The organism is Mariniflexile maritimum (assembly GCF_009746565.1).
Taxonomy (GTDB): Bacteria; Bacteroidota; Bacteroidia; order Flavobacteriales; family Flavobacteriaceae; genus Mariniflexile; species Mariniflexile maritimum.
The window spans coordinates 230,686-288,356 of sequence record NZ_WRPN01000004.1 but is presented as its reverse complement, the minus strand read 5'-3'; the positions used below and the strand labels follow the sequence as shown (position 1 = coordinate 288,356).

Genomic DNA, 57,671 nt, shown 5'->3' with positions numbered 1-57,671 from the left:
GGCATTTAATAAACGTAAGTGGTGGAGTTGCCGGTGTTGATAAAGATTTCCCCATGGATAAGATTGTTTGGAACTTTAATGATGCTACCGGAAAATTAACCGTTAAAAATACCAATACCGACAACACCATTGAAGATGGTTTTGATACAGGTTCATACAACTTTTCGGTTACCGAAGTTGGCAGTGAAAAATACCTTGTGATAAATTCCAATGAATTTGGCGGCTTCACGTTTACAGAGACACAATTAGTAATCAACCAAAATAAAATTTCAAATGGTACTGGAGCCGATGGCTTTATCTATACCTTTAAAAGAGTGGTTGTTATTGAAAATCAACCTATTTAAAAGTTCATTCCATTTTTCATACTGTAAACATGAAATATATTTTAGGTTTTTTACTTGTATGCATTAGTTTACTTAGTTGTACCACCAACGATACCGGTGAAACAAGCAAAATAGATTATCTTATTTTTGGTCGGTTTTATGGTATGTGTATTGGAAAAAGCTGTGTCACCAACTATAAATTAACCAACAGCACCCTATTTGCAGACACCAACAATGATTATTCGCATACCGCATTTAATTTTGTGGCGTTGGATGCTGATAAATTTGGGCAAGTAAATGACCTCATGGATTTTTTCCCATCAAAATTATTGAATGAAAAAGAAACCGTTTTGGGCTGTCCAGATTGCTACGACCAAGGCGGTGTTTTCATTCAAATATCAAAAAACGGCGTTGTTAAAAGTTGGCGTATAGACACCAACAAAAACGATGTTCCCGCCTACTTGCACAGCTTTATGGATAAAGTGAATGAAAAAATGGCCTTGTTGAGCAAATAATTTACGTTTTCTGCTTCTTCTTTTTGGCTGCGGGAAACAAAATATTATTTAAAATCAATCGGTAACCGGGCGATGTTGGATGCAAGTCCAGTTCGGTTTTGGAGTCGCCCACTTTATGTTCATAATCTTCCGGATCGTGACCGCCGTAAAAAGTAAAAAAGCCCTTTCCTTTAATACCGTGAATATATTTAGCTTCGCCATTGGCTTTGTTTTCACCTAAAACCAACACGTTCGATTTTATTTCCTCACGGGTAAATGCCGTGGTTTGCCCCATAAATCCTTTAACCAAAGCCGTATGGTTTTGGCACAACATGGTTGGAATTGGGTCCCATTTTGCCGAAAATTCCATTAGCGAAAAATAATCGGCCGTTTTTGGAATCATGCGCTTTTGGGTCATGTCAATGGAAGAAAACTCGTAAACCATCGGGTTTCTTTCCAAGATAAAATCGGTAAAGGCAAAGGTTTTATTATAATCTATTTTGTTTTGGTAGCCAGAATCGCTGCCATCGCCATCAAACATGGGTTCGCAAATATCAACACCTTCAGCCGCCAACGCAATATCAAAACTATCGGTAGCACTGCACATAGCGAACATAAAGCCGCCGCCAATAACATAATCGCGAATTTTTAAAGCAACGGCCAACTTTTCTTCAGAAACCTTATCATACCCCAACTTTGTTGCCAAAGCCTCAGCATCCTTTTTATCTTGTATGTACCACGATGCCGCTTTGTAGGCACCATAAAATTTGCCATATTGACCCGTAAAATCTTCGTGGTGCAGGTGCAACCAATCAAACGCCAACAGGCCATCATTCAGCACTTCTTCATCGTAAATGGTTTCATAAGGAATCTCAGCATATTGCAAAACCATGGTTACGGCATCATCCCAAGGTTTTTTGCCATGGGGCGTATAAACTGCAATTTTAGGGGCTTTCTCTAAAATAACGGCCTCCATGTTTTGGCTTGGGCTGCTTATTTCATCCAGAATACTTTCGGTTTTTGCGTTGGAAAGCACTTCAAACGACACTCCACGAATTTGACATTCGCGTTGGATCTCTTGTGTATCGGGCAATAAGAAAGAACCACCCCGATAGTTTAGCAACCATTTCACTTTCAGTTCCTTAGAAAGCGTCCAATAGGTTATGCCATAGGCCTTTAAATGGTTTTTTTGGCCTTCGGCATCCATAGGAATGAGGATATACGATGCGAAAGCACTTGAGGTAATAATGAAAAATGAAAAAATAAGGATGCGTTTTTTCAAAATGAAATAAAACTTAATGAGATTTCACGGTCGTTTCTTCTTCGAAATGACTAATTATTCAAAATTTATGCTGAAAGATACTTAAATTTTCTTCTTAATTGAACGTCTTTAACAGAAGATTAATCCTTAAAACGGCACATCATTATCTTCATCATCGTTAAACGAACTGCCAAAGGCTTGGTCGGGGCTGGCTTTAAAGGAATCGGTTTTGTAAGTATCGTCGTTGGCGGCGGCATTCATTTTGGAATGGTACTCGAAAGGCGAATCATAAACGTCCAAATTATCGAACTTTCCTAAATGCCCAATAAACTTTAATCGGATGTTCTCCAAACCACCATTACGGTGCTTTGCCACAATAAATTCGGCTTGCCCTTCGGTTGGAGAGCGTTCCTCGTCATCCCATTCATCAATTTTATAATATTCGGGTCTGTATATAAAGCTCACAATATCAGCATCTTGCTCAATAGCGCCCGATTCCCTTAAATCTGAAAGCAAGGGGCGTTTGCTACCGCCACGGGTCTCCACGGCACGCGATAATTGCGACAGGGCAATAACTGGTACATTCAACTCTTTTGCCAAGGCTTTTAGGTTTCTTGAAATCATCGAAATTTCCTGTTCACGGTTACCGCCGTGGCTATTTCCACCGGTCATTAACTGCAAATAATCGATGATAATCAATTTTATGCCATGTTGCGATGATAACCGGCGCGCTTTGGCACGCAGGTCGAAAATGGATAGTGACGGGGTATCGTCAATAAACAAGGGTGCTTTTTCCAAGCCTTTTACCTTTACGTTCAGTTGTTCCCACTCGTGCTTTTCTAGCTTTCCGGTACGCAATTTTTCGGATGATAATTGTGTTTCACTAGAAATTAAACGGGTTATTAATTGAACCGACGCCATTTCTAAAGAGAAAAATGCCACAGGAATATTTTGATCGACTGCAATATTTCTGGCCATAGACAGCGTTAAAGCCGTTTTACCCATACCGGGGCGTGCAGCCACAATAATTAAATCGGAAGGTTGCCAACCAGACGTTAATTTATCGAGTTTGTGGAAACCGGTAGGAATCCCGCTCAAACCTTCTTTATTTGAAATTTCCTCAATTTTCTTTTTTGCTTGAATAACCAACTCTTGGGCCGTTTCGCTCGATTTTTTTATATTGCCTTGGGTAACTTCGTATAATTTTGATTCTGCTTTATCCAATAAATCGAAAACATCTTTGGTTTCATCATACGAATCCTCGATGATTTCACTTGAAATCTTGATCAAGCTACGTTGAATGAATTTCTGTAAAATGATGCGTGCATGAAACTCGATATGCGCCGAGGATGATACTTTTTGGGTTAGGGAAATAAGGTAAAAATCGCCCCCGGCCAACTCTAATTTTGAGTTTTTTTTGAGCTGTGTTGAAACTGTTAATAAGTCAACCGGCTCGCTATTTTCAAACAACTGGAAAATAGCTTCAAATATGTGCTGATGGGCTTCTTTGTAAAAAGCTTCAGAACTTAAAATATCGATAACCTCATCTACGCCTTTTTTGTCAATCATCATAGCGCCCAACACAACCTCCTCTAAATCAAGAGCTTGTGGCGGTATTTTTCCTTTTTCAAGACTTATAAGCGTACTTTTATCTACTTTGTATCCTTTAATTTGGTCGGGTTGTTTCATAACAGCGAAAGTAACTAAAAAGAAGGTGTTTTTAATAAAAAATGGCCTTGTGATTGTTCACAGTCCATCAACAATTTAACTGTTGATAACTTTAAATTATTGTCAATAACACAAAAAAAATCCGGAGCGAAACTCTCCAGATTTAAAAATACAGTTGGTATTGCGGCATTAATCTTTAAATACGCCCATTTGGCTATATTTATCCATGCGTTTTGCAACCAATTCTTTTGGTGATAAGTTTTTTAAGGCTTCGTAAGATTTTACAATGGCATTGCTAACCGATTGAAAGGTTTTTTCACGATCGCGATGTGCGCCACCAAGTGGTTCCTTAATAATTTCGTCAACAAGTTTTTGTTTTTTCATATCGCTGGCGGTAAGTTTTAAAGCTTCGGCGGCTTGTTCCTTAAATTCCCAACTACGCCATAAAATAGACGAGCAAGATTCTGGGGAAATAACGGAGTACCACGTGTTTTCAAGCATTAAAACCACATCGCCCACGCCAATGCCCAGTGCACCGCCCGATGCGCCTTCGCCTACAATAATGGTGATGATGGGCACTTTTAAACGTGTCATTTCCAGAATATTTCGGGCAATGGCTTCACCTTGGCCCCGTTCTTCAGCTTCCAAACCAGGATATGCACCGGGAGTATCGAGAAGCGTAACAACGGGAATCCCGAATTTTTCGGCAGATTTCATTAAGCGTAAGGCTTTTCTATATCCTTCTGGGTTTGCCATTCCAAAATTTCGGTATTGGCGCGTTTTGGTATTGTACCCTTTTTGTTGGCCAATAAACATAAAACTTTGGTCGCCTATTTTTCCCAAACCGCCAATCATGGCTTTATCGTCTTTAAAACCTCTATCGCCATGTAGTTCCAAGAACGTGTCGCCGCAAATGGCCCTAATATGGTCAAGCGTGTAAGGCCTATTGGGGTGGCGCGATAGTTGCACGCGTTGCCATGCGGTTAGGTTTTTATAGATTTCCTTTTGGGTTGCAATTAACTTTTTTTCAATATTAGAACAAGTATCTGTAACATCAACATCGCTTTCGGTGCCAATGAGTCGGCATTTCTGCAATTGATCTTCAAGTTCTTTTATGGGGAGTTCAAATTCTAAATATTCCATAAGAATTTTGTTTTGCTATTAATCAGTGGTTAATGTACAAATATAAAAACTTTAATTTTTATAAAAAGCTAAGAACGTTTTCTTTTTATGAATCTTATGTTTTTAAGAATGGCATTGAGCAACACCGTGGTAATGATTAAAATAGCGCCATAATAAAAATAAGAACTCATCTGTTCCTTCTCTGGAAACAGGATAACGGCCAATATAATGCCGTAAACGGGTTCTAGGTTATAGCTTAAAACCACTGTGTAGGGACTAATAACTTTCATTATGTGCACTGCCGCAATAAAGGCATAGGCCGTACAAACCGATGCTAAAATGAAGAGATAGCCAAAATCGGAAGCACTTAAATTAAAAAACGATTTAGAAAAACCGCCGCCAAAAAGTAAAATATAAATGGAAATAAAAAACACGCCGCTTAAAAATTCGTAAAATGAAATGACGATTGGCGTATGCCGTTTTAAAAAGCTTCCATTTAAAACCGCAAACAAGGACGATAAAAAAGCCGATAAGATTCCTAAAACAATACCCGTTATGTATTTTATTTCACTTTGTGTAATAATTAAAACCCCTATTATCACCACGATACCAAATAAGATTTCATACCAGATGATACGCCGTTTGTAAATAATGGGCTCTATCAACGATGCAAAAAAAGCACCACAAGAAAACATGGCAAGGGTGATAGAAATGTTTGAGGCGTCGATGGCACCAAAAAAAGTAATCCAATGCAAAGCGATGATGATACCCGCTATTGAAAGCCTGATAATTGATTTTGGTTGAATTGTGATGTTGACCCTAGCTATTTTTATGTAAACAAACATTAAAATAGAAGCCATAACCATTCGAAACCACACCAAGGGAATGGCCGTAATGGTAATTGCTTCGCCCAATATGGCCGTAAAACCAGCAATAAAAACCAAAAAATGAAGATGCAGGTGATTTTTTAACTTAACGCTTAGCATGCTGCAACAGATAGATGGCCAAAAGCCCAAAAATAACATTTGGGAACCAAACGGCCACTAATGGCGAGAAATCGGATTGTTCGGCCATAACCCCAAATATTTTATCGAAAAACACAAAAACCATGGCAATACAAATGCCCACGGCCAGATTTACGCCCATACCACCACGCCTTTTTATGGAAGAAACCGCCACGGCAATAATGGTTAAAATAAAAACAGAAACGGGCAAGCTCCATTTTCGGTACAAAACCAATTTAAAACGCCCCACATTTGAGGAGCCCCTAGCCTCTTCCTTGGCAATGAATTGTTTTAAATCGCCATACATTTTGGTTTCGGCAGCATAAATAACAGGAATTAAATCATCGGCATCGAATGAGAACAAGGTGTCCTTGCTGGCTTCTATTTCTAGTGCGTCTTTATCTTCGCCCACAGTGCGCTTTACATAATTTGATAATCGGTAAATGGTATCTTCCTCAATGTAGTGAATGTTATTGGCGGTAATTTTGTATTTCAGTTTATTGCCTTCAAAGTGTTCCAGGGTAAAATCGCGCCCAATTTTGTTGGCAACATCAAAACTGCTTACATATATAATTTCGTTATCGTTAATTTGCCTAAAAACGTTCACATTGGTATCTTCAAAAGCTGTTTTTCCCTTTTTCAAATATTTATAAGTAAAATCATTAAAACCCTCACTGGCTTTTGGCGCTAAATAAAGCCCCAATAATATGGACAGTATGGCAACTATGGTAGCCCCAATTAAATAGGGCCTTAGAAACCTTGTGAACGATACGCCCGAACTTAAAAAGGCGATAACCTCGGTATTGTTTGCCAATTTTGAAGTGAACCAAATAACGGACAAGAATAAAAATAGCGGGAACAGTAAATGAGCAAAATAGATGGTGAAATTGTAAAAATAGATAAGCACTTCTCCCAATGGCACCTCGTTTTCAAGGATCCTTCCAATTTTTTCGGCAAGATGCACGGTTATCCCAATAGGAATAAACAGCAACAGCATCATAAAAAATGTGAAGAGATAACGCTTTAATATGTACCAGTCTAGTATTTTCAATGAGTTGTTTGGTGTTTGTTGTTGGTTGTTAAGTTGTTTGTTGTTAAGTTGTTAAGCTGTTAAGCTGTTAAGTTGAAATAACTTTTAACTTTTAACTTTTAACTTTTAACTTTTTTACAATCTATTATCCATTTGTTTTACCATTTGGTCTTTCCAAGTTCTAAAATCGCCTGCTAAGATATGTTTTCTTGCTTCACGAACCAACCATAAATAAAAACCAAGATTATGAATGGTGGCAATTTGTTTTCCTAAAAGTTCATTAACAGAGAATAAATGGCGTAAATAGGCTTTAGTATATTCGGTATCCACAAAGGTAATTCCCATGTCGTCGATAGGTGAAAAATCTTCGGCCCATTTTAAATTTTTTATGTTGATGGTACCATGTGCCGTAAAAAGCATGCCGTTTCTAGCATTTCTTGTGGGCATCACGCAATCGAACATATCAATACCCAACGCAATATTTTCCAAAATATTGATTGGTGTGCCAACGCCCATTAAATAACGTGGCTTATCTTCGGGTAAAACAGCGCAAACCACTTCGGTCATGGCATACATATCTTCAGCGGGTTCGCCTACCGAAAGGCCGCCAATGGCATTTCCAAAAGCACCTGCATTGGCAATATATTCGGCCGATTGCTGCCTCAAATCTTTATAAGTACTCCCTTGAACAATTGGGAAAAAAGCTTGGTTATGGGCATATTTTAAAGGTGTTTTATCCAAATGGCTTATACACCTATCCAACCAACGGTGCGTCATGTGCATCGAGCGTTTTGCATAATTATAATCGCATGGGTAGGGTGTGCACTCATCAAAAGCCATGATAATATCGGCACCTATGGCACGTTGTATTTCCATCACGTTTTCGGGCGTAAAAATGTGGTAACTACCATCAATATGCGATTTAAATTTAACACCTTCTTCCTTGATTTTTCTGTTGGATGACAGTGAATATACCTGGTAACCACCAGAATCGGTCAAGATGTTCCGGTCCCAATTCATAAATTTATGAAGACCGCCCGCTTTTTCAAGAATCGTTGTTTGCGGGCGTAAATAGAGATGATAGGTGTTCCCAAGGATAATATCGGGGTCTATATCGTTTTTTAGCTCGCGTTGGTGTACGCCTTTTACCGTTCCCACAGTGCCCACCGGCATAAAAATGGGCGTTTCAATAACGCCGTGGTGGGTGGTTATTTTACCTGCTCTGGCTTTGCTTTGTTTATCTTGGGCGAGTAATTCAAATTTCATTTATATCTTATTTCATAACGGTATAGGGAGCATGAGCCTCTATTTTTAATCCGTTTTATCATATTTTTGAACGATACCATTTTAAAAAACAGTATTCAGTGGGCAAAGATAAATAACTGAAAAATGATATTGATTGTTATGAAAGAAAATAATTTCTGTTTGTAAACGTTTTTATATTAGATTTAAAAATCAAAAAAAAGACCCTATATGAAACATTTAAAAAAAATTTATGCCTCCTTTAATAGCGCAAAGGCTATTAGTAAACAGTTATTATTTTCATTGGCGCTTGCGCTCATGGCCCCTATGGCAATTCTAGCGCAAACTGGTACTGGAATCGGACTCAAAGCCGGTTTAAACTACAATGGCAATGGCGATTATTTTGAATCGGTTAGTACAAATGCCCAACACCCCGATAGAAACGTGGGTTACCATGTTGGTTTGTTCGGAAAAATTGGAACTAAGGTTTATTTTAAGCCCGAAGTGGTTTATACAAGCACCAAAAGCGATTACAAAGATGCTGATTTTAAAATGCAAAAACTAGATGCCCCATTATTGGTGGGCATAAAAGTATTAGGCCCTGTAAGCGTTTTTGGCGGTCCTGCATTGCAATACATTTTAGATACCGAATTTGATGGTATTTCCATTAATGATGTTGAAAACGACTTTTCGGTAGGATTGAATTTTGGCATTGGCATTAACTTTAAAAAAGTAGGTATCGATTTAAGGTACGAACGCGGATTTAGCGATAATGAAGCTGAATTTATAAACAACAACATCAATATACCAGATAGGTTGGATACCCGACCCGACCAACTTATTTTAAGCGTATCGTTGCTTTTGTAGTTGTAGGAGCCCAATAATAACAAAAAAACCTCGCGCTTGCGAGGTTTTTTTGTTTAAAGCTATGTTGTTTATTGTTTTTTTATAACATCGGTTTTATCTAAATAATTAGGTATGCCGTTGCCATTGGAATCATCGTTTCTTGGGTTGCCGTCTTTATTAATATCTTCATCAATGGTTAAAATACCGTCGCCATCATCATCGGTGTCCAAATAATCGTATATGGGGAAACCGTTACTGGGGTTGAAATCGCCATCGGTATTATCGAATAATTCACCATCGCCATTAATATCCTCGAGGTATGAAGGCACGCCATCCTTATCGTGGTCATTTTGATAGGCCTGTAACAATTCAAACTTAAAGATAATAGGTGAGTAAGCAGGAATTGCTCCACTCGATTGCGAGAAGTAGCCTAAACCTGAAGGTAAAAACATAACACCCAACCCTTTGTTAGAATATGTAACGGTACCATCTGCATTTTCAACAAAACTTTCGGCGGTATTAAAATCTGGCAAAACCCTATTCCAACCGGGTATTAAGCCGGTTAAATCGAACAATACCGGTATTACTGAACTATCGAAAATAACGTTCTGCAATGAAAAACCTTCATAAACCACCCGTACATTATCGGCAAATGTAGGTGAAGCATTTCCCCCTCCTTGGTTCAATTTAAGAACAAAGTACTCATAATTTGTTTCGGCATACACCGTTTTTTTTGATTCGCCCACAGCATCCTTAAGTTTAACATAGCCAACAGGGGGCGTTTCATTGGCTTTCACTTTTTTAATAATTATATCCGATATGCTTGGGTTGGGATTGGATACAAAGTCGCTCGCGTTGTAATAATGGGTCTCTAAATAGTTGTTTAAAGAATCCATGTCAACTACTTGTTGTTCGGTTCTATCCCGTATTTCAATAGGTTCAATAGTTGGGGTATCATCTTTTTTACACGATATAAAACCAATGGTTAAGCCAATAACGCACAAACTAATTTTTCTTAAATTCATTAGGTGTTTTAATTATTTAGGAGCAAACTTATTTTTAGATTTATTTTAACCTTAATAAACGTTGTAATATTCCTTATTTTTGAGGCGCAAGATACAATTTTAATATAATTTTGCATAACAACATTAACGTAGTTTTTAGAATAAATATATGCGCATAGACAAGTATTTATGGTGTGTGAGGTATTTTAAAACCCGAACGCTGGCTACTACGGCCTGCAGAAAAGGGCATGTACGGATTAACCAAGAACCCGTTAAACCCAGTAGGGAAGTGTTTCCGCAGGATATTATTGACCTAAAAAAGGACCAAATTAATTATCGCCTTAAAGTAAACGCTATTCCCGAAAGTAGGATTGGCGCTAAATTGGTTGATATTTATAGAACCGATACCACGCCCAAAGAACAATTTGAAGCACAAGCACTTTTAAAATACTCAAAGGACTATTATAGAAAAAAAGGCGTTGGCAGGCCTACCAAAAAAGACCGACGCGACATTGCCGATTATACAGATGATGCCATCTTGACCCAGAATGATGACGACTCGGAAGAATGAGCTGATTGCGTTTTGGACATATCAAACAGAAAAAAACGATGTTTCCAGATGAAAATGATTAATTTTATACTTAAAAACAGCAAAAAACCATGAATGTTACCAATAACGTGATACTAAACCACGAAGAAATCAACCATAAAATAAGACGCATTGCCTTTCAAATTTATGAAAATAACGTGAACGAAACCGAAGTTATATTAGCCGGAATCGCCACGAATGGTTATATTTTTGCTAAAAAGCTGAAAGCGGTTCTTGAAAAAATATCGGATATAAACCCAATACTTTGCAAGGTTACTATTGATAAAAAAAATCCGGGGCAGCCTGTTAAAACCTCAATTGCTTCGGAAGATTACGAAAACAAATCGTTGGTGCTTGTTGATGATGTGTTAAACTCGGGCACCACCCTAATATATGGTGTTAAGCATTTTTTAAATGTCCCTTTAAAACAATTTAAAACCGCGGTTTTGGTTAATAGAAACCATAAAAAATATCCTGTTAAGGCCGATTTTAAAGGCATTTCACTTTCAACATCTCTACACGAGCATGTAAGCGTTGTGCTTGAAGGCAAAAAATTTGAAGTGCTATTAGAATAGTTTTAAAATCAATTCTTCAACAATATCCATCTCAGATTTATGGTCTGTTGTAACCGTAAATTCCGCTAAACCGTAAAATTGGGAGCGTTCAAACAGATGCTTAGCAATAAATTCGGTAAGCATCGCCTCCGTTTCAATATGGGCTATTAAAGGCCGCTTGCTTTTTTCGTTTTTCAGTCTGGAAACCAACGTAGGTACAGACGCTTTTAAATAAAAACTTTTAGCATTTGCTGTATTTAAAATTACGTTCATGTTATTTCCATAACAGGGCGTGCCACCTCCTACCGATAGCACGATGTTGCTTGTATGGGATAAAAGCTCGTTTAAACAATGGGTTTCCAGCTTTCTAAAGGCTATTTCTCCATGCAATTGGAAAATGGTACTAATGGGCGCGTTTTCTTTCTCCTCGATGTAATCATCCAAATCCAGAAAGCCATAATTTAGTTTTTTTGCTAAAATTCTTCCTATTGTGGACTTTCCAGAAGCCATATATCCAATTAAAACTACAATCATTATTCTGCTATAATTTGATTATTAAAAACATACGTTTTAGTAGTGCAAAAAAACAAAAAATTCTTTTAAAAAAGTCTTGTTTTATTGAAAATAGGTTTTATATTTGCACCCTCGTTACAGAGAAACAAAAACACGACCTGGTAGCTCAGCCGGTAGAGCATTTCACTTTTAATGAAAGGGTCCTGGGTTCGAATCCCAGCCCGGTCACCAAGAAGGATAAAATCCTTAAAAAAAACCCTGATAATCAAATTATTATCAGGGTTTTATCATTTATTTATGTTTATATTTCCTACTTTTTAAGTTGGTTTTTTTTATAAACTTATTTCTCAAATTCCTTCTCAAATAGCTTTTGGTTAATATCGTTATACATTACATTTTCTTTTGTGAGTATATCAATAGGAAGATATATTTTGCTTTCGGGCATTTTGTTTTTTAACAAAAAATCGACCATAATGCGAACCGACTCATAACCCTGATCAAAAGGTTTTTGGGATATTAAAAAAGAAACGCTCCCATTTTTAAGACATTCCATATTTTGTGGCGTATTATCAAAACCCACCCATTGTAGGCTACTTACCACCTGTTCATTTAACGAATTTACGATTGTTGAAATTCTACTTGATGGAACAAAAACACCTCCAACACCAGCATGCTCGGTTAAAAATGATTGGATGGTTTGCTGCATCTTGGTGGTTGCTACCAAATCTTCAATTTTCAAGTTCAACAGTTCAACTTTAATATTATTGGAGTTAAAATAGTTACAAAAGCCTGTTATTCTATTTGAAATAGCATTATTGCCCCTCACGCTATCCCTAGACTGAATTGTTAGAAAAGCAAGACTTTTAGGCGCGCATAAATACATTAACTTGCCAGCGATATAGCCTGCGGTGTACGAATTTTGCCCTACAAATGCTTTGTTTCTAAAGCCATCCACATCAACATTCAAAAACAAGTAATCGATAGTTTCGTTTTCCATTTGCTCAACCATTTGTTTGGTCTCTTCAATAAACATGGGCACAAAAATAACTGCCGATGGTTTGCTTTTTAATGACCGTTGAAAGGATTCTATATACGACTGCTTATCATATTGGTCAAATTTGAAATTCACAATGTTTATTCCAATATTCTTAAGTTCTTCACTGGCTTTTAATACGCCTAAGTGTGGGGCTTTCCAAAAAGCATCGGCATCGGCATATTCGGGCATGAGCACTGCAATATGGTGTTTGTTCTTCATGGCAAGGGCACTAGCAATGGGGTTGATGCTAAAGTTGGTGCTCTCAAGAATTTTTTTAACTTTAGCTTCGGTTTTCTTTGAAACCCCGCCCCTATTATGCAACACCCTGTCCACCGTACCCTCCGATACGTTTGCTTCCTTGGCTATATCCTTAATTCTTACCATCCGCTTTTATATTTTGAAGCCACTAACCTATAATAAAAAATTAAAAACCCTAATTATTTGGGCAATTTAAGAAGATTATTGGAACTTTCGTGTGCGCACACTAATTTTTGTTATATTTGCGTGTGCGAACACGAAAACTAAAGTTCAGGATCGCATTAATTATAAAACTCAATAAAAATATGGGCAAAGTAGTAGTATTAACGGGTGCAGGTGGCGTATTATGCAGTACACTTGCAAAAGCACTGGCAAAAAAAGGGCATAAAATAGCTGTTTTGGATTTGCGTTTGGAAGCAGCCGAAAAAGTAGCAAACGACATTATAAGTGAAGGCGGAATAGCCATAGGTGTTGCCGCAAACGTTTTGGAAAAACAATCGTTAGTTGATGCCAAAACCATTATTAATGCAAAGTTGGGTAGTTGTGATATTTTAATAAATGGCGCTGGTGGCAACCACCCGCTAGGAACCACCACAAACCCTTATTTATTGGAAAAAGATTTGCTAAATGGTACCGAAGGTTTTAAAACCTTTTTTGATTTAGACTCTAAAGGCATTGAATTTGTTTTTAACTTGAACTTTATTGGCACGTTACTCCCCACCCAAGTTTTTGCTAAAGATATGGTTGGAAAAAAAGGATGCAGCATTTTAAACATTTCATCCATGAACGCTTTCACGCCTTTAACTAAAATACCTGCTTACAGTGGTGCAAAAGCAGCCGTTTCAAACTTTACCCAATGGTTGGCGGTGCATTTTTCAAAAGTGGGCATTCGGGTTAATGCTTTGGCGCCCGGTTTTTTTCTTACCGACCAGAACAGAGCACTTCTTACAACCGAAAACGGCAATTTAACCGAACGGGGCAATACCATTATTGGCCAAACCCCTATGGGACGTTTTGGTGAACCGGAAGATTTAATAAGCACAACCTTGTACTTATGCGATGACGCTTCTTCCTTTGTAACCGGTATTGTAATCCCTATCGATGGCGGTTTCAGTGCCTTTAGCGGTGTTTAACAACTTATAAAATCAATAAAAATGGAACAAACTTGGAGATGGTACGGCCCTAAAGACCCTGTATCGTTATCAGACATAAAACAAGCCGGAGCAACAGGAGTGGTTTCGGCATTGCACCACATACCCAATGGTAATGTGTGGACCATAGATGAAATTAACGAACGAAAAGCAGCCATAGAGCGCGTTGGACTAACCTGGAGTGTTGTGGAAAGCATTCCTGTGCACGAAAACATAAAAACACGCTCTGGAAATTTTAAAACCTACATTGAAAACTACAAAAAAAGCATCGAAAACCTAGCAACATGTGTCATCCACATTGTTTGTTATAATTTTATGCCCGTTTTGGATTGGACCCGAACCGATTTGGGTTTTGTTGTTGAAGATGGCTCCAAAGCGCTTCGGTTTGATAGAACTGCTTTTGCAGCCTTTGAACTGTATTTATTAAAACGCCCTGGTGCAGAAACAAGTTATCCTGATGAAGTTAGGGCCGAAGCCAAAGCCTATGTAGAAAAACTATCGGATAGCGAAAAACAACAATTGGTAAAAAACATTATCGCAGGATTGCCCGGTGCCGAAGAAGGCTATACGCTTGAACAATTTCAAACCATCCTGGACACGTATTCTGGCATAGATGCCGATAAGTTAAGGGAAAACCTGGTTTTGTTCCTAAAGGAAATCATCCCGGTTGCATCAAAAAATGAGGTATTAATGTGTATTCACCCAGACGACCCGCCATATCCCATTTTAGGCTTACCGCGTGTAGTAAGCACCGAAGCCGATTATGCCCATTTGTTCACCGAAGTTCCCAACAGATCGAATGGGATTACGTTCTGTACAGGATCATTAGGGGTACGAGCCGATAATGATTTGGTTCAAATATTTAAGCGTTTTGCTGATAGGGTTCACTTTTTACACCTAAGAAGTACCCAACGCGACGAAAAAGGCAACTTTTATGAAGCCAACCATTTAGAAGGCGATGTGGACATGTTCAATGTTGTAAAGGAAGTGATTATTGAGGAAAAAAGACGCAAGGCCACAGGCATGAAAGATGCCATCATCCCGATGCGTCCAGACCATGGCCACCAAATGCTTGACGATTTACACAAAAAAACCAACCCGGGCTATTCAGGCATAGGAAGGTTGCGTGGATTGGCAGAACTTAGAGGTTTGGAATTTGGCATCAAAAAATGCCTAAATTAAGTAACCTGTTTAAATTATTTTAAAGGCTTCTTCGGAAGCTTTTTTTTGTAAAAAGTTAATGGTCAAAAATAGTTGGTGAAACCCTTTGAAGGCTATATAAACAAAGGGCTAAGTTAAAGTTTATTGAAACCAGTTTCAATAAACTTTTTTTGTTAGATGAAAACATCAAAAAAATTGCTACTTTAGGCTAGCACTAAGGGCGTTGCTCTGTTTGCGGTAATTTTACCCCGTCCTAAATAAAAGCTACATAATTTTAAACATTATGTAAAAAAAAAAAATGAACGAAGTAGAAAAGTACATAAAACAATTTGAACCTGACATTCAAAAAAAATTGAATGAATTACGGCAACTATTTTTTAAAGTTTTACCCAACACAGAAGAAAGTATTCGTTACAAAATGCCAGCGTACAGAGTCGGAAAAAACCGTCTATACTTTGCTGCTTATAAAAAGCATATTGGGCTTTATCCCGTTTACGGACTTACAGAAATTGAAGAAGAAATCTCAAAATACAGGGCAAAAAAAACAAAAGACAGTTTACATTTTATGCTTGATAAACCATTACCATTAGAATTGATAAAAAAAATCATTATTATGAAATCAAAACTTTAAAAAGAATGACAATACAAATAATAAACCTAAATATTGAGGTAACTGCTTTACCAAAAAAATTGGGTATAAAAAAAGGGACAGCCCATACTTTTGCCATCCCTTTTTTGAAAATTAGTCACTTGCTATTAATTTTCTAAATTTTAAAGGTCATAACCGGTAAAGCGGCATGGTTGGCCACATCTTCACCTACGCTACCTTCAAAAAAGTGTGCCAATCCTTTTTTTCCATGGGTTGGTACCGCAATAAGATCGGCGCCTATTTTGTTTGAAAAATTGATGATGCCTTCTTCCGCAGTGTAATCGGCCACGTAATGAACCGTTTCCATCTTATCTAAATTACCTAGTGCCTTCGTGAAAAAGTTAACCACGTTTCTTTCCATTTCGGCTGAAGTTAAAAACCGTTCATTAGGTAAATTAACATACACCATATACATTTTGCTTCCAATTTTGTTAAACATGTTAACGGAATTAATATAAGGTTTGATGGTTTCTTCCGAGAAATCGCAGGCAAAAACAACCACTTCAAAATTCACGTCTTTCACTTGATTTTTTACAACAAGAACCGGTATTTCAGAGTTTCGCACCACGCGCTCGGTGTTGGAGCCAATAAAAAACTCTTTGGCACCACTAGTACCCTGCGAGCCCATAACAATAATATCGGCATCATGTATTTTAGCAACCTCGTTTACTTCACTAAACACTTTAAAATGTTTAATTATAGGGGTTACTTTTACGCCCTTTAAATAGTCTTTATCAAGAAATTTTTCAAATTTTTGTTCGGAGAGCTTATAAAAATAAACTGCTTTTTCGTATTGAAGTCCGTCGGAAGCCGTTAACATAATATCAGACATTTCCAGCATGTGCAGTGCCAGTACTTCCGCATTATTTTTTTTTGCAAGTTTTGCAGCCGTTTTCAAGGCGTATTCTGAATGTTCAGAAAAATCGATAGGTACAATAATTTTTTTCATAAGTAGCTGTTTTTAGTGTTTGATTAAGGCTTATTCCATATTAATTTTTAGGTTAAACTGTCATAGAAAACAACTGGGTATCGGGCTGTTTTCGTTGTAACAACAAATCGAAGGCCATACAAATATTCCGTACAAAGGGCTGCCCTTTTTGGGTAACCGCGATACTGTTTGGATGGATGGTTAGCAGGCCGTCGGTTTCCATTTCCTTCAACCGTGCCAGCACTTCTGGAAGCTCTTCAAAATAAGAAGCATCGCTTGTCCAGCTTGTTTTAAACCGGCACATGAGGTTGAGTATGTGCTTGCGTATAATTAAATCTTCCTTACTTAAAATATGGCCACGGTACACGGGAATTTTGTTAACATTCAGTGCATCATAATAAGCCTCGATGCTTTTTTCGTTTTGCGAAAACCCATACCAACTATCGCTAATGGACGAAACGCCCAAACCAATCATGGCTTGGGTTTTTGAGGCGGTATAGCCCATAAAGTTACGGTGTAACTTACCGTTTAACATCGATTTATAAAGCGTATCGGTGGGCAACGCAAAATGGTCCATCCCTATTTCATGATAGCCTACTTCGGTTAGTAATTGTTTTCCTAACTGGTATTGTGCACGTTTTAGTTCGGGCGAGGGCAAGTCGCCTTCATTAAACCCGCGTTGGCCGTTTCCTTTAATCCAGGGTACGTGGGCATAACTGTAAAACGCCAACCTATCGGGCAGGAGTGCTTTTGTTTTTAAAATAGTTTCCTTTATATGGTCGATGGTTTGGAAGGGCAACCCGAAAATAATATCATGGCCAACCGACTCATAACCTATTTCCCTGGCCAAATCTGTGGCACGTTTAACGTTTTCAAAAGGTTGAATTCTATGAATGGCCTTTTGCACGGTTTCATTATAGTCTTGCACCCCATAGCTTACACGCCTAAAGCCCACATCAAAAAGGGCCTGCAAGTGTTCGCGCGTGGTGTTGTTTGGGTGGCCCTCAAAACTAAACTCATAGTCATCGGCCAAATTAGCATCCATTAAAATGCCCTGTATCAACCGTTTTAAATTTTCCGGACTAAAAAACGTGGGGGTTCCACCGCCCAAATGCATTTCCTTAATAATTGGTTTTTCATCAAAAAGTGCCAAATATAAGGCCCATTCCTTTAAAATGGCGGTTATATAGGGCGACTCTACATGGTGCTGCTTGGTGATGCGCTTATTGCATCCGCAAAACGTACACAAACTTTCGCAAAAAGGAAGGTGAATATACACGCTTATTCCTTCTTTTGAGTTGCTTTGATTAAAGGATTTTATTAATGTTGTTTTCCAATTGTTCAATGAAAACGTATCATCATCCCAATAGGGCACCGTTGGATAACTGGTATAGCGGGGACCCGCCACATTATATTTATTTACTAAAAAACTTGACATACCTAACATTTATATTCAAAAGTATCGCAATGCGAAATCTAAAAACATGACAAATGTCATATAAATAACTTGCAAATGGTTCTTTAATATAGTAACTTTCGGGTAAATAAAAAAATAATAAAAATGAAGAAAGCAAGTATTTTTGTAATTAGCCTATCGTTGTTAAGCATCGTATCGTGCAAAAACGAGAAAAAAACAGCGGAAACTACGGAAGCAAAACCAGTTGAAACCCAAGTACAAACACTAAAAGAAGTTGTGGTAAACCTGATGGCAAAAAGCGAAAGCAATGTAAGTGGAACCGTTGTTTTTACTGAAGAAAATGGCGTTGTAAATATGAAGGCAACGCTAAGCGGTTTAGAACCTGGTGAACATGCCATACACATCCATGAATCGTCTGATTGTTCATCGCCTGATGGCAGTTCAGCAGGTGGCCATTGGAACCCTACCAAACAACCGCATGGAAAATGGGGTGCAGAAACCGGCTACCACAAAGGCGATATTGGTAATTTTACCGCTGATGAACAAGGCAATGGCAGCATCTCTATGTCAACCAACGAATGGTGCATAGGTTGTGCCGATGAAACCAAAAACATTATTGGCAAAGGTATAATTGTACATACTGGCAAAGATGATTTTACAACACAACCCACGGGCGATGCCGGTGGCCGCATAAGTTGTGGCGGTATTATTGAGTAGAACAACTAGCAAAAAAGCAACTTTAACGAGTTGCTTTTTTTTTGCCATTCAAACAAAATTTATTTAGTGCATTTGCACCATGTTTTTAAACCCTTTCTGGTTTACGGTAGCAATAAAACCTTTAACGTTGTTGCCCCAACAACCCTTTTTGTCTTCTTTTTTTTAAAATGTTGGTTTTTTATTGACTAGCTTGTTCCCAAAAACAGACCCATGCCCAAATTTTGATACTGGGTTTGTTAATAATTTTGCTATATAAAATAATTGCAAATACCAGTGTTAATACATTACTTTTGTACCTGTAAATACACTAAAACTATGAACCCATCGGGTAATGGCTGGATTAAGAAATTACTAAAAGAAGCTGCTAAAAACAACTCTTTTTTGAACGTTGAAAGCGAAACGTTTTACAATGCGCTAAGAGATTGCGGCTTTATTTATGGAAGTAATTTTGACGTGGTGTGCCATGTTGTTTTGAACAAGGATTTTACCGACGAAGAGCTTTCAAAAACAAATTTATGCTTAGCGCTTCTTTATACCCACGCAAACGCCCATACCGAAAAACCCTTTATTGAAAGTGTCATTAATTTTTACACCGAAATAAACGAACTTAAAACATCCTTTTTCAATGATTTGTTGGGTGAAAAAAAATCGAGTGAGCAACTAGAGAAAATCATTCAAAAACGCATTCAAATTGATGATAACTTCATCACAAAAAACTTCAACTACTTCTTAATAAACGTGTTGCTTTATGTTGATGTATTGGCCTATCAGGAATATTTAAAGAACGAAACCCTTTCCATTGAATATATTAAGAATTTGGAAGCGGCCATTGAAACCATTGCACTAAGCGCATTGCACGCCAAAACATCGAAAAACCAATATGATGAAAGCTTAATCAAATTGTTTGAATCTTCATTAAGGTACCGCAACAGTAAGCCCATGGCATATACCGACGCCATAAAAAACATGAAGACCCAATTAGAAAAATACTATGTTTTGGACTTAGCATGTATGGCCAGTTGGACCGATAAGACCATTGAAAAAAAGGAGGAATTATTTTTAATCGATTTGAGCACCGATTTGCAAATTGATACCATTTACATTAAACAATCCATTAAAACCGTAAACCGTTTTTATATGCTACATAAAGATGAGATTGCGCTTTTAAACACCAATAACCTAGCGAAAAGTTTTTACAACAACTCCAGCAAAATGGTGAAAAAATTGATTGTTAGAAACAGCAAACGTTTATACCAAGAGTTAAAGGACAGTAAAGAACTGATGGTTTTGCTTACCCAATCGACCAAACGCGATTTAACGCCCAAGGAACAAAAAAAAGTCCAGGAACAGTTGCTCGACATTTTTAAATCAATCCCTAGTTTGGCTATATTTTTATTGCCCGGTGGCGCCTTATTACTCCCTTTGGTTGTAAAATTCATCCCTAAATTGCTGCCATCTGCCTTTGATGATAACAGAATTGAAGACTGATTCTCTTTTTTACCGAAAGCTGTAAGAACGGATAACCAAACTTTTTGTATCCCTATACAATCAAGAAAATTAAATGTGCCATAGCGCATTAGGTTGTTGGTTTTGTTCATAAAACAGGGGCAAATTCCGTTTTATTCTAAAGAATATTAATTAATTGCAACTTTTTCTATTACCTTCACAAAAACAAACCAACCAAAAAACGAATGACAACTTATACGGTATCAGAAATTAACGCCATTTTAAAGGGTGAACTTATTGGCAACACCACGCAAAAAATAACGGGCCCTGAACAATTACAAAATGCTGAAAGTTTCCATATTACCTATATAGGAAGTGCAAAACACGCAAAACTATGGGCCGCCTCAAAAGCCTGTGCCGTTATTGTAAATGATACCTTAGCCCTAGAACCCGGTGAGGGACAAGCGTTGATAAAAGTAAAAAATGCCGATTTAGCCATGGCAAAAGTCTTGGAATTGTTCAATCCGCCAGCACTCGTATTCGATACCGATATACACCCAACAGCGGTCGTACACACCACAGCAACTATTGGCAGTGGTTGCAAAATTGGCGCAAATTGCTATATTGGTAAAGATGTTGAATTAGGAAAAAACGTGATTCTATACCCCAATGTGTGCGTTTTTGACGAAACCACCATTGGCGATAATACCGTAGTTTGGTCGGGAACGGTTATTCGCGAGCGTTGTATCATTGGCAGCAACTGTATTTTTCATACCAACGTAAGTATTGGCGCCGATGGTTTTGGTTACAGGCCCAGTGATGATGGCCGAGGTTTGGTAAAAATACCGCAAATTGGCAATGTTATTATTGGGCATTATGTTGAAATTGGCGCCAATTCGTGCGTAGATCGGGCGAAATTCAGTTCCACCATTATTGGAGATGGCTGCAAAATCGACAACCTCGTACAAATAGCCCACAACAGTGTAATGGGGCGGTTCTGCATCATGGCCGGACACAGCGGACTCGCTGGTTCGGTAACCTTGGGCGATGGCGTTATTATTGGTGGCAGTGCTTCTATAAAAGACCATACCACCATCCATTCGGGTGCTACCGTAGGTGCGGGATCGGGCGTTATGGGCGATGTAGAAGCGGGAAAAACCGTTTTGGGCTACCCCGCACAAGATGCTAGGGACATGCTTAAACAATGGGTGGCCATTAGGCAGTTTATGAAAAAACAATAACCCCATACTCTAAATTTTCATTAAATTTACTTGATATTGTTGCTGCTGATTTTTTCAGCAAAAACTTTTCAAAACCTAAACCTACTAAATAACAGCTTGTTACCATATAAGTAATTGCTTGTATTTGGTTCAAAATTTACTTTTTAAAAAATTCGCAGATGATACATGACATTGAAAACATAGAACTAAAGTACCTAACTTTAGAAGACTACCAAGAGCTTAAAGATGTAATGATAGAGGCCTATGCCAACATGCCAGGATCTTACTGGAGAAAATACCATATAAAATCTTTAATTGAAAAATTTCCTGAGGGTCAGGTGGTTATAAAAGTAAATGGACAGTTGGCGGGTTGTGCTTTATCGATAATTTTAGATTACAACCAATTTGACGACCACCATACTTACGAAGATATTACAGGAAATTTCACCTTTAGTACCCATACCAACCGAGGCGATGTCTTGTATGGAATTGATGTGTTCATAAAAAAGGAATACCGCGGTTTGCGCCTTGGCAGACGTTTGTACGATTACAGAAAAGAACTAACCGAACGCCTAAACCTGCGGGGTATTGCCTTTGGTGGACGCATACCAAATTACCACAAATATGCCAATCAACTATCGCCCAAGGAATATATAGAAAAAGTGCGTAGGAAAGAAATACACGATCCTGTTTTAAACTTTCAAATCTCCAACGATTTCCATCCTTCCAAGATATTAAAAGGTTATTTGCAGGGCGACATAGCCTCCAATGAGTTTGCGGTACTTTTGGAATGGGACAATATTTATTACGAAAAGAAAACCAACAAGGCCATAACCAAAAAGAAAATAGTACGCTTGGGCCTGATACAATGGCAAATGCGCTTATATAAAGGGATGGAAGAATTGATGCAGCAAGCCGAATTCTTTATCGATTCCGTATCGGCATATCGCTCCGATTTCGCCTTATTTCCAGAGTTTTTTAACGCCCCATTAATGGCCGATCACAATCACATGAGCGAAAGTGAAGCCATAAGGGAATTGGCAACACACACCCCCTCCATTGTGAAAAAGTTTTCGGAATTTGCCATTTCGTACAACATCAATATCATTACGGGCAGCATGCCAGAATTACGAGGCGACCTGTTATATAACGTGGGCTATTTATGCAAACGCGATGGCAGTACCGAACGCTACGAAAAACTACATGTTACCCCCGATGAAGCCAAGGTTTGGGGCATGCAAGGCGGCAATGAATTAAGAACTTTTGATACCGACTGCGGAAAGATAGGCATTTTAATATGTTACGATTCGGAGTTCCCGGAACTAAGCCGTATTCTGGCCGATGAAGGCATGGACATATTATTCGTGCCCTTTTTAACCGATACACAAAATGGCTACTCCCGCGTGCGCCACTGTGCACAAGCCCGCGCCATAGAAAACGAATGTTATGTTGCCATAGCCGGTAGCGTTGGCAACCTACCAAAAGTGCACAATATGGATATACAGTTTGCACAATCGATGGTATTTACACCCTGCGATTTTGCCTTTCCAGCCAATGGCATTAAGGCCGAGGCAACCACCAATACCGAAATGATATTAATTGCCGATGTTGACATTGATTTACTGCGCGAGCTTAACCAATTTGGTAGCGTTAGAAATTTACGCGACCGCCGAAAAGATTTGTTTGAACTGCGGAAGAAATAGCTTAATTTTAAAATTGACCTCGTGATTTTGTAAAAAGTTTCTACTAATTTCGTTTAGGGCTAGAATTGTATTGAACGATTTTATATAATGTCTAACAAACCCACTATCATTTTTTTTAAATTCAAAAGAAACATGAAACCAACAACCGAACATAACAACCGAATTGCTTCCATGTTATTCGCTTCGGTATATCCACATTATGTTACAAAAGTTGAAAAAAAAGGGAGGACTGTAGAGGAATTACAACAGGTAATAGAATGGCTAACAGGCTTTAACAAAATCAAGATACAAACCTTTATAGACGAAAAGGCAACTTTTAAAACCTTTTTTGAGGAAGCCCATTTAAACCCAAAGGCCCATTTAATTAAGGGCGTTATTTGTGGTTACCGAATAGAGGACATTGAAAACACATTAACCAAACAAGTAAGGTACTTAGACAAACTGGTTGACGAATTGGCCAAAGGCAAAAAAATGGAAAAGATTTTAAGAAACTAAATTTTTCCTGAAAAACGTTATTCAATAGAAGCCCTATTCCAACCAAGCCTTAAAATCTTTTACGCGTTCGCGCGCAACCACCACCTCATCATCTTTATACGAGTTTAGCTTTATTTGCAGGCGCGAATTGGTATAACTTACCATATCTTTGATGGCATGTATGTTTACAAAAAACTTTCGGTTAATGCGGAAAAAGGTTTGCGGTTCCAGTTCGTTTTCCAAAAGTTCTAAAGTAGTGTCCAATAAATAATTCCTGCCATCGGAAGTGTGCAAATAAGTGCCTTTGTTTTCGCTGTAAAAACACTCAATCTCATCAATGTTAATCAGTTTTAAATGTTGGCCCACTTTTACCGAAAAACGTTTTTTATATTCGCGGTCAATCGGGTTGATGAGCAATTTTTTAATATCGTTAAAATCTAAAGTAACGGCCTGTTTTTGTGGCAAACGCTCTTGGTATTTTTTTACGGCTTTGGCCAACTCGTTGTCATCAATGGGCTTTAACAAGTAATCGATGCTATTTAGTTTGAAAGCTTGAAGCGCATACGCATCATAAGCTGTGGTAAAAATAACGGCCGAATTAATTTCAACAGCCTCAAAAATCTCGAAGGAAAGTCCGTCGCTTAACTGAATGTCCAAAAAAATCAAATCTGGATGCGGGTTGTTTTCAAACCATTGGATGGATTCTTCAACGGAGTGTAGCATGGTTTCTGCCTGCAGGTTTAAAGTTGCCAACATACGCTGTAACCGGCGTGCTGATGGCTTTTCGTCTTCAATAATGATTACTTTCATGGTTTTTTGGTTGTTTATTTGAGGTGGTTCATCAGAGATTCACAGAGTTTTTACTGGAACCCGGGCGCGCTACTGAAATCACTTCCAAGGCTTTTTGTCCTTTTCCATAAGTTCCTTTATTTTACGCTCTTCCCAATCTTTTCCCAAGATGATATTCGGCATAAAAACAGAAAGTCCGTGCGCCATCAAACCAATGCCCCAAAAGATCAAGGTTATAAAATTGTGCCATTGAAAATAGGTCTCGCCCGCTCCTAAATTTTGAATGTTGATGATAACAATCATGATATTGATAACCACATACACAACGGCATGCGAGTAAAAGCCACGGATGCGCTTTACACGTTTTGCAGCGCGTTCGTAACGGTCGTTTTCTATAAAATTTGGTGCCATTAGTTCCATGTTTTGTTGTTTGATGATGCTTCTTTATCGAGTATTTCCTGAATTTTACGCTCTTCCCATGATTTTCCGTAGCCAAAGACACTAAATCCGTGAAAAGTTAAGCCCATGCCCCAGCCCAACATGGGGAACCAAAACCACTGGAACCCCCAGAAGGTTTTGTAATTTATAAATATTAAAAATGGAATGACTAAGCAATAGGATAATAGATTGGAGTAAAAATTCTTGATTTCTTCAACGCGTTTTTTTGCTTTCATGTATGCGTCCTGCTCGCTAAATGGTTGTTTGGTTTCCATAGTGTAAATTTGTTTTGTAAGCATGGGAATGGCAACTGCAAACCGGTTTGCTTCTTTGTTAATATTAATTTTTCTATTGGTTAATAGGTCGTAACGCTGCATGATATTGCTTAACCCTACACCGCTACTCTTTTTTACTATTTGTTTGGACTGTAAATTGTTTTCTACCACCAAAGCATCATTAGCCTCATAAATTTTTATGTGCAATGGTTTGGTAGTGGTAACAATGTTATGTTTTACGGCGTTTTCCAAAAGTAGTTGCAGCGAAAGTGGCACCACTTTACTTTCGGGGTTGATGGCTTTTTCGGGAATGTCGAAAATGATGCTGTCCTCGAAACGCATTTTTAAAAGCGACATATAGGTTTTGGCAAATTCCAATTCCTCATCAACCGAAACCAGTTCCTTGTTTTTCTGTTCCAATACATACCGATATACTTTGGATAACGAAGTAGTAAATTTTTGGGCATTTTCGGGGTTTTCTTCAATTAAACTGGTAAGCACATTTAAACTGTTGAACAGAAAGTGGGGGTCCAATTGATTTTTTAGCGCGTCGAACTTTGCACTTGCCGTACCCGCGATAACCTTTTGTTCCTTTATTTTGCTTTGTTGGTAGCGATTGTAAAAATAAACAACGTGGAAAATGATAACGATGGTTAGGGTTATCCACAATCCAAACTGGTAGTATGCAAATTTCTCGTTGGCCAAAAAACCTTCAACCGACTTGCCATAAAAAGCTACCGAAATAAAGCCCCTAATGAAGAACAAACCCATTAAGGTCAATACCGTTGAACCTACAATTCCTAGAACGATGCGTTTTATCCTATCCTCATTTTTCCATGGTATTTGCTCCAAGTAACCGAAAAAGTACATATTTCCCATTCCAAGAACGAAGCTATAAAGCTGGTACATAGAAAAATCAATTAAAAACTCGTTTAGGTTTTTAAAATCGAAACTGTTTGTTGAAAGTGCGTTTCCTAATACAAAAACGGCACAACCAATTATAAAACTTAAAACGATTGATTTTTTTAATTTCACCATGACCCTCTTAAATACCAATGATTATTTACAAGATTGCAACAAGGTTTCTGCACGGTCTTTTCCCCAATTTGGGCCAAAAGGCGTTTCTGGTTTAAAGGTAGCAAAAAGTTGCACGGCACGTTCTAAGTCCTTACAAAACGCTGCGGTGTCCTGCCCAAAATAGCGGGCACTTCCCATATTCCATTCAGCCTTACAATACACGACACGCGGATTTTCGGGCGCTAGCACTTCGGCTTTAGCATATAAATCCACTATTTTGCCAGACAAGGTCATGCCATACGTGGCGCCATCAAAAGCGATCCAAGCAGTGTGCAACAAAGCCTGCAATACCAAAATTTCTGGATTGTTTTTTGAAATGGCCGTGGCATCGTTTATTAAATCTTGCGCCTTTTTAAGTAATGCCGCTAGTTTTTCTTCATTTTTTTCACCAAAACTGCTCACTATATTCACTTGCGCCGCATAATAAAACGGCAACCAGTTATCGGGTTCTGCGCTGGCAATGCGCTCGAACATATTTGAGGCCTCGGTTGGGTTGGTTCCCCAAAGCTGAAAGGCTTTTTGCATACCCTGCTCGTAATTGGTTTGTGCTTTTGCAAGGGTTGAAATTAACACCAATATAACTATGCTCAATTTTTTCATCTGCTTTGTTCTTTTAAAGTTTAATGTTTTGGATGATGTTGCTGTGGTTTATTTCAAACTTGGCGTCTTCCCATTTTGGAGGCCCAAAATGCCCTCTGGCATTATTTGAACACCCGTACGATTCTTTTGGTATCCCCAAAAAATTGGTGTTCAATTTATTGTTTTCATTTTCATCGTGAAACATGGAAATAGCATAAGTGCCCTTGGGTAAATCCTTAAAGGTAATACTGCAAGACTTATTCGTTATTTTCAATTTGGCAGATTTTATGCCACCAACCAAAAAAGTTTCCTTGGTGTTACAAAGTGATACCAGCGCCAACCCTTTATTGTTTTTAAAATTGGAAATGTTTACGGTAACATCGAAGGTTTCGTTCTTTTGTTGTGCATTTAAGGAAATCATTCCCATTAAAAACAAACTCAATAGTTTAAATTCTAGTCGCATACTGGTTTTTTTAATAACATGACAAATATCCAACACAAATTAAGCTTTTTAAAATACTAATTGCCGAATTGTTGTTTTTTATTGATGAAATGTATAAAAGCCAAACCGCGATGGTTTAAAAACCGTTGTACCGAAAAACCACTGTTGCAACGAACATATCGAGCCACCAACCCCAATTCATATTCTCAATGGTTAAATCGGAAAAAATTTAACCCATATTTCTTTTTTTGTATAAACCCAATAGGTATTTTTGAACCCTAAAATGATGTTATTATGCTTGTTTGGGGCTTATTTATTGTAGGGGTACTTATTTTTTTGGCTTTGGATTTAGGCGTTTTTAACCGAACTCCACACGTTATTAGCGTTAAGGAAGCTTCAATATGGACTGGAATATGGGTGTCGCTATCCCTCCTGTTTTCGGGCGTTATCTACTGGTTGTACAGCACCGGCAATATCGACAATGTGGATGGACTAAAACCGATGGATGCCACTATTAAATACATAACTGGTTATTTAATAGAGCTTTCCCTAAGTATTGATAATATTTTTGTAATTGCCGTAATCTTTTCCTCCTTTCGAATTCCTCAAAAATACCAGCACAGGGTTTTGTTTTGGGGCATTTTGGGTGCCATTGTTTTTAGGGCGTTGATGATATTTTTTGGGGTGGTACTGATAAAAAAATTCAGTTTTACAACCTACGTTTTTGGAGCGTTTTTAATTTTTACCGCTTTAAAGATGCTGTTTTCTAAGGAAGCGCATTTCAATCCGAAAAAATCATTTGTTTATAGAAACTTACGGAAAGTGATGCCCATAACGGCACAGATGGAAGGTGAGAAATTTTTTGTGAAAATGCGACATATAACGGCGGCAACCCCCTTATTTATTGCTTTGATAATAATTGAATTTACAGATATTTTATTTGCCCTTGATAGTGTGCCGGCCATATTGGCCATTACCTCAGATCCTTTTTTAGTGTTTAGCTCTAATATTTTCGCCATTTTAGGGTTACGATCCATGTATTTCTTTTTGGCCAATATGCTTACCAAATTTAGCTATCTAAAATACAGCTTGGTTGCAATACTTATTTTTGTTGGCATAAAGCTTATACTGGCGCACCACCTTCATTTTCCTGAATGGGTATCACTGGCCTTTATTGCCCTATCGCTTATTGCAGGCATTGCATTTTCATTGAACAGGAGCACGAGTAGCAAAGAGGCATAAACAAAAAAAATCAAGGGTTGACTAGGCCGCTTGATTTTTTTTTGACTAATAATAATTATATAACAATTCAAATATTATCCTTCTTGAAATTTGAAGAAGATGGGCACTGCATACGATACCTTTACAGGTTTTCCGCGTTGTTTGCCCGGTTGCATTTTGGGCAACAAACTGATAATGCGTTCTGCTTCTGCTTCTAAAATTTTGTCCGGACCCCTAGAGCGTACATTGGTGGTATAGCCTTTAGAGTCTATCATAAAAATTACTGAAACCCGCCCTTGTATGCCCATCTCCAGGGCTGTTTCGGGGTATCGGAAATTTTTAACAACATGTTCTTGTACTTTTCGTTGAAAGCAATCCTTGGTTTCACTTTTTGATAAGCCTTCGCATCCCGGAAAAACGGGCACATCTTCAATAACCGCAAAAGCGACCTCAACTTCTTCTTCAACTTGTGCAACCTTAACCTCGGCCACTTTTACAACACGTTCTGCAATAGCCTCAGTTTGGTTGGTTTCGCTACTTTCAATCACCGTTTCCTCTACTTCCTTAACATCGTCAACAATCTGGATGTTTTCGCTAAGCGCTGCTGGCGGCGGTGGCGGTGGTGGCGTATTAACGTTAACTACTGGAATATCCGTTTCAACCTCGGCTTCCATGTTTAAAACGTCCAAAGAAATGTTTGCCTTATCGTAGCTTTTATACTCTAAAAGCCGCCACGTTAACAGCAACATTAAATTAAGGCCAATAGCAAAATAAATACTGCTATTTCTGCCTATATCCATTTGTGGATTTTTCCTGATTGACATAACTGCTCATTTTTATACTATCAAAAATACAAGGATTATCAGTAAACAAGTATGATAATTATCATATTAATAAAAAAAGTGCCACTAATTTTGTAATTCTCGAATTTAGACCTAAAAACTTATCAGTGAATAAGATATGCTTAAGAAAACGATTAACACCTAAATAAAACGTTTTTTTAACAATGAAAAAGATGTTTTGCCATGAAAAACCCTTCAAGTTCACAAATCAAGATACTCTACAAATTATCCAACTGATTGCTTTTTTTATCGGCACTAATGGTCCAGAAGAAGCCCACAAAAAAGAACTGATCGGCAGCAGGTTGCAAGGCGCGCCGGTTAAAATGGCCTTGTGCATCAGGCGTATTGGCATAGTGATAACCATGTGTGTTCTTTAGCCCCAGCACATTGTTTACAGAGGCATACAGTATTTTTTGCGGACTTATCAAATAGGCCCAATTGACACTTAGGTTATTATAAATTTTGGTTTTATCGTTTAAAAAACCAGGTTTATTGGGGTTTGTAAAGGTTCTACCAGAGGCCATCGCATAACTAAAGCCAACTTGACTGCGCCAATTGTTAATCCAATACTTACCAACTACCGATAAATTATGGGTGTTTGCATAATTGGGTTGAGCCGCTTTGGGATAATTTTGGTAATCGCGTTCTGTATCTAAAAGCGAATAACTGATCCAATAATCGAGGTTTTTAAAACTTTTATTATCGCGCCAAAAAAAATCGATACCTTTTGCAAATCCGAAACCGCCGTTATTAAATACACTGTTGAAGCTGGCAACATCTGTATCATACTTTACTAATTGAGCATAATCTTTATAATAAGCTTCTGCCCTAAAAAGTGTTTTGTTGCAGTTATATTGGTAGTTCAAAATGTAATGTGCTGCATGTTGGGACTTTAATTTTTGATTAAACTTTAAAACATTGTTGCCCGGGTTTTGGTAAAAATGGCCATAAGCTAGTGACAACTGACTATGGCCAGTGGTTTTGTAGGCTAAGGCAAGTCGGGGTGCCACGGTAAAATCGTTAAACAACGGGCTATATTCCGTTCGCAAACCCGTTTTAAAAGCTATTTTTTTTGAAAGGAATATATCGGCTTCCGCAAATGTTGCCGCTAAATCATCATTATGCCCGTAATCAACAGCGTTTAAAGAGCGATTCTTGTAGTTTTCCGTGAATTTGGTAGAGAAATACTCAGCTCCAAAATAAAGTTTAAAATGATTGCTTATACGGTTTTTGAATTTAAGTTTGGTATGCATTGATTTTTCAACACTTGCAATGGCACTATCAATAATATCCAAATTGTTAGTTGCATAAGTGAAACTGGTACCTGCAAAATACGACCAAGTAGCATTTAATTCCGCTTCATAAGAACCATTCAAATAAAAGTTTTTATTGTTCAGCTTAAAGTGGACACCGTTGCTGTAATTAATATCTTCCTGCGTTAATTCAAATTGGGTCGCATCAAACGCCCCATATAATTTAAACAATCCTGAATCTGTTTTTTTCCGGAATACCGCTTCACCCGACACAGTTTCAAAAGGTTTTTCCCACTTATTTCTACTTGAAAAAACAGCATTATACGGTGCTAAATTAACATAAGATGCGTTCACGCTCAACGAACTTTTGTACCATTTTTGGGTATTGCCAACACTAGCACCCAGGCTCATCATGCCAATATCGGTTTTGTTTTGGTCGGGTTCATCAACTGTATTCAACAACAACACACTTGATAAGGCTTGCCCGAATTCAGCCGAATACCCCCCTGTTGAAAAAGTAATACCATCAAACAAAAATGGCGAAAAGCGTCCGCGAGTAGGCGTATTATTGGTTGTTGGGGTATATGGTGCAAAAACACGGATGCCATCAATAAAAATTTGGGTTTCCTCGGCATCGCCGCCCCGCACAAACAACCTACCGTCTTCGGCCACCGTGGTGGTTCCGGGCAAGGTTTGAAGAGCGCCCACAAAATCGCCCAAAGCACTAGCGGTGGTAACGATGTCCATGGGTTTTAAAACGTTTAGCTTACTTTGGTCGCCCGCTTGAAAAGTACCTGCGGAAAGCACCACCGCATCTAGGGTATTGACATTTTCATGGAGTATAACTTTCAGGTTTTTCATGTGAATCACATCGGCTGCCATTGTAAACGTTTCAAAAGACATGAAAGAGATTACTAAAGTTTGCGTACCCGTTTCGGTGGTTTTAAACAAAAAAGCACCTTGTTCATTGGTCGTACTTCCATCATAGGTGCCGCTTAAATAAATATTGGCACCCGGTATGGGAAGCCCTTTTACATCGGTTACCGTTCCGTTAAGTATGGTCTGTGCCATTGAGGCGTTTGAAAGTATAAAACTGATAATGAAGAAAAATGGTTTCATGTTAAAATGAATGGTTATTTTTTATGATGCCACAAAGTTGAAGCATAACCAACCCATGAAAAACGAATACTTACCGAACTGTAAAAATAGCAGGATGAACTGAAAAAAACTTCAAAATTTCAAATGCCAATTGCCCTATTCTAAATTTTAAATTCGAAAATCAACTAAAAAAAAGGACCTCTTTTAACCAACTTTTTCTTTTAAAAACCATCGTTGTTTTGGTTGTTGGTGGGCATAAAAAATCTTCCTAAAAAATATGTTTTTAACCAGCTGTTTTTTTCTTTTTCAGCACTCTTTTTTTGGGAATTTTTTAGCGATTATTTCCATCTTTTTTTAACCTTATAAGTGGTGGTGTTTTGTTGCGGATGATGAAAATTCATAGTCTAAAAACCAATGCCAAAACAAGCCTAAAAATTTAATTTTTTAGGTCGTAATTTTTTTATAACTTCGATACGTTTTCTGTTGATTTCTATATTTTGGAAGTGCTGGTTTTTAATTATAGTTTCAATGGGCTTTCCTCCTTAAAAAACCCAAATCACACCAGTTTCAGCCTTAAATAACCACAATAGACAAAATCTATACACTTTATTTAATATAATAATTACCAAATAATTAATATATTTTAATTAAATATTTAATTTAACTTCTTGAACGGACGAATAATAAGGCGTGCCGCTTTATCAAAATTGATGTAATTGTAGCTCCAATTAACAAAAACCAGCACTCTATTCCTAAAACCAACCATGGCCATTAGGTGTACAAACATCCAAATAAACCACGCAAAAAAACCTCCAAATCGGTAGTGTTTCAAATCCACGACCGCCTTGTTTCTTCCTACGGTTGCCATCGAACCTTTATCGATATACTTGAATTTTTTTAGTGGTTTTCCATCAATTAATTTAAGGATATTTTTACCCAAAAGTTGCGCCTGTTGTATGGCCGGTTGCGCCACTTGCGGATGCCCTTTGGGGTAGTCTTCGGTAACCATCAAAGCGATGTCGCCCAACGCAAAAATATCGGTATAGCCTTCCACCAAATTATACTCATTAACCCTATAACGATTTGCACGTTCCACCTGTGCATCGGCACGCAGCCCTTTCACAATATCACCTGTTACACCCGCAGCCCAAATTAAGGTTTCAGACTCCAATTCCAGACTTAAATTAGTTTTAACCGTTTTGCCATCATAATCTTTTACAAAGGTGTTGCAATGCACCAACACCCCCAATTCCCTTAAAAACCTCGCTGCCTTTTTTGAGGCAAACTCGCTCATGGTTGGCAACACGCGCGGACTGCCTTCCAACAAATAAATTTGCATATCGGCAGGAATCAGGTCGCGGTAATCCTTGGGCAAAATATGGTTTTTAAGTTCGGCAATGGCGCCGGCAAGCTCGACACCTGTTGGCCCACCGCCCACGATAACGAAGTTTAAAAGGGCCTTGCGCATGGCCTTATCGTTTGTTATGGCAGCTTGTTCAAAATTTTGCAAGATCAAACTGCGAATATTCAATGCCTGTGGCACCTTTTTCATGGGCATGCTGTTGGCTTCAATCGCCTTGTTTCCAAAATAATTGGTGGTGGTTCCAGTGGCAATTACCAGATAATCGTATTTTAGTTTGCCAATATTGGTTGAGATTTCTTTAACTTCGGCATCAATAGCATACACTTTAGCCATTCGGAAATAGGAGTTTCTATAACGCTTTATCACTTTCCTAAGTGGGTAGGCAATCGAATCGGGCTCCAATCCTGCCGATGACACTTGATATAATAAGGGCTGGAAGGTATGGTAGTTGCGTTTATCAATAAGCACTACTTGCACGTGTTTGTTACCTAGTTTTTTTGCTAAATTAATACCGGCAAAACCGCCACCAATTATCACGATTCTAGGCACACCAGTTTCGGGAATATTCATTGTTTTTTTCGCAAAGATATAATGCCCATATATTAAAATGCCCTATATAAAATATTATTTTTACAAACCTGTAACATTTAACCCCTCAAAGCTACTTACCAAGTAACCAAACCAACATAGTGAATAAAGAAACTGAACATAGTTTTGTTGAACTGCTGGAAACCCATCAAAACATCATCCATAAGGTGTGCCGTTTGTACACCAACAACTATGATGCGCACAACGATTTGTTTCAGGAAATAACCATTCAACTCTGGAAAGCATACCCGAAATTTCGTGGCGATGCCAAATTTAGTACCTGGATGTACCGTGTTGGGTTGAATACCGCCATCACACTTTACCGAAAATCGAAACGCAGCATAACCACACAGGATTTTGAAGGCGTCGCATTTAAAATATCGGCAGAACCGTATGATGACACCGAAGAACAACAACTAAAAGTGCTTTACAAAGCCGTTCACCAATTGAACGATATAGAAAAAGCCCTAGTTTTTTTGTATTTAGAAGATAAAGATTATAGCGAAATTAGTGAAACCTTGGGTATAAGCGAAGTGAATGCCAGAGTGAAAATGAACCGAATAAAAACCAAACTTAAAACCATACTAAATCCTTAAGGTGATGGAAGAACTTGAACTACTAAAAAAAGACTGGAATAAGGACAAGCCAGAGCATAAAAAACTCGCTGCCACCGATATTTACCCCATGCTGCATAAAAAGTCGTCGTCCATTGCAAAAACGCTGTTTTACATCAGCATTGCCGAATTGGTGTTTTGGATCCTGGTAAGCATCATCCCCTATTTCACTTCCGACAGTTACAGAAAACGTGTGGAATCCATATATACCAACGACACGTTTTTTACCGTGCTCAACATCCTAACCTACGGCATAGTTTTACTGTTCATCTACCTGCTCTTCAAATCGCACAAAGCCATTTCGGTAACCGATAATGCCAAAAAGCTCATGGAAAGCATCTTAAAAACCCGTAAAATAATCAAATATTATGTACTCTACAATCTAATCATCGCAGGCATATCCATTGTTGCGGGCACACTGGTGGCCATCAACCAAAACCCCGAACTCTCCAATACCGTCTCACATTTCAGCGACAAACAAAAACTGCTGGGGTGCGCCATCGTTTTGGGCGTAAGCATCGCCTTTGTGCTCATTATCTGGCTATTTTACAGACTACTTTACGGCCTGCTCTTAAAACGCCTAAACCGCAATTACAACGAACTAAAAAAACTAGAAGTTTAACTATTAGGGCGTTACCTTTATCCTGAAACAAGTTCAGGAACTGGTCGGGCTTTCCGTTGCAATCTTTTTAAAACGCCCCGGCACAAAGGCAGGTCAAAGCCATTAGCCAATCGCCGTAACTTACCAGAAATTAGTTTGCCAAGGTTTTAAAAAGGATTTTCACTACAATCCCTAACGCAAATATTGGCCATGGCAATTACCTCGCCAACCTGCATCGTGTTTAAATGGATATTGCCCACCCTAACGCGCACCAATCGCAAGGTAGGATGGCCCACGGCCGAGGTCATTTTGCGCACCTGCCTAAACTTGCCCTCGTTTAAAGTAACCGAAATCCACGACGTGGGTCCATGCCTATCATCACGTATTTTTTTACTCCTTGTTGGCAAATTAGGCACTTCCCCCAATTTAAAGACAGCACAGGGTTTGGTTGTATATTTCTTGCCCTCAAAGCCAATTTCAACACCCGCTTTTAACTGCTCAATGGCTTCTTGGGTTATGTTTCCGTTCACTTGGGCGTAATATTCTTTCGCTACTTTTTGGCTATTTATAAAATTGCTCATTTTGCCATCGGTCGTTAGAAGCAACAACCCCTCCGATTTTTCATCCAATCGCCCAATGGCCATAACACCCTCAGGAAACGCATACAAACTCCCTAAAAACTTTTTAGATTGCTGCTTGTTGGCATTGCTCGCAAACTGGCTTAGATACCCATAGGGTTTATATATAATGTAATGGTGGTGTGGTGGGGGTCCTTCAATCATTTTAATTTTATTAGTCACATTCATTACGAGGCACGAAGCAATCTGTAATTCAGGAATGAAGCAAATATATTAAGAACACGTTCCATAACAACATAAAAAAAGCGACCTGTTGGTCGCTTTTTTTATGGTTTTAAATAAATCAAACATTGATTTAGTTCTGGGTTTTGCCGTACTAGAGACAGAATAAATAATTTAAGCTCGTCTATCTCGTGGGGCAATAATCGTTGTACTGCCTTTTGTACTTCTTTGCAAAACAACGATGCATCAAAACTGACTTTATTAAGTACCGTTTTGGTGTACTCAAGCATTGCTCTTGCCATGATTTTATTTAGGTTTAGGTTGATAAAAGTAGATTTTTTTATAGGCTTTGTTGGTTTAATTCATTTTATAAATTTAATAAAAAATAGGTAAAACGGATGCTTTTTTTATTAAAATTAACGTTTAAAAACGTAAATCCCTATGAATGAAATGGGTATAATCCTTAAAATAGTTTTCTAAAAACTATTTTTTTTCTATTTTTACTTTTTGAAAACTAGTGCTCTCACATTAAAGAAGTAAATTGCTATGAACCAACCTAATACCCATTTTATAGAATAATTGTATTTAAGTGCCATCAAGCCATATCGTAAATTGCGCGATTTATTGCTTAACAAGTTGTTATAATAAACGATTAATACATTCAATTCTTTCTGTCTCTCAAAAAAATGAAGCCATTCAAACTATTTTCACTAATTTTTATTTCAATATATTTTTTAAATCCTGAAAAATTTTACGCTCAGGATGTTTGCACCAACTATACGGTAACCCCCGGAACAAGCATATCTACTTGGGGAGGGAATGTTTATAACTCTGTTATTAGCGTATCTGATTCTTATGTAATAACAGATGTGAATGTTACGGTGAATATATCACATACACAGAATAGTGATTTAGATATTTATTTAATATCACCAGCGGGCACCAGCATTGAATTATCAACCGATAATGGTGGCAGTGGTAATCATTACAACAATGTTACTTTTGATGATGCCTCAACCAATACATTGCCAACCGGCAACACAACGCTGTCGGGCACCTATCGCCCCGAAGGAACATTAGCTGGGTTTAATGGAGAAAATTCTAATGGCAATTGGACTTTAAGTGTTACAGATGATTCCTTTTGGAATGGTGGAACTATTAATAGTATTACAATAAACTTATGCTATACCCCAATTCCTGTTGGTGGTTATTTAGGCCCTGGAGGTGTTGGAACTGTTGGCCCTTCAACTAACTTAGTGCTTTGGTTAAAACCGGAAGTTGCAGGGAATACGGGAAGTTTATGGAAAGATAGTTCAGGAAGAGGGTTTGACTTTAGTGGCGGAAATGGTGCAACTTTGAATTTAGGTGACACCAACGGGTATGATTCTTACAGCTTTAATGGAGCGAATCAATACTTTGAAAAATCGTATGAAGCATCATTAAACCCACTTATGTTCAGTATTTTCACGGTTAGCAATGTAACTTCATCGAGTAATTATAAAGCTGTTATTTCAAATCGTGATGATCCAGCGGGTACGCCAACACATGGTTTTATTTTATATGCTGTTCCAAATACAAATTATTGGGAATTTTGGAATGGAATAAATAGTGGTTCGTGGCAAATTACGGGATCATCAACTTCTACAGCTGGTTCTTGGGGTATTCAGAGTATATTTTATCAAAATAGTACCAACGGAAAAAAATTATTCATAAATGATAATCCACCCTTAACAAATACGCACAGTTTAACTGCTAATTCTTCAAGACCATTTCGAGTTGGTGCAGGAAGAAATGAAATAACACCCGATTATTATTTCCAAGGAAAGATAAGTGAGGTTATTATGTTTGATAATACAATAAATACCGCACAACAAATCATAATCAACAATTATTTGTCCGCCAAATATGACACACCACTCACTTCAGATGACATCTATAAACAAGATAATTCTGGAAAAGGCAACTTCGACCACGATGTAGCAGGTATTGGGCAAGCTTCCGACGGTTCAAACCACACCGATTCACAAGGTACAGGCATTGTTCGTATAAACAATCCTTCAGCCCTGTCAAACAATGAATTTTTATTTTGGGGCGAAGAAACCAAGGACCCTGTTTATAATTTTTCTACCAATACAATAAATTATACCGAACAGTTAAATTCCAAATGGCAGGTTAACCACAAAGGAAACTTAGGCTCTGTTGATGTATCATTTGATATTAGCACTGTAAATTTAACAGGTAAACAAACTTGTGCGCCATTACAACTGGTTATTGATGATACAGCGAATATGGCATCGCCTTTAAGGGTTTATGATTTAACCATAGTCGGCAACACAGCTACGGCAACAGGGGTAATATTTGGCAATAACAATTATTTTACTTTAAGATATGCCGACCAAATTGTATGGAACGGTACTGGTTTTTTCAACGGTGCAGGGTTAGGAAGTGCACCAAACAACAGCAATTCATGCTTAAAATTTACGGTTAAAGCAGGCACTACCACAACGCTAACCAGTAATGCCCACGTTCGGGATATTGAAGTAGAACCAGGTGCGACCCTAAATGTTGCTAATGGCATTTTATTGCAAACCGAAAACGGCATCCTTAACAATGGGGAAATTGATTTATTGGGCGAAGCGCAACTCATCCAAAATCATACCGGCACATCACTGAACTCCGGTGCCGGAAGTTTAAAGATTAGGCAACAGGGCACTGCCAACGTCTATAATTATAATTATTGGAGTGCTCCTGTAAATAGAAGTGGCAATTGGCAAATTGGCTATCTGGAGAACGCCACTAAAACCGTAAACTTTACCAGCGCGCTAAACGGAAGCGTTTCCCCAACTACCATTACCCTAAGTACCCGATGGCTCTATGGTTTTAAAGGTGCACAAAACAACTACAACGCTTGGGCCGCTTTAACCCCAACAAGCAATATTGCCCCAGGGGTAGGCTATACCCTAAAAGGTTCGGGGGCAGCTACGCCCGATCAAGAATTTATTTTTAGGGGCCGGCCCAATGATGGTACTTATACGTTTCCAGTTGCCGCTAACACCGAGTTTTTAGTAGGAAATCCGTATCCATCTGCATTAAATGCGAACAAGTTTATTACCGATAATTTATCGGTTATCGACGGTTCGTTATATTTCTGGGAATCTTTCTCAAGCAACAATAGCCACTATTTAGCAGCTTATGAAGGCGGTTATGCCATTTACAACTTAATGATGCCCATGCCCGCCATTGCCGATGCTTCTAATTTAACAAGTGGTAATGGTACAACATCGCGTCCCATCCCTACGCAATACGTGCCTGTTGGTCAAGGATTTTTCACTACCATTACAAACCCCGGCACCTTAACGTTTGATAATTCGCAACGTGCTTTTGCTAGAGAATCCTTAAATCAAACGGTTTATTACAAAACCGCTTCCAAAGGTAAGAATGCCGAAAATGAAGATAACCGACCCAAAATATGGTTTTCCTTTACCCAACCAAAAGGCTACACTAAATTTTTAGGATTGGGTTACGATACCAACACAACCTACGGCTATGATAAAGGCTATGATGCCAAATTATACGACAGCTTTAAAAACGACATATTTTGGTTAATGGATGAAGAACCTTTGGTTATTCAAGCATTACCGGAAATAAATACCAACGACCAATTGCCCTTAGGCATTACAATAGACGAAGCAGGTATTTATCAATTTGCCATTAGCAACATGGAAAACGTTCCAGACGATTTGCCCATTTATCTGCACGATAACGACACAAACACGTACTATAATTTAAGAAACGGTGATGCGCAATTGGTTTTAAACAAACAAGCCAACGGTAATCAATTCTCTATTGTATTTAAGGAACAGGGCACACTTGCCACTACGCAATCAAACCTTCATAACTTAGGGGCCAGATATAACCCTAGCACAAAAACCTTAAAAGTGCTCGCTACCCAACCTGTAAACACTATGGATGCGTTTCATATTTACAATACAATGGGGCAGTTGGTATTAACCGTAAATGCGCCAAAAACTACTAGTGTCAATTTATCCAATATAGCAAATGGGGTTTACATCTTAAAAATCGATTCAAAAGCCATTAAAAACGTAAAAAGCATCAAGTTCGTTAAATATTAAGTGATGAAAACTGTTTCATAATATAATGTTTGATGGGTTAAAACCATCAACTTTTATATGGATTGATGCGAAACCGTTTATAATGTTGTGAGTTTTTGTACGATTTCTACTGGGTAATTTCAATTTATATTTATTAAATTTAATGTTTAAACGGCCAAAAAACCTTTACACGGCTTTTTATGAGGTCTATACTGATACTTTGACCCTAATTAAAATCATCATCATGAAAAATAACCCCCTATTCTTTTTCTTTTTTATTTTATTGTTTGTGGCTTGTAAAAACCCACAAAAAGATAACCCATCGACAGTGAAAGCAACACCGAAACACACAGAACAAGACTTCGCCGAAGGGTTTCAATTAATGGAAAACAACTGTTTTACATGCCATAGCCCAAACCCTTTATTGGAAAACAAGGTAGCACCGCCCATGCAGGCTATTAAAACGCATTACATAACGAGTAAAACAACGCAGGAACGTTTCACGGCCGATTTATTTTCATTTTTAAACAACCCAACTGAAGAAAAATCTAAAATTCCCGATGCGGTAAAGTTGTATAACATCATGCCAAAAATGAACCTTACTGAAGCGCAAATTTCTAAAATAGCATTGTATATCTACCATTCCGAATTGGAAAAACCAACATGGTATGCCAACCATTATGAAGCCGAAAGAAAACGTTTTAGTGCAGCCACAGCCTTATCGCCCATAGAGGCAGGTCAGCAATTGGCCCTAAAAACCAAGGGTGTTTTAGGCAAAAACCTGCTTGGGGCCATAAACTCAAAAGGCACCGAACATGCGCTGTCATTTTGTGCTACCCGCGCCATTCCTTTAACCGATAGCATGTCGGTAGCATTAAATGCAAAGATAAAAAGAGTATCCGATAAAAACAGAAACCCCAATAACAAAGCAAACGCAGAAGAACTGGCGTACATAGAAACTGCAAAATTGGCCATTGCACGAAATGAGAACCCGAAACCCCAATTAACAACCCTGGGCAACAAACAAATAGGGTATTACCCCATAACAACCGACAACATGTGTTTGCAGTGCCATGGAAAACCACAAACAGAGGTTTTGCCTAAAACCTTGACCAAAATAAAAAGCCTTTATCCACACGACCAGGCACTGGAGTATAGTACCGGCGATTTAAGAGGTATTTGGGTAGTGGAGATGGATGTGAAATAAAATGAAAATGGAACAAACATCAGGTTTTTTTTGAAATTTAAAATATCATTCCGAAATTATTGGGACCAATCTAGTTGCATAGATAAATTTTATTTGGCCTTAAATATTAAATAGCGTATTTTTTTAATTATTTTAGTGGTTAGAAGTAAAATACGTCATCATCTTCCTAACTGTCCACATACTTTAAGGAATAACACAAACTTTATAAAATGGGAAAAGTAATCGCTGCAATAAACATGACGCTCGACGCGATTTGCGACCACACAGCAGGCATCCCCGATGAAGATTTACACCAACACTACACCGAACTTTTAACCAATGCTGGAGTGCTGTTATATGGCCGAACAACTTACCAACTCATGCAATTTTGGCAAACGCTGCTTAAAAATCCTTCAGGCCAAAAATCAATGGATAACTTTGCTTTGGCAATAGATAAGATACCAAAAATTGTTTTTTCAAACACCATGGAAAACACCGAATGGGACTCTGCGAAACTTGCAACAAAAAACATTGAACAGGAAGTTTTAGAACTTAAGCAACAATCGGGCAGCGATATTTTAATTGGCAGTAGAAGTTTAATAATTCAGCTAATAAACCTTAATTTGATTGATGAGTTTCAAATTTGTATTCACCCATTGGTTGAAGGAAAAGGTTTGTATTTGTTCGACAAAATAAAAAGCAGGACATTTTTTAAACTTTTAAGGACAAAAATATTTAGTTCAGGCGCAATCATGCTCTATTACCAGCCGTTGCCACAATAAGCAACCAACCTCAAGTTATAATACAATGACCCATAAACGCATATAAAAATTGAAGTAAAATGACTTAAAAGCAGCTACACAATGGACAACATATTCAACACATACAAACCCGACAACTTTCATACCGTTACGCCTTATTTATTTGTCAATAACCCCCAACGCTTCATCGACTTTTTAAAAAATGCTTTTCTTGCAATTGAACTCAGTCGCACAATAAACCCAACAAATGGCGATATTGCTAATTGTATCTTGCAAATAGGCGACACTTGCTTTATGGTAAGTCAAGCAAGGGAACAATTTGAAGGAATGAAAACGTCCATGTATCTGTATGTTGATGATGTGGAAATTATTCATAAAAGAGCCATAGAACATGGTGCAAAAGTAGAATTTGAACCTACAGATATGCCCTATGAAGACAAACAATCTGGCATTATAGACCCTTGTGGAAATTATTGGTGGATTTCTAAACGACAAGTAAATAAAGGCTACCATGAATGATTAAAACGCTATTTTTTTGAGGTATTGAAATTTAAAAAACAGGCGCATCAACCCACTTTTGCTGTCAAACATAAATAAATCAACCCTCCCCTAAAATATCAAATTAAATATCTCAACGTTCACTTAAAAAAACTTTAATATTATGGGCAAAACAAAACTTACCATCAACAGCAACGGGTCGGTAAAAGTAGAAGGCGATTTTGAAATAGTTGACAGCCAAGGCAACGTTTACGGGCTTCAGGGTAGAAATGTGTTGGCTATTTGCCGATGCGGACTTTCGGCCAACAAGCCTTTTTGCGACGGCTCGCACCGCAACCATTTTGAGCACGATGCCAAGGCATTCGATTTGCCTCCCATGAAAACCCGTTAATAACTCCTAACAATTCCTTTTTTAAACCCACACTTAAATCCTTATTTTGCGGCCTCTTATTGATACTAAAATATGAAAGTTTGTATTGCCGAAAAACCAAGTGTTGCCCGCGAAATAGCCGCAGTTTTAGGTGCTACCAACAAGCACGATGGCTATTTTGAGGGCAATGGCTATGCGGTAACCTACACCTTTGGGCATTTGTGCACCTTAAAAGAACCCCATGATTATAAAGCCTATTGGAAAAGCTGGGACTTAAACAACCTGCCCATGTTGCCCGATAAGTTTGAAACCAAAGTGGTGGCAAATTCGGGTATTCAAAAGCAGTTCAAAATAGTGAAAAACTTATTTGACAAGGCCGAGGTAGTCATTAACTGCGGGGATGCAGGACAGGAAGGAGAACTCATTCAACGATGGGTTATGAATGAAGCAAACTACAAGGGCGAGGTAAAACGGCTCTGGATTTCCTCATTGACCACCGAAGCCATTAAGGAAGGTTTCGATAATTTAAAACCATCGGGCAACTACGATAATTTATACTACGCAGGCTTTTCCAGGGCCATTGGCGACTGGTTGTTGGGCATGAACGCCACTAGGTTGTACACCGTAAAACATGGTGGTTACAAACAAGTATTGTCCATTGGTCGCGTGCAAACCCCTACATTGGCAATGGTTGTTAACCGTTTTAAAGAGATTGAAAATTTTAAGCCACAACCTTATTGGGAATTGCAAACCCTATACCGCGATACGCTTTTTAGCTACGAGGAAGGACGTTTTTTGAAGAAAGAAGACGGCGAAGTTTTAGCCAATAAAGTAAAAGAAAGTGAATTTGAAATAGTTTCCATTGAAAAAAAGGAAGGCAATGAATTTGCGCCCAAACTATTCGATTTAACAGGCTTACAGGTATATTGCAATACCAAATTTGGGTTTTCGGCAGAAGATACCCTAAAAATTGCCCAATCGCTTTACGAACAAAAAGTAATAACCTACCCCAGGGTGGATACCACGTTTTTACCTAATGATATTTATCCCAAAGTGTCCGGTATCCTTCAAAAATTAACCAATTACGCAGCGTTAACACAAGTTGTTCTAGGAAAAAAGATAAAAAAATCGCCAAAAGTTTTCAACGACAAAAAAGTTACCGACCACCACGCCATCATCCCAACGGGGGTTGAAATTAATTTACAGTACAACCAACAGCAGGTTTACGATATTATTGTTAAGCGTTTTATCGCTGTTTTTTACGACGATTGTTTGGTATCAAACACCACCGTAATCGGGAAAGCCGCCGAAGTGTTGTTTAAAACCACGGGGAAAGAAATACTTAAAAAAGGTTGGCGTGTTGTTTTTGAGTCGCCTAATTCCAAAGAAAAAGAACCTGATATTTTGCCAACGTTTATAACAGGTGAAAAAGGGCCACACCAACCCTCATTTTTAGAAAAGGAAACCAAACCGCCCAACCAATTTACCGAAGCCACCTTGTTGCGTGCCATGGAAACCGCTGGAAAACAGGTAGATGATGAGGAATTGCGCGACTTGATGAAGGAAAACGGCATTGGTCGCCCGTCAACCCGCGCAAACATTATCGAAACCTTGTTTAAGCGCAGGTACATTGTACGAAATAAAAAGCAAGTATTGCCAACACAAACAGGCATACAATTGATTGAGATAATCCAGAATGAACTACTGAAATCGGCCGAACTTACGGGCAGTTGGGAAAAGCAATTAAAAGACATAGAAAAAGGAACGTTTACCGCTTCGGAATTTATAAACAATATGAAGCGTATGGTTGATGCCTTGGTTTATGAAGTGCGCAGCGAAACCACGCGCGCCAACATATCGCATGCATCACAGGTTAAAAACCGTGCAGTTAAGGCAGAACAAAAAAAAGCCGCCGGAATTTTGGCCCAGGTTTGCCCCAAATGCAAAAAGGCAAGGCTCATAAAAGGAAAATCGGCGTTTGGTTGTGGCAATTACAAAGCGGGCTGCGACTTTGTATTGCCATTTAGTTATGCCGATAAAAAAATATCAGAAAACCAGTACCTTCGATTGTTACAAAAAGGTTCGACGGTAAATTTAAAGGACTTTAAAACCGATACCGGCACTGTGGAAGGCTTGTTGCGTTTTGATGCCGATTTTAAGATTGTTTTAGAGCCAAAAAAAACAGTGGTTAAACCCATAGCAGATGTATTGGTTTGCCCAAAATGTAAAAAAGGCACCGTAATTAAAGGAAACACCGCTTATGGATGCAGCCACTACAAACAAGGGTGCGATTTTAAAGTAATGTTTGAAACTGTTAGAGCCAAAATAAACGGCCAAAAACCCACCAAGGAACTGGTATATCGCATTTTAAGGGACAGTGTTTAAAATCTCATATATTGTAATGAAGCACGACAAAGCAATCTGTTTGTAAAGGGTTATGGATAAACCGATTACTTCGTGCCTCGTAATGCCTTAAACATTTACTTTTTAGAAGGCAACGGACTAATAATTTTTACATCCTGAAATGCAATGGCTCCCCGCACCAGCCCCGATATAACGTCCTGTAGGGCTTCAATAATTTGCATTTTAAGTTCGCTTTTATGGTAAATAAGGCTCACTTCCCGAGCTGGTGAAGGCTCATTGAAATAATGCAGGTTTTCTTTTTCCTGTTCTTTAATATCTAAGGTATGAAGATAGGGCAAAAGCGTCATGCCCAAACCTTCGTTTGATAGTTTTATCAAGGTTTCAATGCTGCCGCTCTCCAATTGAAAGGCATCGTCGGGGTTGTTCTTAAATGCTTTGCATAAATTGATAACGCCATCCCTAAAACAATGGCCATCTTCAAGTAGCAACATATCGCTAATATCTAAATCGGATACATCTATTTTTTTGTTGCTGTGCAACCGGTGGTTCTTTGGAATGTAACTTACAAAAGGCTCAAAATAAAGCACGCGCTCTTTAATGGCTTCATCCTCAAGGGGCGTTGCGGCAATGGCAGCATCCAAATGACCGTCTTTAATACTGGAAATAATATCATCGGTGGTCATTTCCTCAATTTTTAGTTTAATTTTTGGATATTTCTTTATAAAACTTTTCAAGAACATGGGCAATAAGGTTGGCATAACGGTTGGGATGATGCCCAGTTTAAATTCGCCGCCAATAAAGCCTTTTTGTTGGTCCACAATATCCTGAATACGGTACGATTCGTTTACAATATTGCGGGCCTGGGTTACTATTTTCCTGCCCACTTCGGTAAGTTCAATGGGTTTTTTGCTTCTATCAAAAATCAAGATATCAAGTTCTTCTTCCAGCTTTTGTATTTGCATACTTAAAGTGGGTTGCGTTACAAAGCACTTTTCGGCTGCTTTTGTAAAATTTTGGTTTTCGGCAACCGCCAACACGTAGTATAATTGTGTAATCGTCATGCGTATCAATTTAGACTATAAAAATATAAAAACTATCGATAAAAATTATGGAAATAATGCCTTATTATAGCGTATATTTGTAGTAAGAAAAAATATATATTATGGCAGTTAACAGTATTGGTTTAAACACCGTAAAAGCAAAAGAGATCGCTAAGGATTTGAATAATCTTTTAGCAAATTTTCAAATTTATTACCAAAACCTTCGCGGGATTCATTGGAATATAAAGGGCAAACGATTTTTCGACTTACATGTGAAGTTTGAAGAGTTATACACCGATGCCAACATGAAAGTAGATTTAATAGCCGAACGCGTGCTAACATTGGGTGAAACACCGCTGCATACCTTTAAGGATTACACCGAAACGGCGCAAGTTCCTGTTGGTAAAAACATTTCGCAAGATGAAAAAGCGGTAGCATTGATTGTAGATTCATTAGCTGAACTATTGAAAATTGAACGTTCTATTTTAGAAAAAGCGGGCGATGCGAATGATGAAGGCACCAATTCGATGATGAGTGATTTTATTACCGAACAAGAAAAAACAGTTTGGATGATGAAAGCTTGGTTGAGCGAAACCGTTTAATAAGCTGGATTGATTAATAGCGAGAAAGACCTTCATTTTTGAGGGTCTTTTTTTTTATTACAACAATCCGCGGGCCTTAATCTCCAAATATTTATTTATGGTGTTAATGGTTAAATGTTCGGGGGGCGTTAAAATACTTTGGATACCGTGTTTTTGTAGTTCGTTTACAATTAACTTTTTTTCGTAAATAAACTTTTCCGCTATGGTTTTCTCGAAAATTGCATAGGTGTTTTTTGCCATTTTGTTGGTGAGTTTTTGCAATTCGGTGTTTTCAAAAAAGATAACCACCAATAAATGGTTTTTTGCGATGGCCTTTAAGTAAGGCAATTGCCGGTGTAAAGCATCCAAGGTTTCAAAATTGGTGTACAATAACAGCAAACTACGTTGGTTTAAATGACGTTTTACATCAACGTACAAACGCGAAAAATCCGATTCCACAAAGTCGGTGTCCAAATTATAGAGTGTTTCCAAAATGATATTCATTTGCGAAGGTCGGCGTTCTGCCACTACCCTATTTTCAACTTTTCTGGAAAACGAAAAAATACCCGCCTTATCCTGTTTTTTTAGGGCCACATTACTAATTACCAACGATGCATTAATGGCATAATCCAACAGGCTCAACCCTTCAAAAGGCATTTTCATAACCCTGCCCTTATCAATCACGCTGTAAACAGGTTGCGAACGTTCGTCTTGGTATTGGTTCACCATTAATTGGTTGCTTTTGGCGGTGGCTTTCCAGTTAATATTCCGTAAATCATCGCCTTGCACATAGTGTTTTATTTGCTCAAACTCCATGGTATACCCAATGCGACGTATTTTTTTAAGACCATATTCAAAAATTTTGTTTGAAAAAGCCAAAAGCATGTACTTTTTTAATTGCAAAAACGACGGATAATTAGGCACCATGGCATCCTTTCCAAATTGAAAACGCCTAGAAACAAGACTTATTGGGCTTTTAACATAGAGGTTTAAATTTCCAAAATGGTATTCCCCGCGCTGCAGAGGGCGCAAGGTGTAGGTTATTTTTTTTGAGGCTTGTCTTTTCAGTTCTGTGTTTATCCCAAAATCGCGCTTTTGGTATTGAAACGGCAACTCGTCGATAATTTGAAGGTGGCTTGTAAAATTATAGTTGTTTTGAAGGGATATTTCAATAGGATTATCATCGCCATTGCTTAATTTTTCTGGCAAAACTCTGGATGCCCTAATGCCTTTTTGCTTAAATAATAGCAAAAAATCGAGCATGACCAAACCCAGAAAAACAAAAAACAGCATTTGCACCATTACCAACAACCCCGGAAACATATAGGCGACAATAAATAAAAGCACAAGAATGCTTACGCTTGTAAAAAAGCGCCCCGTTAAATAAATATGTTTAAAAAAACGTTTCATGTTTTGTTTGCCACTTATTCACGATTGATTTTCAATTTATAATTCGTGTATTTGTGGCTAATATTTTTTAATTACCTAGGAATTTCAATCGTTTCTAAAATCTGGTCGATTACTTTTTCAACGGTAAAACCTTCCATTTCACGTTCGGGGGTGAGCACCAAGCGGTGTTTTAAAATGGCTTTGGTGCAGCGTTTTATATCATCGGGGGTTACAAAATCGCGTCCGTTAATGGCAGCGTGCGATTTGGCAGCGTTCAATATCGCTATTGAAGCCCTGGGTGATGCACCCAAATACAGATTGGCATTGGTACGCGTGTTATTAACAATGGAAGCGATGTAGGTAATGAGGTGGTTTTCGACAATAATTTGCTTTATTAAATTTTGATAACCCGCAATTTGTTGGGCGTTCAACACCGGAATAACCGCATCAAAATCCATGGCATCCTGCCGTTGGTGGTTGTCGAGCAAAATTTGAATCTCGTTTTCAAGCGTTGGGTAATCCACATCAATTTTAAACAGAAAACGGTCCAATTGTGCTTCGGGCAAACGGTAAGTGCCCTCTTGCTCGATGGGGTTTTGTGTTGCAAATACCAAAAATGGCGCGTCCATGATGTATTTAGTACCATCCATGGTAATTTGGCGTTCGGCCATAACTTCAAACAAAGCGGCTTGGGTTTTTGCTGGCGCACGGTTTATTTCATCAATTAAGATGATATTTGAAAAAATGGGCCCTTTTTTATATTCAAACTCATTGGTCTTTACGTTAAAAACAGAGGTCCCCAAAATATCGCTTGGCATCAAATCGGGCGTGAATTGAATTCTACTAAAATCGACATCCAGTGTTTTTGCCAACAGTTTTGCGGTAATGGTTTTTGCAACTCCCGGAACCCCTTCAATTAATGCGTGCCCGTTTGAAAGCAGCGACATAATAAGCAGTTCGATCATATCATTTTGGCCGACAATAATTTTGCCTATCTCTTTTTTTATAGCTTCCACGTGGTCTTGAAGTGGTTTTAAATTGAGTCGGCTCTCAAAATTAACAGCTTGGTTTTCAATTGGTTGTTCTTCCATTAGATATTATTTTTCGTGAATGTTTCTATAAGTTTGTTAAGTTGTATTAAATCGGTTTCAGTATGCGCTGTTTTCGATTTTAAATATACCATATAATCTATTAACGCCTTGGTATCTTCCTTTTTGTTTGATGATTTAACGGCCAATTTAGAAATGAAGGTTTCGCCCAATTCATTGGTATCCAAATAATATTTAGAGCGTATCTGTTCAAAAAAATAGTTGATTTTATGGTGGATGATGTTGGTAAAATCGCCATGTTGATAGTACAGGTCGGCAATGGTTTTTGTAAAATCCAACGTGGCATTTTTTAAGGGCCCCACTACCGGAATGATGCGTTGGGTGCGTTTTCCCTTAAAAATAACAAACAATGCAAGTGCAACCAATACGGTATAAAACGCCCATTTTAAAGCTTGGTTTTGAAGCACAAAACGCAACGGACTGCTAACCACCTTTCTGCCGCTTTTATAATAGGCATCCCAAATAATAGGGTGTTTGGGCAGAAAAGAAAGTACGGTTGCCGCATACGCATCGTTGCCATTTAATATGTGATAATTACTAAAAGCAAACGGATTGGTATGCACATAAAACGCACCTTGTTTGTTTCCAAAAGGCACTTTAATAAAATTAATATTGGTATCGGGAATGGTATCATGTACCACCAATTTTTCTTTTTTCACCTTAACCATTCCTAAAGCAATGGCGTTTAGGGTATCTATTTTGGTGAAAAAACTGGTTTCAATCACATCGTTAAACGTGCGGGCGTTGGTTTTCAAGCCCGGGCTTGTAAAATAATTATGGGCAGGTTTTTTAAAAAGGCCGTTCATGTCCGTTCCCGTCCTTATGTTTAAGGTATCCATTAAAACACCGTACATATAGTTGGCGCTCATAAACACCGTATTGCCGTTTTCAACGTAATGGAGCAGCGCATCAGTATCCTGTTTATTAAACGATAATACGTTATTGATATAAAGGGTAACGGTTTTAGAACGGTTTCTATAATCCTTTAAAGCTTCAAATGCTGTTTTGGTTGAAACTGAAACGGGCATTTTTGAAAACGTTTTTAGTTCGTTAAAAAGCACGTAACCCCCCAACGGAATTTTATCGGAAGCCGCATAAGAATCGCGCCAGTTTATTGCTTTGGGCTTGGAAATTTCGGCAATCATCATCAATACGATAACCGCACCTATGGCATAAAGTGCTATTTTAGATCGTTTATCCATGCGGAAGCGTATTTATGGTTTCGAAATGGACGGTGTTTTTATTGAAATCGGCTTCATCAATGGGAAATTCACCATACCAAACATAATCGTAAATGTAAGAAATGCGCTTGAAAACCAATTTGGTGTTTTCATCCTTAATTTCATTAATATAATCGCTATTGGTTTTATCGTAATGCCACTCGATAATATTTTTATTGGTGAGCAGCTTTAGCGATTTCAAGTACAGATAACGGGTTGCCAAACGGTAATTTTTATTATTTAACGCATCGGAAATTAAGGTATCGAAATTAACTTGGTTTAAATGCGCCTCTACATATTGAAACCCATCGATATCCTTTACCTCGGTTTTGAATACTGAATTTATGGGCGCATGCATTAAAAACTTGATAAGCAAATACAGGGTGGCGATGCCTAAAAAGCCATAAACGATATATTCCAGGGTTTGAAAATTGATGAAATCGATGTCGAAACCAAAAACATCGCTAAGCCATCCAAAAAATTTCTGTAAGATGCGTTGTAACAAGTTGATGCCCCCCGTATCGTTTATGTTATAATTGAAATCGGCACCTTTGTAACGTTCACCAATGGCATCCTTAAAATAGGTTACCTGTATGTTTGATGTATCTTTTTGAACATGATCCTGTGAAAAGCAGTAGCCATGGCCCAGAAACAAACCGAAAGCACAGAACGTTTCTTGAAGCCTAGTATTAATCATTAACCCCAATTTGATCGATTTTATTTCTTAAAAACACATTGTACTTATCTTCGTAAATATTGTAATACAGTACACAATAAGCGACTTGCGTTAATGCTTGCGAATAGATAAACGCCAACAAAAACATGGCAAATCCCAAGGTAAAAACCACATTGGCGAACACACTTGTTGCCAAATCGATATTGCTTTCCAATGAAAAATAAACGTAAATACCAATAATAAACCCGGGAACGGACAAGATAAGCCCTATTAGCATCAAGTTTAAAATTCCTATTACCAACCCGAATAAAATCACCTTTCCAAAGTTAGAAAATGTAAACGACCAACCCTCCATAAGTGCATCGCCAACACTTTTGTTAGCGGCAAAAATGGCCATAAACGACAAGCCAAAAAAGGAAGTGAACAGAAAGCTCATCCCGTATTGCACCATCATACCCAATAACGGGATGAAGGCTAATATTATGGACATAATTAAATACCCTATATAAATACCAATCCCCAAAAGTATGAATAGAATTATGGCACCAAGTTTTTGTATTATTTGCTGCCAAATATTTTTTGATGCAACTTGACCGTTTGCACGAACATATTCACTCATATAGGCACTAGAAAAACTGTAATTTATAAGCGCTGTAATAAACAGTATAAGCACCAAAACAATGGCACCTATAATTAAATACAGGGTATCGTCGCCATCGTTATTCATACCAAACCTAAAATCCCTACTGGCCAACCCCATAAAACCGGTTACCAATAAATACGACGACACGATAAGTAAAATGATGCTTACCGTATTGTATCGCAAATACAGGCTCGTGTAGTTTTTAAAGTTGAATTTCAAAAACAGGAAATAAGTATTTATAAGGTCGCCAAACGAATTTCGGTTGCGTAGTTCTATATAGTTGTTATCCACTGTTATGGGTGTTTTTAAGTTCGGGTTGGTATAATTTATTCAAATGAATGGGGTAAATAATATAATAAAATACGATTAAAAATAGCGAGCACGCAATGATACCATAAGTCAGGAATGAAGGCATTTGTTCGCCATAACGGGTAATAAACCCTTCAATAAAACCGGCAATAATAAAAAACGGGATGGTGCTCACCACAATTTTAAGCCCGTCTTTGGCACCTTTTGTAAATGCAACGCGCCGCGAATAGGTTTTTGGGAACAAAAAGCTGTTTCCCATAACCAAACCGGCACATCCTGCAATAACGATCACCGAAATTTCAATGGTACCATGCAACCACACGGTAGTTGTTTTTTCTAAAATACCATAAGTATAAAAAAAGGTAATGAACGCTCCCAACATAATGCCATTGCTGAACAAAATATAAATAGTGCCCACGCTAAAAAACACCCCAAACGCAAAAGCCATAATGGCAACCCGAATGTTATTGATAGTGATGCCCAAAAACGAGCCAATATTGCTGCCGCTTTTGTAAACCGCCATGGGTTCACCTTTTTCAATGTTTTCAATGGTCATGTTTACATAGCCATCGCCCAAGATGAGGCGAACAAAAGAGTCGTCGTTCAAGGTTGAAATAACCCCAATTAAAACGGCCACCATGAATATTAAAAACGTATAGAGCAATGTTTTATGATAGCTTCGGAAAAACAACGGAAACTCATACTTCCAAAAAGAGACGATTTTATTTTTCGATTCGCGTTTGGTTATATAAATTTTTTGATGCGCTTCGGATGCTAATGCGTTTAAGTACAGCAACGTTTTACTTTCTGGATAGTAAGTCTGCGCATACGCCAAGTCGTTTGTAAGATGGATGTAGTATGAAGCCAAGGCATCCGGATTTATTTTAGCATTATTGTGTAATGCACTTTCAAAAACCATCCATTTTTCCTTATTTTGCTTGACGAAAGATGCTTCGCGCATAAAACTTTTTTAATGAGCAACGAATATACATTTCAATGAGCAATTTAGCAATAAACACAGCACAAAATGTTAATTTAGATTACAAACTAATTGGCGTAGGCGAGCGTTTTGCGGCGTTTTTAATTGATGGGCTTATTTTATTGACCTATATGACCATTATGGAAAACTTGGTGAATATCTCGACCATTTTCGACACCGACGATTGGACACGACAAGGCTTTCTGGGGTTGTTCTTGCTTCCTGCATTTTTTTATTCGCTGCTATGCCACATTATTTTTGGAGGACAAACTGTAGGAAAAATGCTTTTTAATATAAAGGTAGTCCGTTTGGATGGCGCACCCACGCAATGGTATAATTTATTGGTTCGATGGATGTTGCGCATAGTTGATATTTGGCTGTTCTTTGCTTCAATTGGCGTTTTAAGCATTTTGTTGTCCGATAAAAAGCAACGTGTGGGCGATGCGGCGGCGGGTACGGTGGTTATTAGTGTTAAAAACACCAATAAAATAACCAGTACCATTTTAGAGGAAGTGGAAACCGATTACCAACCTGTTTTCAATAACGTAACGTTGCTTACCGATAAAGATGTGCGCATCATTAAAGAAACCTATACCATTTCAAAAAAAAACAATGATTACAAAACGCTGAAGCTTCTACGGAACAAAGTAGCCGGTGTTTTAAACGTAGAATCCAACTTATATGACGTTGAGTTTATCAACGCCGTATTAAAAGATTACAATTATTATACACAAAGCATGTAAATGGCTTATCCTAAGCAAGGCATTAGGTTTTTTAAATGAACAATAAAATATGTTTTTTCAAATTGTAGAGATATTAGGAACCTTTGCCTTTGCCATTTCGGGCGTGTTGGTAGCACTAGAAAAACGAATGGATGTTTTTGGGGTGCTCATTATTGCTTTTGTTACCTCGGTTGGTGGCGGAACGGTTAGAGACATCCTTATCGGTTTTACCCCCGTAACGTGGATGGTAAATATGATATACGTTTACGCTATTTTAGCAGCTACCGTTTTTGCCATTGTATTTAGAAAGCGCATTGATTATTTGCGAACCTCCTTATTTTTATTTGACACCATAGGCATCGGTTTATATACGGTTGTTGGGGTTGAAAAGGGGGTTGCCATAGGCTTGCACCCCATTATTTGCATATCTTTAGGCACCATAACGGCCTGTTTTGGGGGCGTGATACGCGATATTCTTTGCAATGAAATTCCTGTTATTTTTAGAAAGGAAGTGTATGCAACTGCCTGCATTGTGGGAGGAATTACCTATTTTTTACTTCGGAAACTGCCTATCGACAACAATGTTGTGTTTATAATTTCAGGATCGGTGGTAATTATAATACGCCTTATTGCTGTTAAATTTAAAATTAGCCTACCCAGTTTGTATAAAGATTGAAGAAAGTTTTTGATTTACGCTTTTTGAATTATGGACAAATAAAACTTTGGAACTTTAATTTTGATTTAAAAGTGTACCGTCCTGTATGCGAAACCCTGCAAAATCTACGGAAGTGAAGAAACAATCCATACGAATTAGGGACATTAAACTATTCCAAAATCTCCACGTTTCTTATATAGATGTTTTGCAAAGGCCAATCGGCATCATCGGTTTTAACGGCGGCAATCTTGTCAACCACGTCCATTCCGCTGGTAACCCTTCCAAAAATAGTGTAGTCTCCATCTAAAAAATGCGCTCCACCACGTTGTTGTACTATAAAAAACTCGTAGGGCGACGCTAGTTTATGGGGGTTATCAATATCGCTACTGGGCATTGATACAACGCCCCTATCGTGTTTAAAGCCCCGTTTTGTGTCTGGTGGCAATAAATATTTACCAATATAACCTCGCTTTTTGGCCGTTACCTTATCGTCGCCGCTTCCGGCCTGAACCATAAAATTATTGATAACGCGGTAAAACTGGGTACCATTAAAATACTTTTGCTTGGTTAAAAATATAAAGTTTGAACGGTGGAACTTGGTTTCGTTAAAAAGTAAAATATCGATGGTTCCAAAATCGGTAGTAATGCGTACCTTGTTTTCTTTATGCTTCTTGTCGTATTCCAGAAAAAATTCCATGACGTTTTTTGAATTTAGCCTGGGAAACGGCCTTGTTAAACTGTCCGAATCGGCATCAGTCAATTTATTCGTATCCACAACAGAATCAACAATCACTTTAGACGTTTCAACCTTATTTTTAGTATTGGATTTCTTATCTTCACAATTCAGAAACAAACAACAAACAATTAAAAGAAGCATTACGCGCATAACTAATGGATTTCGATGAATTTTTAATTTCAATTTCAAAAATAAAGAATATACCGCTACCAGCCCAAGCATCTCAATTTAAAATGGTGCCCCCATTTCGGCAAGAATTGTTAAAAAAACAGGAAGAAGCCATAAAACGGGCAAAAAAAGCAGGGGTTCTGGCATTGTTCTACCCCGATAAAAATTGGAAAACGCATTTTATTTTGATATTGCGGAATACTTACAATGGCGTTCATTCGGCACAAATTGGGTTTCCAGGTGGCAAAGTTGAAGAACAAGATGCCTCGTTGGAAGCTACTGCCCTTCGGGAAACCTTTGAAGAGATTGGTGTACCTAAAAACGCCATGGAAGTAGTGCGGAAATTAAGTGAAGTTTACATACCACCCAGCAATTTTTATGTGCAGCCCTTCATGGCCATTACAACCCAAACACCCCATTTCATTAAACAGGACCATGAAGTTGAAGCCATTATTGAAGTGCCCCTAACGCATTTTTTTGACGATACCAACGTTATCTCACAAAAAGTGCGCACTTCGTATAGTGTTGAAGTTGAAGTGCCTGCGTTCCATTTAAACAATTTTGTGGTTTGGGGCGCTACGGCCATGATGCTAAGCGAGATTAAAGACTTGTTAAAACAAGCTATCTAGTTATTTGTTTTATTACATTTGTAGCTACCAACTAATTTGAAGATTGATTTATGGGATTGTTTAAACGAAATCCATTCGGGCATATATTATTTATAAAAAAGTGGCTCATCAGAATTTTGGGCGTGCTTACGCACAGGCGTTTTCGTGGTTTTAACGAGCTACATATTGAAGGTTCGGAATTTATTAAAAACCTTCCCGATAAGAATGTGCTCTTTATTTCCAACCACCAAACGTATTTTGCCGATGTGGTGGCCATGTTCCATGTATTTAATGCCAGTTTAAGTGGGCGAACCGATTCTATAAAAAATGTGGGCTACCTTTGGAACCCCAAATTGAACATCTATTACGTGGCAGCCAAGGAAACCATGAAAGCGGGCCTATTGCCAAAAATATTGGCCTACGTGGGTTCTATTAGTATTGAAAGAACGTGGCGCGCCGAAGGACAAGATGTAAACCGGCAGGTGAAAATGAGCGATATTTCAAATATTGGAAAAGCGTTGGATGATGGTTGGGTAATTACCTTTCCGCAGGGTACCACAACGCCCTTTAAACCTATCAGGAAAGGAACGGCGCACATTATAAAACGCTACAAACCCGTGGTAGTGCCTATTGTTATTGATGGTTTTAGGCGTTCGTTCGACAAAAAAGGCCTGCGCATTAAAAAGAAAAACATTCTTCAAAGCATTGAAATAAAAGAACCGCTGGTTATAGATTACGATAACGAAACCACCGATGAGATTGTTACACGCATTGAATATGCCATTGAGCAGCACCCATCGTTTTTAAAAGTTATTACACAAAAAGAACTGGAGGCACAGGAAGCCTTGAACAAATTACGGGAGTGGTGATGGGTGTGAAAAACTTGACTCTTTTCTGTATTACGAGACACGTTATGCCTGTTAGCTAGTCGTTGGTTTTTCTACGTCGCTAGCATATTCTAAAATGTCACCTGGTTGGCACTCCAATACGTTACAAATGGTCTCCAATGTGCTAAATCTAATGGCCTTTGCTTTTCCCGTCTTTAAAATGGAAAGATTTGATAAGGTCAATCCAACTTTTTCAGAAAGTTCGTTCAGGGACATTTTCCGCTTTGCCATCATTACATCTAAATTTACAATGATTGCCATAGCCTATACCGTTAAATCATTTTCATTTTGAATGTCCACTCCCTTTTTGAAAATAGTCGCAATAATATAAATTACAGCACCCATTACAATAAAGGCTTGACTGTCTGCCCAAAATTGGTTCAAGTTGTTGGTATCAAAACCGTAATACATTAAACTTTTGGCCACCTGTTTGGCAACATAACTTAACAGCCCGATTGAAATTGTGTAATAGCTAATTTGCAAAATTTGGTTAGAAACAAAAGTGTTGAACGGCTTTGTTAAATCCATTTTGTGCATTAACCTGATAACTATGTAAAATAGCACAGCTTTCAAAATTGAAATTAACAGAATAAAGCTATAGATACCTAAAAAAGCCATTTTGCTATATTTATACATTTCAGATAAGTCTAATTTTTGATAAAGATTTTGGACAAATTCAGGTTTGAACAGACTAAAAAAGAAATTTACCACTAAACCACCGGCTTCAATGGACAAGCCAATAAAAATGAGCCAAGCAATAATATATAAGCCCCAAAATACGAAGTTGTTTGTTTTTGCCATAATTGATAAATTACAAATTGATGTTTCAAAAATAAAAAAAATTTATTGATAAACAATAAAAAAATAA

At 38.1% G+C, this 57,671-nt stretch carries 59 protein-coding genes and 1 tRNA gene (1 of these 60 running past the window's edge); 28 read left to right on the top strand and 32 right to left on the bottom strand.

Annotated elements, in window-relative coordinates; genetic code table 11:
* Together GQO80_RS08420 and GQO80_RS08415 are read left to right on the top strand one after the other, a co-directional pair.
* Positions 1-344 carry the 3' portion of a hypothetical protein gene (locus tag GQO80_RS08420; protein ID WP_157207905.1) on the top strand. Its footprint begins 100 nt before the window's first position, so 344 of the gene's 444 nt are visible here — the last part of the coding sequence; the start codon falls outside the window, past its left edge; it ends in the stop codon at positions 342-344.
* 29 nt (positions 345-373) lie between these two features.
* The gene (locus GQO80_RS08415) at positions 374-838 is read left to right on the top strand and encodes a hypothetical protein (RefSeq protein WP_157207904.1); all 465 of its coding nucleotides are present in this window, start codon (positions 374-376) and stop codon (positions 836-838) included.
* A 1-nt stretch (position 839) separates the two neighbouring features.
* On the opposite strand, the gene GQO80_RS08410 is transcribed toward GQO80_RS08415, so the two are convergent.
* The 6 genes from GQO80_RS08410 to tgt form a co-directional block, all read right to left on the bottom strand.
* Positions 840-2,024 carry an asparagine synthetase B gene (locus GQO80_RS08410; RefSeq protein WP_157207918.1) on the bottom strand — a complete coding sequence of 395 codons (1,185 nt, stop codon included), beginning with the start codon at positions 2,022-2,024 and terminating at the stop codon, positions 840-842.
* 201 nt (positions 2,025-2,225) lie between these two features.
* Positions 2,226-3,767, bottom strand: a complete 1,542-nt coding sequence (gene dnaB / locus GQO80_RS08405) for a replicative DNA helicase (protein WP_157207903.1) — start codon at positions 3,765-3,767, stop codon at positions 2,226-2,228.
* 168 nt (positions 3,768-3,935) lie between these two features.
* Complete coding sequence (locus GQO80_RS08400; protein WP_157207902.1) at positions 3,936-4,889, bottom strand: acetyl-CoA carboxylase carboxyltransferase subunit alpha; 954 nt, start codon at positions 4,887-4,889, stop codon at positions 3,936-3,938.
* A gap of 68 nt (positions 4,890-4,957) precedes the next feature.
* Positions 4,958-5,854, bottom strand: coding sequence for a DMT family transporter (locus GQO80_RS08395; RefSeq protein ID WP_157207901.1), 897 nt, complete (start codon positions 5,852-5,854; stop codon positions 4,958-4,960).
* Entirely contained in the window at positions 5,841-6,923 is a 1,083-nt protein-coding gene (locus GQO80_RS08390; RefSeq protein WP_157207900.1) for an LptF/LptG family permease, read from the bottom strand. Before GQO80_RS08390 ends, GQO80_RS08395 begins: the two co-directional genes overlap by 14 nt.
* Before the next feature lie 114 nt (positions 6,924-7,037).
* On the bottom strand, positions 7,038-8,168 hold the full coding sequence (tgt, locus tag GQO80_RS08385) for a tRNA guanosine(34) transglycosylase Tgt (RefSeq protein ID WP_157207899.1): 1,131 nt from the start codon (positions 8,166-8,168) through the stop codon (positions 7,038-7,040).
* 207 nt (positions 8,169-8,375) lie between these two features.
* Between tgt and GQO80_RS08380 the strand changes: the two genes are divergently transcribed.
* Positions 8,376-9,011 (top strand): outer membrane beta-barrel protein, encoded by a 636-nt coding sequence (locus GQO80_RS08380; RefSeq protein ID WP_157207898.1) that lies wholly within the window; start codon positions 8,376-8,378, stop codon positions 9,009-9,011.
* Between the two features lie 68 nt (positions 9,012-9,079).
* Here the strand turns inward: GQO80_RS08380 and GQO80_RS08375 are convergent, their stop codons facing one another.
* Entirely contained in the window at positions 9,080-10,015 is a 936-nt protein-coding gene (locus GQO80_RS08375) for an FKBP-type peptidyl-prolyl cis-trans isomerase (RefSeq protein ID WP_157207897.1), read from the bottom strand.
* A gap of 148 nt (positions 10,016-10,163) precedes the next feature.
* On the opposite strand from GQO80_RS08375, the gene GQO80_RS08370 reads away from it, so the two are divergent.
* Both GQO80_RS08370 and GQO80_RS08365 read left to right on the top strand, forming a co-directional pair.
* Positions 10,164-10,565: an RNA-binding S4 domain-containing protein gene (locus tag GQO80_RS08370; RefSeq protein WP_157207896.1), complete on the top strand. Its 402-nt coding sequence runs from the start codon at positions 10,164-10,166 to the stop codon at positions 10,563-10,565.
* Positions 10,566-10,654: 89 nt separating this feature from the next.
* Positions 10,655-11,158, top strand: coding sequence for a phosphoribosyltransferase family protein (locus tag GQO80_RS08365; RefSeq protein WP_157207895.1), 504 nt, complete (start codon positions 10,655-10,657; stop codon positions 11,156-11,158).
* On the opposite strand, the gene GQO80_RS08360 is transcribed toward GQO80_RS08365, so the two are convergent.
* The gene (locus GQO80_RS08360) at positions 11,150-11,671 is read right to left on the bottom strand and encodes a shikimate kinase (protein WP_157207894.1); all 522 of its coding nucleotides are present in this window, start codon (positions 11,669-11,671) and stop codon (positions 11,150-11,152) included. The two genes, GQO80_RS08365 and GQO80_RS08360, sit on opposite strands and share 9 nt — an antisense overlap.
* 134 nt (positions 11,672-11,805) lie before the next feature.
* On the opposite strand from GQO80_RS08360, the gene GQO80_RS08355 reads away from it, so the two are divergent.
* A tRNA-Lys gene (locus GQO80_RS08355) sits at positions 11,806-11,881 on the top strand.
* A gap of 109 nt (positions 11,882-11,990) precedes the next feature.
* Here the strand turns inward: GQO80_RS08355 and GQO80_RS08350 are convergent.
* A complete protein-coding gene (locus GQO80_RS08350; RefSeq protein WP_157207893.1) occupies positions 11,991-13,070 on the bottom strand; it encodes a substrate-binding domain-containing protein in 1,080 nt (359 codons plus the stop codon).
* 179 nt (positions 13,071-13,249) lie between these two features.
* Here GQO80_RS08350 and GQO80_RS08345 point away from each other — a divergent pair, with 179 nt between their 5' ends.
* From GQO80_RS08345 to GQO80_RS08335, 3 genes are all read left to right on the top strand, one after another.
* Positions 13,250-14,077: an SDR family oxidoreductase gene (locus GQO80_RS08345; RefSeq protein ID WP_157207892.1), complete on the top strand. Its 828-nt coding sequence runs from the start codon at positions 13,250-13,252 to the stop codon at positions 14,075-14,077.
* A 21-nt stretch (positions 14,078-14,098) separates the two neighbouring features.
* Positions 14,099-15,277 carry a mannonate dehydratase gene (gene uxuA / locus GQO80_RS08340; protein ID WP_198037739.1) on the top strand — a complete coding sequence of 393 codons (1,179 nt, stop codon included), beginning with the start codon at positions 14,099-14,101 and terminating at the stop codon, positions 15,275-15,277.
* Positions 15,278-15,554: 277 nt separating this feature from the next.
* Positions 15,555-15,887, top strand: a complete 333-nt coding sequence (locus GQO80_RS08335) for an iron chaperone (RefSeq protein WP_157207890.1) — start codon at positions 15,555-15,557, stop codon at positions 15,885-15,887.
* A 133-nt stretch (positions 15,888-16,020) separates the two neighbouring features.
* Here the strand turns inward: GQO80_RS08335 and GQO80_RS08330 are convergent, their stop codons facing one another.
* Together GQO80_RS08330 and hemN are read right to left on the bottom strand one after the other, a co-directional pair.
* Entirely contained in the window at positions 16,021-16,854 is an 834-nt protein-coding gene (locus GQO80_RS08330; RefSeq protein WP_157207889.1) for a universal stress protein, read from the bottom strand.
* Positions 16,855-16,906: 52 nt separating this feature from the next.
* The gene (gene hemN / locus GQO80_RS08325) at positions 16,907-18,271 is read right to left on the bottom strand and encodes an oxygen-independent coproporphyrinogen III oxidase (protein WP_157207888.1); all 1,365 of its coding nucleotides are present in this window, start codon (positions 18,269-18,271) and stop codon (positions 16,907-16,909) included.
* 123 nt (positions 18,272-18,394) lie between these two features.
* Here hemN and GQO80_RS08320 point away from each other — a divergent pair, with 123 nt between their 5' ends.
* The 3 genes from GQO80_RS08320 (at position 18,395) to lpxD (ending at position 21,654) form a co-directional block, all read left to right on the top strand.
* A complete protein-coding gene (locus tag GQO80_RS08320) occupies positions 18,395-18,967 on the top strand; it encodes a superoxide dismutase family protein (RefSeq protein ID WP_157207887.1) in 573 nt (190 codons plus the stop codon).
* 315 nt (positions 18,968-19,282) lie between these two features.
* The gene (locus tag GQO80_RS08315) at positions 19,283-20,455 is read left to right on the top strand and encodes an LETM1-related biofilm-associated protein (protein WP_157207886.1); all 1,173 of its coding nucleotides are present in this window, start codon (positions 19,283-19,285) and stop codon (positions 20,453-20,455) included.
* A gap of 203 nt (positions 20,456-20,658) precedes the next feature.
* On the top strand, positions 20,659-21,654 hold the full coding sequence (gene lpxD, locus GQO80_RS08310; protein WP_157207885.1) for a UDP-3-O-(3-hydroxymyristoyl)glucosamine N-acyltransferase: 996 nt from the start codon (positions 20,659-20,661) through the stop codon (positions 21,652-21,654).
* Here the strand turns inward: lpxD and GQO80_RS08305 are convergent.
* Entirely contained in the window at positions 21,638-21,787 is a 150-nt protein-coding gene (locus GQO80_RS08305) for a hypothetical protein (protein WP_157207884.1), read from the bottom strand. The genes lpxD and GQO80_RS08305 overlap by 17 nt on opposite strands.
* A 25-nt stretch (positions 21,788-21,812) precedes the next feature.
* On the opposite strand from GQO80_RS08305, the gene GQO80_RS08300 reads away from it, so the two are divergent.
* Together GQO80_RS08300 and GQO80_RS08295 are read left to right on the top strand one after the other, a co-directional pair.
* On the top strand, positions 21,813-23,336 hold the full coding sequence (locus GQO80_RS08300) for a carbon-nitrogen hydrolase family protein (protein ID WP_157207883.1): 1,524 nt from the start codon (positions 21,813-21,815) through the stop codon (positions 23,334-23,336).
* Between the two features lie 132 nt (positions 23,337-23,468).
* The gene (locus tag GQO80_RS08295; protein ID WP_157207882.1) at positions 23,469-23,831 is read left to right on the top strand and encodes a DUF2200 domain-containing protein; all 363 of its coding nucleotides are present in this window, start codon (positions 23,469-23,471) and stop codon (positions 23,829-23,831) included.
* A gap of 33 nt (positions 23,832-23,864) precedes the next feature.
* Here the strand turns inward: GQO80_RS08295 and GQO80_RS08290 are convergent, their stop codons facing one another.
* The 5 genes from GQO80_RS08290 to GQO80_RS08270 form a co-directional block, all read right to left on the bottom strand.
* A complete protein-coding gene (locus GQO80_RS08290; RefSeq protein ID WP_157207881.1) occupies positions 23,865-24,620 on the bottom strand; it encodes a LytR/AlgR family response regulator transcription factor in 756 nt (251 codons plus the stop codon).
* 78 nt (positions 24,621-24,698) lie between these two features.
* Positions 24,699-25,010 carry a 2TM domain-containing protein gene (locus GQO80_RS08285; protein WP_157207880.1) on the bottom strand — a complete coding sequence of 104 codons (312 nt, stop codon included), beginning with the start codon at positions 25,008-25,010 and terminating at the stop codon, positions 24,699-24,701.
* The gene (locus GQO80_RS08280) at positions 25,010-26,350 is read right to left on the bottom strand and encodes a 2TM domain-containing protein (RefSeq protein ID WP_157207879.1); all 1,341 of its coding nucleotides are present in this window, start codon (positions 26,348-26,350) and stop codon (positions 25,010-25,012) included. The genes GQO80_RS08285 and GQO80_RS08280 overlap by 1 nt, the downstream gene beginning before the upstream one ends.
* 21 nt (positions 26,351-26,371) lie before the next feature.
* Positions 26,372-26,989: a hypothetical protein gene (locus tag GQO80_RS08275; RefSeq protein ID WP_157207878.1), complete on the bottom strand. Its 618-nt coding sequence runs from the start codon at positions 26,987-26,989 to the stop codon at positions 26,372-26,374.
* Positions 26,990-27,002: 13 nt separating this feature from the next.
* Complete coding sequence (locus GQO80_RS08270; protein WP_232333135.1) at positions 27,003-27,431, bottom strand: DUF2141 domain-containing protein; 429 nt, start codon at positions 27,429-27,431, stop codon at positions 27,003-27,005.
* A gap of 273 nt (positions 27,432-27,704) precedes the next feature.
* On the opposite strand from GQO80_RS08270, the gene GQO80_RS08265 reads away from it, so the two are divergent.
* On the top strand, positions 27,705-28,652 hold the full coding sequence (locus tag GQO80_RS08265) for a TerC family protein (protein WP_157207877.1): 948 nt from the start codon (positions 27,705-27,707) through the stop codon (positions 28,650-28,652).
* A gap of 74 nt (positions 28,653-28,726) precedes the next feature.
* Here the strand turns inward: GQO80_RS08265 and GQO80_RS08260 are convergent, their stop codons facing one another.
* The 3 genes from GQO80_RS08260 to GQO80_RS08250 form a co-directional block, all read right to left on the bottom strand.
* Positions 28,727-29,455 carry an energy transducer TonB gene (locus tag GQO80_RS08260; protein ID WP_157207876.1) on the bottom strand — a complete coding sequence of 243 codons (729 nt, stop codon included), beginning with the start codon at positions 29,453-29,455 and terminating at the stop codon, positions 28,727-28,729.
* A 236-nt stretch (positions 29,456-29,691) separates the two neighbouring features.
* Positions 29,692-31,845 carry a TonB-dependent receptor gene (locus GQO80_RS08255; RefSeq protein WP_157207875.1) on the bottom strand — a complete coding sequence of 718 codons (2,154 nt, stop codon included), beginning with the start codon at positions 31,843-31,845 and terminating at the stop codon, positions 29,692-29,694.
* A 634-nt stretch (positions 31,846-32,479) separates the two neighbouring features.
* The gene (locus GQO80_RS08250) at positions 32,480-33,757 is read right to left on the bottom strand and encodes an NAD(P)/FAD-dependent oxidoreductase (protein ID WP_157207874.1); all 1,278 of its coding nucleotides are present in this window, start codon (positions 33,755-33,757) and stop codon (positions 32,480-32,482) included.
* Positions 33,758-33,876: 119 nt separating this feature from the next.
* Here GQO80_RS08250 and GQO80_RS08245 point away from each other — a divergent pair, with 119 nt between their 5' ends.
* Both GQO80_RS08245 and GQO80_RS08240 read left to right on the top strand, forming a co-directional pair.
* A complete protein-coding gene (locus GQO80_RS08245) occupies positions 33,877-34,371 on the top strand; it encodes an RNA polymerase sigma factor (protein WP_157207873.1) in 495 nt (164 codons plus the stop codon).
* A 4-nt stretch (positions 34,372-34,375) separates the two neighbouring features.
* The gene (locus tag GQO80_RS08240; RefSeq protein WP_157207872.1) at positions 34,376-35,011 is read left to right on the top strand and encodes a hypothetical protein; all 636 of its coding nucleotides are present in this window, start codon (positions 34,376-34,378) and stop codon (positions 35,009-35,011) included.
* A gap of 146 nt (positions 35,012-35,157) precedes the next feature.
* On the opposite strand, the gene GQO80_RS08235 is transcribed toward GQO80_RS08240, so the two are convergent.
* Both GQO80_RS08235 and GQO80_RS08230 read right to left on the bottom strand, forming a co-directional pair.
* Positions 35,158-35,772 (bottom strand): pseudouridine synthase, encoded by a 615-nt coding sequence (locus GQO80_RS08235; RefSeq protein WP_157207871.1) that lies wholly within the window; start codon positions 35,770-35,772, stop codon positions 35,158-35,160.
* A gap of 122 nt (positions 35,773-35,894) precedes the next feature.
* Positions 35,895-36,092, bottom strand: a complete 198-nt coding sequence (locus GQO80_RS08230; RefSeq protein ID WP_157207870.1) for a hypothetical protein — start codon at positions 36,090-36,092, stop codon at positions 35,895-35,897.
* Positions 36,093-36,476: 384 nt separating this feature from the next.
* Between GQO80_RS08230 and GQO80_RS08225 the strand changes: the two genes are divergently transcribed.
* From GQO80_RS08225 to GQO80_RS08200, 6 genes are all read left to right on the top strand, one after another.
* Positions 36,477-39,923, top strand: a complete 3,447-nt coding sequence (locus tag GQO80_RS08225) for a proprotein convertase P-domain-containing protein (RefSeq protein ID WP_157207869.1) — start codon at positions 36,477-36,479, stop codon at positions 39,921-39,923.
* Between the two features lie 223 nt (positions 39,924-40,146).
* Entirely contained in the window at positions 40,147-41,109 is a 963-nt protein-coding gene (locus tag GQO80_RS08220; protein WP_198037738.1) for a c-type heme family protein, read from the top strand.
* Between the two features lie 209 nt (positions 41,110-41,318).
* Positions 41,319-41,870, top strand: a complete 552-nt coding sequence (locus tag GQO80_RS08215; RefSeq protein ID WP_157207867.1) for a dihydrofolate reductase family protein — start codon at positions 41,319-41,321, stop codon at positions 41,868-41,870.
* An 81-nt stretch (positions 41,871-41,951) separates the two neighbouring features.
* Positions 41,952-42,368 (top strand): VOC family protein, encoded by a 417-nt coding sequence (locus tag GQO80_RS08210; RefSeq protein WP_157207866.1) that lies wholly within the window; start codon positions 41,952-41,954, stop codon positions 42,366-42,368.
* A 142-nt stretch (positions 42,369-42,510) separates the two neighbouring features.
* The gene (locus GQO80_RS08205; protein ID WP_157207865.1) at positions 42,511-42,738 is read left to right on the top strand and encodes a CDGSH iron-sulfur domain-containing protein; all 228 of its coding nucleotides are present in this window, start codon (positions 42,511-42,513) and stop codon (positions 42,736-42,738) included.
* A gap of 72 nt (positions 42,739-42,810) precedes the next feature.
* Entirely contained in the window at positions 42,811-45,102 is a 2,292-nt protein-coding gene (locus GQO80_RS08200) for a type IA DNA topoisomerase (protein WP_157207864.1), read from the top strand.
* Between the two features lie 95 nt (positions 45,103-45,197).
* Here the strand turns inward: GQO80_RS08200 and GQO80_RS08195 are convergent, their stop codons facing one another.
* A complete protein-coding gene (locus GQO80_RS08195; RefSeq protein WP_157207863.1) occupies positions 45,198-46,142 on the bottom strand; it encodes a hydrogen peroxide-inducible genes activator in 945 nt (314 codons plus the stop codon).
* Between the two features lie 101 nt (positions 46,143-46,243).
* Between GQO80_RS08195 and GQO80_RS08190 the strand changes: the two genes are divergently transcribed.
* Positions 46,244-46,723: a Dps family protein gene (locus tag GQO80_RS08190; RefSeq protein ID WP_157207862.1), complete on the top strand. Its 480-nt coding sequence runs from the start codon at positions 46,244-46,246 to the stop codon at positions 46,721-46,723.
* A gap of 57 nt (positions 46,724-46,780) precedes the next feature.
* On the opposite strand, the gene GQO80_RS08185 is transcribed toward GQO80_RS08190, so the two are convergent.
* The 6 genes from GQO80_RS08185 to GQO80_RS08160 all read right to left on the bottom strand — a co-directional run bounded on the left by GQO80_RS08185 (position 46,781) and on the right by GQO80_RS08160 (position 53,009).
* Positions 46,781-48,112, bottom strand: a complete 1,332-nt coding sequence (locus GQO80_RS08185) for a DUF58 domain-containing protein (protein WP_157207861.1) — start codon at positions 48,110-48,112, stop codon at positions 46,781-46,783.
* A 71-nt stretch (positions 48,113-48,183) separates the two neighbouring features.
* Positions 48,184-49,182: an AAA family ATPase gene (locus GQO80_RS08180; RefSeq protein ID WP_157207860.1), complete on the bottom strand. Its 999-nt coding sequence runs from the start codon at positions 49,180-49,182 to the stop codon at positions 48,184-48,186.
* Entirely contained in the window at positions 49,182-50,402 is a 1,221-nt protein-coding gene (locus tag GQO80_RS08175) for a DUF4350 domain-containing protein (RefSeq protein WP_157207859.1), read from the bottom strand. The genes GQO80_RS08180 and GQO80_RS08175 overlap by 1 nt, the downstream gene beginning before the upstream one ends.
* Positions 50,395-51,117 (bottom strand): hypothetical protein, encoded by a 723-nt coding sequence (locus GQO80_RS08170; protein WP_157207858.1) that lies wholly within the window; start codon positions 51,115-51,117, stop codon positions 50,395-50,397. The genes GQO80_RS08175 and GQO80_RS08170 overlap by 8 nt, the downstream gene beginning before the upstream one ends.
* Entirely contained in the window at positions 51,110-52,030 is a 921-nt protein-coding gene (locus tag GQO80_RS08165; RefSeq protein ID WP_157207857.1) for a hypothetical protein, read from the bottom strand. The genes GQO80_RS08170 and GQO80_RS08165 overlap by 8 nt, the downstream gene beginning before the upstream one ends.
* On the bottom strand, positions 52,023-53,009 hold the full coding sequence (locus GQO80_RS08160) for a stage II sporulation protein M (protein ID WP_157207856.1): 987 nt from the start codon (positions 53,007-53,009) through the stop codon (positions 52,023-52,025). Before GQO80_RS08160 ends, GQO80_RS08165 begins: the two co-directional genes overlap by 8 nt.
* Positions 53,010-53,044: 35 nt before the next feature.
* Here GQO80_RS08160 and GQO80_RS08155 point away from each other — a divergent pair, with 35 nt between their 5' ends.
* Together GQO80_RS08155 and GQO80_RS08150 are read left to right on the top strand one after the other, a co-directional pair.
* Positions 53,045-53,770, top strand: coding sequence for an RDD family protein (locus GQO80_RS08155; RefSeq protein WP_157207855.1), 726 nt, complete (start codon positions 53,045-53,047; stop codon positions 53,768-53,770).
* Between the two features lie 49 nt (positions 53,771-53,819).
* A complete protein-coding gene (locus GQO80_RS08150; protein WP_157207854.1) occupies positions 53,820-54,425 on the top strand; it encodes a trimeric intracellular cation channel family protein in 606 nt (201 codons plus the stop codon).
* A 148-nt stretch (positions 54,426-54,573) separates the two neighbouring features.
* Here the strand turns inward: GQO80_RS08150 and GQO80_RS08145 are convergent, their stop codons facing one another.
* Positions 54,574-55,257, bottom strand: coding sequence for a peptidylprolyl isomerase (locus GQO80_RS08145; protein ID WP_317163230.1), 684 nt, complete (start codon positions 55,255-55,257; stop codon positions 54,574-54,576).
* A gap of 38 nt (positions 55,258-55,295) precedes the next feature.
* Between GQO80_RS08145 and GQO80_RS08140 the strand changes: the two genes are divergently transcribed.
* On the top strand, positions 55,296-55,937 hold the full coding sequence (locus GQO80_RS08140; protein WP_157207852.1) for an NUDIX hydrolase: 642 nt from the start codon (positions 55,296-55,298) through the stop codon (positions 55,935-55,937).
* A gap of 50 nt (positions 55,938-55,987) precedes the next feature.
* Positions 55,988-56,785, top strand: coding sequence for a lysophospholipid acyltransferase family protein (locus GQO80_RS08135; protein WP_157207851.1), 798 nt, complete (start codon positions 55,988-55,990; stop codon positions 56,783-56,785).
* Between the two features lie 51 nt (positions 56,786-56,836).
* Here the strand turns inward: GQO80_RS08135 and GQO80_RS08130 are convergent, their stop codons facing one another.
* Positions 56,837-57,064, bottom strand: coding sequence for a helix-turn-helix domain-containing protein (locus GQO80_RS08130; RefSeq protein WP_157207850.1), 228 nt, complete (start codon positions 57,062-57,064; stop codon positions 56,837-56,839).
* A gap of 3 nt (positions 57,065-57,067) precedes the next feature.
* Positions 57,068-57,604 (bottom strand): DUF2975 domain-containing protein, encoded by a 537-nt coding sequence (locus tag GQO80_RS08125; RefSeq protein WP_157207849.1) that lies wholly within the window; start codon positions 57,602-57,604, stop codon positions 57,068-57,070.
* Positions 57,605-57,671: the final 67 nt, after the last annotated feature.

Excerpts from the sequence above, each read along its gene's own strand:
- GQO80_RS08415 (WP_157207904.1), top strand. The coding sequence starts at position 374 with ATGAAATATATTTTAGGTTTTTTACTTGTATGCATTAGTTTACTTAGT.
- GQO80_RS08410 (WP_157207918.1), bottom strand. The coding sequence starts at position 2,024 with ATGGATGCCGAAGGCCAAAAAAACCATTTAAAGGCCTATGGCATAACC.
- dnaB (WP_157207903.1), bottom strand. The coding sequence starts at position 3,767 with ATGAAACAACCCGACCAAATTAAAGGATACAAAGTAGATAAAAGTACG.
- GQO80_RS08400 (WP_157207902.1), bottom strand. The coding sequence starts at position 4,889 with ATGGAATATTTAGAATTTGAACTCCCCATAAAAGAACTTGAAGATCAA.
- GQO80_RS08395 (WP_157207901.1), bottom strand. The coding sequence starts at position 5,854 with ATGCTAAGCGTTAAGTTAAAAAATCACCTGCATCTTCATTTTTTGGTT.
- tgt (WP_157207899.1), bottom strand. The coding sequence starts at position 8,168 with ATGAAATTTGAATTACTCGCCCAAGATAAACAAAGCAAAGCCAGAGCA.
- GQO80_RS08380 (WP_157207898.1), top strand. The coding sequence starts at position 8,376 with ATGAAACATTTAAAAAAAATTTATGCCTCCTTTAATAGCGCAAAGGCT.
- GQO80_RS08375 (WP_157207897.1), bottom strand. The coding sequence starts at position 10,015 with ATGAATTTAAGAAAAATTAGTTTGTGCGTTATTGGCTTAACCATTGGT.
- GQO80_RS08370 (WP_157207896.1), top strand. The coding sequence starts at position 10,164 with ATGCGCATAGACAAGTATTTATGGTGTGTGAGGTATTTTAAAACCCGA.
- GQO80_RS08365 (WP_157207895.1), top strand. The coding sequence starts at position 10,655 with ATGAATGTTACCAATAACGTGATACTAAACCACGAAGAAATCAACCAT.
- GQO80_RS08360 (WP_157207894.1), bottom strand. The coding sequence starts at position 11,671 with ATGATTGTAGTTTTAATTGGATATATGGCTTCTGGAAAGTCCACAATA.
- GQO80_RS08350 (WP_157207893.1), bottom strand. The coding sequence starts at position 13,070 with ATGGTAAGAATTAAGGATATAGCCAAGGAAGCAAACGTATCGGAGGGT.
- GQO80_RS08345 (WP_157207892.1), top strand. The coding sequence starts at position 13,250 with ATGGGCAAAGTAGTAGTATTAACGGGTGCAGGTGGCGTATTATGCAGT.
- uxuA (WP_198037739.1), top strand. The coding sequence starts at position 14,099 with ATGGAACAAACTTGGAGATGGTACGGCCCTAAAGACCCTGTATCGTTA.
- GQO80_RS08335 (WP_157207890.1), top strand. The coding sequence starts at position 15,555 with ATGAACGAAGTAGAAAAGTACATAAAACAATTTGAACCTGACATTCAA.
- GQO80_RS08330 (WP_157207889.1), bottom strand. The coding sequence starts at position 16,854 with ATGAAAAAAATTATTGTACCTATCGATTTTTCTGAACATTCAGAATAC.
- hemN (WP_157207888.1), bottom strand. The coding sequence starts at position 18,271 with ATGTCAAGTTTTTTAGTAAATAAATATAATGTGGCGGGTCCCCGCTAT.
- GQO80_RS08320 (WP_157207887.1), top strand. The coding sequence starts at position 18,395 with ATGAAGAAAGCAAGTATTTTTGTAATTAGCCTATCGTTGTTAAGCATC.
- GQO80_RS08315 (WP_157207886.1), top strand. The coding sequence starts at position 19,283 with ATGAACCCATCGGGTAATGGCTGGATTAAGAAATTACTAAAAGAAGCT.
- lpxD (WP_157207885.1), top strand. The coding sequence starts at position 20,659 with ATGACAACTTATACGGTATCAGAAATTAACGCCATTTTAAAGGGTGAA.
- GQO80_RS08300 (WP_157207883.1), top strand. The coding sequence starts at position 21,813 with ATGATACATGACATTGAAAACATAGAACTAAAGTACCTAACTTTAGAA.
- GQO80_RS08295 (WP_157207882.1), top strand. The coding sequence starts at position 23,469 with ATGAAACCAACAACCGAACATAACAACCGAATTGCTTCCATGTTATTC.
- GQO80_RS08290 (WP_157207881.1), bottom strand. The coding sequence starts at position 24,620 with ATGAAAGTAATCATTATTGAAGACGAAAAGCCATCAGCACGCCGGTTA.
- GQO80_RS08285 (WP_157207880.1), bottom strand. The coding sequence starts at position 25,010 with ATGGCACCAAATTTTATAGAAAACGACCGTTACGAACGCGCTGCAAAA.
- GQO80_RS08280 (WP_157207879.1), bottom strand. The coding sequence starts at position 26,350 with ATGGTGAAATTAAAAAAATCAATCGTTTTAAGTTTTATAATTGGTTGT.
- GQO80_RS08275 (WP_157207878.1), bottom strand. The coding sequence starts at position 26,989 with ATGAAAAAATTGAGCATAGTTATATTGGTGTTAATTTCAACCCTTGCA.
- GQO80_RS08270 (WP_232333135.1), bottom strand. The coding sequence starts at position 27,431 with ATGCGACTAGAATTTAAACTATTGAGTTTGTTTTTAATGGGAATGATT.
- GQO80_RS08265 (WP_157207877.1), top strand. The coding sequence starts at position 27,705 with ATGCTTGTTTGGGGCTTATTTATTGTAGGGGTACTTATTTTTTTGGCT.
- GQO80_RS08260 (WP_157207876.1), bottom strand. The coding sequence starts at position 29,455 with ATGTCAATCAGGAAAAATCCACAAATGGATATAGGCAGAAATAGCAGT.
- GQO80_RS08255 (WP_157207875.1), bottom strand. The coding sequence starts at position 31,845 with ATGAAACCATTTTTCTTCATTATCAGTTTTATACTTTCAAACGCCTCA.
- GQO80_RS08250 (WP_157207874.1), bottom strand. The coding sequence starts at position 33,757 with ATGAATATTCCCGAAACTGGTGTGCCTAGAATCGTGATAATTGGTGGC.
- GQO80_RS08240 (WP_157207872.1), top strand. The coding sequence starts at position 34,376 with ATGGAAGAACTTGAACTACTAAAAAAAGACTGGAATAAGGACAAGCCA.
- GQO80_RS08235 (WP_157207871.1), bottom strand. The coding sequence starts at position 35,772 with ATGATTGAAGGACCCCCACCACACCACCATTACATTATATATAAACCC.
- GQO80_RS08230 (WP_157207870.1), bottom strand. The coding sequence starts at position 36,092 with ATGGCAAGAGCAATGCTTGAGTACACCAAAACGGTACTTAATAAAGTC.
- GQO80_RS08225 (WP_157207869.1), top strand. The coding sequence starts at position 36,477 with ATGAAGCCATTCAAACTATTTTCACTAATTTTTATTTCAATATATTTT.
- GQO80_RS08220 (WP_198037738.1), top strand. The coding sequence starts at position 40,147 with ATGAAAAATAACCCCCTATTCTTTTTCTTTTTTATTTTATTGTTTGTG.
- GQO80_RS08215 (WP_157207867.1), top strand. The coding sequence starts at position 41,319 with ATGGGAAAAGTAATCGCTGCAATAAACATGACGCTCGACGCGATTTGC.
- GQO80_RS08210 (WP_157207866.1), top strand. The coding sequence starts at position 41,952 with ATGGACAACATATTCAACACATACAAACCCGACAACTTTCATACCGTT.
- GQO80_RS08205 (WP_157207865.1), top strand. The coding sequence starts at position 42,511 with ATGGGCAAAACAAAACTTACCATCAACAGCAACGGGTCGGTAAAAGTA.
- GQO80_RS08200 (WP_157207864.1), top strand. The coding sequence starts at position 42,811 with ATGAAAGTTTGTATTGCCGAAAAACCAAGTGTTGCCCGCGAAATAGCC.
- GQO80_RS08195 (WP_157207863.1), bottom strand. The coding sequence starts at position 46,142 with ATGACGATTACACAATTATACTACGTGTTGGCGGTTGCCGAAAACCAA.
- GQO80_RS08190 (WP_157207862.1), top strand. The coding sequence starts at position 46,244 with ATGGCAGTTAACAGTATTGGTTTAAACACCGTAAAAGCAAAAGAGATC.
- GQO80_RS08185 (WP_157207861.1), bottom strand. The coding sequence starts at position 48,112 with ATGAAACGTTTTTTTAAACATATTTATTTAACGGGGCGCTTTTTTACA.
- GQO80_RS08180 (WP_157207860.1), bottom strand. The coding sequence starts at position 49,182 with ATGGAAGAACAACCAATTGAAAACCAAGCTGTTAATTTTGAGAGCCGA.
- GQO80_RS08175 (WP_157207859.1), bottom strand. The coding sequence starts at position 50,402 with ATGGATAAACGATCTAAAATAGCACTTTATGCCATAGGTGCGGTTATC.
- GQO80_RS08170 (WP_157207858.1), bottom strand. The coding sequence starts at position 51,117 with ATGATTAATACTAGGCTTCAAGAAACGTTCTGTGCTTTCGGTTTGTTT.
- GQO80_RS08160 (WP_157207856.1), bottom strand. The coding sequence starts at position 53,009 with ATGCGCGAAGCATCTTTCGTCAAGCAAAATAAGGAAAAATGGATGGTT.
- GQO80_RS08155 (WP_157207855.1), top strand. The coding sequence starts at position 53,045 with ATGAGCAATTTAGCAATAAACACAGCACAAAATGTTAATTTAGATTAC.
- GQO80_RS08150 (WP_157207854.1), top strand. The coding sequence starts at position 53,820 with ATGTTTTTTCAAATTGTAGAGATATTAGGAACCTTTGCCTTTGCCATT.
- GQO80_RS08140 (WP_157207852.1), top strand. The coding sequence starts at position 55,296 with ATGGATTTCGATGAATTTTTAATTTCAATTTCAAAAATAAAGAATATA.
- GQO80_RS08135 (WP_157207851.1), top strand. The coding sequence starts at position 55,988 with ATGGGATTGTTTAAACGAAATCCATTCGGGCATATATTATTTATAAAA.
- GQO80_RS08130 (WP_157207850.1), bottom strand. The coding sequence starts at position 57,064 with ATGGCAATCATTGTAAATTTAGATGTAATGATGGCAAAGCGGAAAATG.
- GQO80_RS08125 (WP_157207849.1), bottom strand. The coding sequence starts at position 57,604 with ATGGCAAAAACAAACAACTTCGTATTTTGGGGCTTATATATTATTGCT.